At 42.9% G+C, this 57671-nt stretch carries 44 protein-coding genes and 2 pseudogenes (2 of these 46 cut by a window edge); 21 read left to right on the forward strand and 25 right to left on the reverse strand.

Annotated features, from left to right (window positions below; genetic code table 11):
• From ACS8FA_RS26610 to pilG, 7 genes and pseudogenes are all read right to left on the reverse strand, one after another.
• Positions 1–407: the 5' end (the start) of a chemotaxis protein CheB gene (locus ACS8FA_RS26610; RefSeq protein WP_439266332.1), read on the reverse strand. Its footprint begins 589 nt before the window's first position; 407 of the gene's 996 nt are visible here — the first part of the coding sequence; it begins with the start codon at positions 405–407; its stop codon lies beyond the left edge, outside the window.
• Positions 397–7272: an Hpt domain-containing protein gene (locus ACS8FA_RS26615; RefSeq protein ID WP_439266330.1), complete on the reverse strand. Its 6876-nt coding sequence runs from the start codon at positions 7270–7272 to the stop codon at positions 397–399. Before ACS8FA_RS26615 ends, ACS8FA_RS26610 begins: the two co-directional genes overlap by 11 nt.
• 30 nt (positions 7273–7302) lie before the next feature.
• A complete protein-coding gene (locus tag ACS8FA_RS26620; RefSeq protein ID WP_439266328.1) occupies positions 7303–8160 on the reverse strand; it encodes a CheR family methyltransferase in 858 nt (285 codons plus the stop codon).
• Positions 8161–8345: 185 nt separating this feature from the next.
• Positions 8346–9632, reverse strand: a pseudogene (locus tag ACS8FA_RS26625) (methyl-accepting chemotaxis protein); the annotation flags it as partial.
• Positions 9633–9935: 303 nt separating this feature from the next.
• Positions 9936–10466, reverse strand: coding sequence for a chemotaxis protein CheW (locus tag ACS8FA_RS26630; RefSeq protein ID WP_160022438.1), 531 nt, complete (start codon positions 10464–10466; stop codon positions 9936–9938).
• A 3-nt stretch (positions 10467–10469) separates the two neighbouring features.
• Positions 10470–10832, reverse strand: a complete 363-nt coding sequence (locus tag ACS8FA_RS26635; protein WP_057761573.1) for a response regulator — start codon at positions 10830–10832, stop codon at positions 10470–10472.
• Between the two features lie 179 nt (positions 10833–11011).
• The gene (gene pilG / locus ACS8FA_RS26640; RefSeq protein WP_057761576.1) at positions 11012–11389 is read right to left on the reverse strand and encodes a twitching motility response regulator PilG; all 378 of its coding nucleotides are present in this window, start codon (positions 11387–11389) and stop codon (positions 11012–11014) included.
• 684 nt (positions 11390–12073) lie between these two features.
• Here pilG and ACS8FA_RS26645 point away from each other — a divergent pair.
• The 7 genes from ACS8FA_RS26645 (at position 12074) to ACS8FA_RS26675 (ending at position 20548) form a co-directional block, all read left to right on the forward strand.
• Positions 12074–13294 (forward strand): efflux RND transporter periplasmic adaptor subunit, encoded by a 1221-nt coding sequence (locus ACS8FA_RS26645; RefSeq protein WP_439266324.1) that lies wholly within the window; start codon positions 12074–12076, stop codon positions 13292–13294.
• Between the two features lie 259 nt (positions 13295–13553).
• A complete protein-coding gene (locus tag ACS8FA_RS26650) occupies positions 13554–14276 on the forward strand; it encodes a response regulator transcription factor (RefSeq protein WP_057761578.1) in 723 nt (240 codons plus the stop codon).
• A gap of 85 nt (positions 14277–14361) precedes the next feature.
• Positions 14362–16491, forward strand: a complete 2130-nt coding sequence (locus tag ACS8FA_RS26655; RefSeq protein WP_439266321.1) for an ATP-binding protein — start codon at positions 14362–14364, stop codon at positions 16489–16491.
• Between the two features lie 256 nt (positions 16492–16747).
• On the forward strand, positions 16748–17518 hold the full coding sequence (locus ACS8FA_RS26660) for a methionine ABC transporter ATP-binding protein (protein ID WP_057761581.1): 771 nt from the start codon (positions 16748–16750) through the stop codon (positions 17516–17518).
• Between the two features lie 19 nt (positions 17519–17537).
• Complete coding sequence (locus tag ACS8FA_RS26665; RefSeq protein ID WP_114701591.1) at positions 17538–18224, forward strand: methionine ABC transporter permease; 687 nt, start codon at positions 17538–17540, stop codon at positions 18222–18224.
• Between the two features lie 170 nt (positions 18225–18394).
• Positions 18395–19372, forward strand: a complete 978-nt coding sequence (locus ACS8FA_RS26670) for a MetQ/NlpA family ABC transporter substrate-binding protein (RefSeq protein WP_439266318.1) — start codon at positions 18395–18397, stop codon at positions 19370–19372.
• Positions 19373–19699: 327 nt separating this feature from the next.
• Positions 19700–20548 (forward strand): aldo/keto reductase, encoded by an 849-nt coding sequence (locus tag ACS8FA_RS26675; protein ID WP_439266316.1) that lies wholly within the window; start codon positions 19700–19702, stop codon positions 20546–20548.
• Between the two features lie 100 nt (positions 20549–20648).
• Here the strand turns inward: ACS8FA_RS26675 and ccmE are convergent, their stop codons facing one another.
• From ccmE to ccmA, 5 genes are all read right to left on the reverse strand, one after another.
• Positions 20649–21149: a cytochrome c maturation protein CcmE gene (gene ccmE, locus ACS8FA_RS26680; protein WP_102091822.1), complete on the reverse strand. Its 501-nt coding sequence runs from the start codon at positions 21147–21149 to the stop codon at positions 20649–20651.
• 243 nt (positions 21150–21392) lie between these two features.
• Complete coding sequence (gene ccmD / locus ACS8FA_RS26685; RefSeq protein ID WP_439266313.1) at positions 21393–21623, reverse strand: heme exporter protein CcmD; 231 nt, start codon at positions 21621–21623, stop codon at positions 21393–21395.
• A 16-nt stretch (positions 21624–21639) separates the two neighbouring features.
• On the reverse strand, positions 21640–22428 hold the full coding sequence (gene ccmC, locus ACS8FA_RS26690) for a heme ABC transporter permease CcmC (RefSeq protein ID WP_420229574.1): 789 nt from the start codon (positions 22426–22428) through the stop codon (positions 21640–21642).
• A 244-nt stretch (positions 22429–22672) separates the two neighbouring features.
• The gene (locus ACS8FA_RS26695; RefSeq protein WP_439266368.1) at positions 22673–23380 is read right to left on the reverse strand and encodes a heme exporter protein CcmB; all 708 of its coding nucleotides are present in this window, start codon (positions 23378–23380) and stop codon (positions 22673–22675) included.
• A gap of 84 nt (positions 23381–23464) precedes the next feature.
• Positions 23465–24094 carry a heme ABC exporter ATP-binding protein CcmA gene (ccmA, locus tag ACS8FA_RS26700; RefSeq protein ID WP_439266311.1) on the reverse strand — a complete coding sequence of 210 codons (630 nt, stop codon included), beginning with the start codon at positions 24092–24094 and terminating at the stop codon, positions 23465–23467.
• 162 nt (positions 24095–24256) lie between these two features.
• Here ccmA and ACS8FA_RS26705 point away from each other — a divergent pair, with 162 nt between their 5' ends.
• From ACS8FA_RS26705 to ACS8FA_RS26715, 3 genes are all read left to right on the forward strand, one after another.
• Positions 24257–25366 (forward strand): hypothetical protein, encoded by a 1110-nt coding sequence (locus ACS8FA_RS26705; RefSeq protein ID WP_439266309.1) that lies wholly within the window; start codon positions 24257–24259, stop codon positions 25364–25366.
• Between the two features lie 30 nt (positions 25367–25396).
• Positions 25397–26221: a type III secretion system chaperone family protein gene (locus tag ACS8FA_RS26710; RefSeq protein WP_439266307.1), complete on the forward strand. Its 825-nt coding sequence runs from the start codon at positions 25397–25399 to the stop codon at positions 26219–26221.
• A 128-nt stretch (positions 26222–26349) separates the two neighbouring features.
• Positions 26350–27264, forward strand: a complete 915-nt coding sequence (locus tag ACS8FA_RS26715) for a histone deacetylase family protein (RefSeq protein ID WP_101206032.1) — start codon at positions 26350–26352, stop codon at positions 27262–27264.
• A gap of 32 nt (positions 27265–27296) precedes the next feature.
• Here the strand turns inward: ACS8FA_RS26715 and ACS8FA_RS26720 are convergent, their stop codons facing one another.
• Together ACS8FA_RS26720 and coaBC are read right to left on the reverse strand one after the other, a co-directional pair.
• Positions 27297–28079 (reverse strand): TSUP family transporter, encoded by a 783-nt coding sequence (locus ACS8FA_RS26720; RefSeq protein ID WP_439266304.1) that lies wholly within the window; start codon positions 28077–28079, stop codon positions 27297–27299.
• Positions 28080–28159: 80 nt separating this feature from the next.
• The gene (gene coaBC, locus ACS8FA_RS26725; protein WP_439266302.1) at positions 28160–29551 is read right to left on the reverse strand and encodes a bifunctional phosphopantothenoylcysteine decarboxylase/phosphopantothenate--cysteine ligase CoaBC; all 1392 of its coding nucleotides are present in this window, start codon (positions 29549–29551) and stop codon (positions 28160–28162) included.
• 128 nt (positions 29552–29679) lie between these two features.
• Between coaBC and radC the strand changes: the two genes are divergently transcribed.
• From radC to ACS8FA_RS26740, 3 genes are all read left to right on the forward strand, one after another.
• A complete protein-coding gene (gene radC, locus ACS8FA_RS26730; protein ID WP_165597972.1) occupies positions 29680–30363 on the forward strand; it encodes a RadC family protein in 684 nt (227 codons plus the stop codon).
• A 349-nt stretch (positions 30364–30712) separates the two neighbouring features.
• Positions 30713–33643: an acyl-CoA dehydrogenase gene (locus tag ACS8FA_RS26735; protein WP_439266300.1), complete on the forward strand. Its 2931-nt coding sequence runs from the start codon at positions 30713–30715 to the stop codon at positions 33641–33643.
• A 491-nt stretch (positions 33644–34134) separates the two neighbouring features.
• Positions 34135–35511 (forward strand): dicarboxylate/amino acid:cation symporter, encoded by a 1377-nt coding sequence (locus ACS8FA_RS26740; RefSeq protein WP_296208158.1) that lies wholly within the window; start codon positions 34135–34137, stop codon positions 35509–35511.
• 118 nt (positions 35512–35629) lie between these two features.
• Here ACS8FA_RS26740 and ACS8FA_RS26745 read toward each other — a convergent pair whose 3' ends face one another.
• Entirely contained in the window at positions 35630–36385 is a 756-nt protein-coding gene (locus ACS8FA_RS26745) for a TSUP family transporter (protein ID WP_101206038.1), read from the reverse strand.
• A gap of 464 nt (positions 36386–36849) precedes the next feature.
• On the opposite strand from ACS8FA_RS26745, the gene nhaA reads away from it, so the two are divergent.
• From nhaA to ACS8FA_RS26760, 3 genes are all read left to right on the forward strand, one after another.
• Positions 36850–38052 (forward strand): Na+/H+ antiporter NhaA, encoded by a 1203-nt coding sequence (nhaA, locus tag ACS8FA_RS26750; protein ID WP_102091810.1) that lies wholly within the window; start codon positions 36850–36852, stop codon positions 38050–38052.
• Between the two features lie 215 nt (positions 38053–38267).
• Entirely contained in the window at positions 38268–38870 is a 603-nt protein-coding gene (locus ACS8FA_RS26755) for a DUF2799 domain-containing protein (protein ID WP_439266297.1), read from the forward strand.
• Positions 38871–38947: 77 nt separating this feature from the next.
• Positions 38948–40336, forward strand: a complete 1389-nt coding sequence (locus ACS8FA_RS26760) for an oxygenase MpaB family protein (protein WP_439266295.1) — start codon at positions 38948–38950, stop codon at positions 40334–40336.
• Positions 40337–40468: 132 nt separating this feature from the next.
• On the opposite strand, the gene ACS8FA_RS26765 is transcribed toward ACS8FA_RS26760, so the two are convergent.
• Positions 40469–41203, reverse strand: coding sequence for an NUDIX hydrolase (locus ACS8FA_RS26765; protein WP_439266293.1), 735 nt, complete (start codon positions 41201–41203; stop codon positions 40469–40471).
• Positions 41204–41805: 602 nt separating this feature from the next.
• On the opposite strand from ACS8FA_RS26765, the gene ACS8FA_RS26770 reads away from it, so the two are divergent.
• Positions 41806–42369 carry an NUDIX hydrolase gene (locus ACS8FA_RS26770; protein ID WP_101206043.1) on the forward strand — a complete coding sequence of 188 codons (564 nt, stop codon included), beginning with the start codon at positions 41806–41808 and terminating at the stop codon, positions 42367–42369.
• 82 nt (positions 42370–42451) lie between these two features.
• Here ACS8FA_RS26770 and ACS8FA_RS26775 read toward each other — a convergent pair whose 3' ends face one another.
• The gene (locus ACS8FA_RS26775; protein WP_439266291.1) at positions 42452–45517 is read right to left on the reverse strand and encodes an insulinase family protein; all 3066 of its coding nucleotides are present in this window, start codon (positions 45515–45517) and stop codon (positions 42452–42454) included.
• 391 nt (positions 45518–45908) lie between these two features.
• On the opposite strand from ACS8FA_RS26775, the gene ACS8FA_RS26780 reads away from it, so the two are divergent.
• Complete coding sequence (locus ACS8FA_RS26780) at positions 45909–46370, forward strand: universal stress protein (RefSeq protein WP_439266289.1); 462 nt, start codon at positions 45909–45911, stop codon at positions 46368–46370.
• A gap of 99 nt (positions 46371–46469) precedes the next feature.
• On the forward strand, positions 46470–46931 hold the full coding sequence (locus ACS8FA_RS26785) for a universal stress protein (protein WP_057761630.1): 462 nt from the start codon (positions 46470–46472) through the stop codon (positions 46929–46931).
• Between the two features lie 107 nt (positions 46932–47038).
• Here the strand turns inward: ACS8FA_RS26785 and ACS8FA_RS26790 are convergent, their stop codons facing one another.
• Positions 47039–47974, reverse strand: coding sequence for a LysR substrate-binding domain-containing protein (locus tag ACS8FA_RS26790; protein ID WP_439266286.1), 936 nt, complete (start codon positions 47972–47974; stop codon positions 47039–47041).
• 220 nt (positions 47975–48194) lie between these two features.
• On the opposite strand from ACS8FA_RS26790, the gene ACS8FA_RS26795 reads away from it, so the two are divergent.
• Complete coding sequence (locus tag ACS8FA_RS26795; RefSeq protein WP_439266284.1) at positions 48195–49316, forward strand: YeiH family protein; 1122 nt, start codon at positions 48195–48197, stop codon at positions 49314–49316.
• Between the two features lie 240 nt (positions 49317–49556).
• Here the strand turns inward: ACS8FA_RS26795 and ACS8FA_RS26800 are convergent, their stop codons facing one another.
• Positions 49557–49766: a cold-shock protein gene (locus ACS8FA_RS26800; protein ID WP_045453470.1), complete on the reverse strand. Its 210-nt coding sequence runs from the start codon at positions 49764–49766 to the stop codon at positions 49557–49559.
• Between the two features lie 243 nt (positions 49767–50009).
• Entirely contained in the window at positions 50010–50432 is a 423-nt protein-coding gene (locus ACS8FA_RS26805) for a YbaN family protein (protein WP_101206048.1), read from the reverse strand.
• 709 nt (positions 50433–51141) lie between these two features.
• On the opposite strand from ACS8FA_RS26805, the gene ACS8FA_RS26810 reads away from it, so the two are divergent.
• A complete protein-coding gene (locus tag ACS8FA_RS26810) occupies positions 51142–52035 on the forward strand; it encodes an ABC transporter substrate-binding protein (RefSeq protein WP_439266282.1) in 894 nt (297 codons plus the stop codon).
• 230 nt (positions 52036–52265) lie between these two features.
• Here ACS8FA_RS26810 and ACS8FA_RS26815 read toward each other — a convergent pair whose 3' ends face one another.
• From ACS8FA_RS26815 to ACS8FA_RS26835, 5 genes and pseudogenes are all read right to left on the reverse strand, one after another.
• A complete protein-coding gene (locus ACS8FA_RS26815; RefSeq protein WP_439266281.1) occupies positions 52266–53153 on the reverse strand; it encodes a hypothetical protein in 888 nt (295 codons plus the stop codon).
• Positions 53154–53211: 58 nt separating this feature from the next.
• Positions 53212–53595, reverse strand: a pseudogene (locus ACS8FA_RS26820) (transposase family protein); the annotation flags it as partial.
• Between the two features lie 8 nt (positions 53596–53603).
• Positions 53604–54044, reverse strand: coding sequence for a transposase family protein (locus ACS8FA_RS26825; RefSeq protein WP_522901981.1), 441 nt, complete (start codon positions 54042–54044; stop codon positions 53604–53606).
• A gap of 20 nt (positions 54045–54064) precedes the next feature.
• On the reverse strand, positions 54065–54886 hold the full coding sequence (locus tag ACS8FA_RS26830) for a hypothetical protein (RefSeq protein ID WP_439266575.1): 822 nt from the start codon (positions 54884–54886) through the stop codon (positions 54065–54067).
• 160 nt (positions 54887–55046) lie between these two features.
• A protein-coding gene (locus ACS8FA_RS26835; RefSeq protein ID WP_439266573.1) for a valine--tRNA ligase crosses the window boundary here: on the reverse strand, positions 55047–57671 show its 3' portion. 345 nt of this gene lie beyond the right edge of the window; only the last 2625 of its 2970 coding nucleotides appear in the window; its start codon lies off the right edge, out of view — the gene reads right to left on this strand; the stop codon is at positions 55047–55049.

Consider the following 57671-nt stretch of genomic DNA (forward strand, 5'->3'; position numbering starts at 1 on the left):
GTATCAGCACTCTTGTAAGCTGGAGCATCTACCAATATTGGCAAGTCAAGCAGTTGAGCAAATTTACGCTTTAACTTACGCTGCCATTTTGCATATTCTTGTGATTCGTTTAGGTACGGAGCCTGACTGAAGCCAACCAGTACTGCTGCTGGTTTGGATGCCACCGTCGCTATTGCCACACTGTCATCATAATCACTGTCTATCAGCCAAATATCGATAGCTGCGTGAGACAGCGCGTGTGCGTCCTGCCACTGTGCTCGTGAAACGCAACCGACTAGCGTAAAACCGAAACCACGTACCGTATCTGAAAAAGCCATGCGTTGACGGTGGTCTTCTGCCACCACCATCACTTTAATATCGTCTTTATTTTTTTTTCGCAGTGCTAAAACACGTGCATTATCCTTCATTAGTCAGGCTAACCCCTTCACCTAGTAATTTTTGCATTTTATCAAGCAGTTCTTTTTCTTGGAATGGTTTGCCCATGTAGTCATTTACGCCAATCTCTAGGGCCCGCTCACGATGCTTTTCGCCAGTACGTGACGTTATCATAATAATTGGAATTTGCTTTAGACGATTGCTATGCCTGACTTGAGTGGCGACCTCGAAGCCGTCCATACGAGGCATTTCGATATCAAGCAATATCATGTCTGGTGTCATATCTTGCAATATCTCAATTGCGTCAATACCATCTTTAGCGACTGCCACATTGAACCCTTGGCGCTCTAAGAAACGTGAGGTTACTTTACGTACCGTCACGGAGTCATCGACGACTAGAATGGTAGATTTAGACTCTATACGTCCTCTTTTAGCATCAGCAGCTTTCGTAATATTCTTGACCAATTGCGCATTACGCATAAGGGCAATCAAATCTAAGATGAGCATGACCGAGCCATCACCCATAATAGTAGCAGCTGAAACCCCTAGAATATTTGATAACTGTTGGCCTAAAGGTTTGACAACAACTTCTATGCGCGAACCTGCAATCTGATCCACTTGCAAAGCGATATTCTGTCCAGTACGGTTTTTAATAATGATAAGCGGTAAGCTGGTATTGGTATTTACCACCAACTCATTTAACTTATTGCCTGATAAAATTTCATTTAGATAACGTACTCGATACTCAGTGTCTTCAAAATTCAATGTGGCATCATTTGATTGATAGTAGTCATAGAGCTTCTCTGGATTCATTCGAACCACGCGCTCAATCTGTACCAATGGAATCGCATAGTAGCGATCTGCAGCACGAACAACCAACGCGTCAGACACGGCTACCGTCAGTGGTAGACGCATTGTGAAACTTGAGCCTTTACCCAACTCTGAAACGACGGATACCGCTCCACCTAGTTGACGAATTTCACTAATAACAACGTCCATACCAACGCCGCGTCCAGAAATCTGAGTCACTTGCTGACTAGTACTTAATCCAGCGTTGAAAATATATTGCATAATATCAAGGTCTGATAGACTATTATCATCTGCATCAATTAGACCCTGAGAGATGGCTTTACTACGTACTGCTTCAACATCAATACCTCGCCCATCATCTGTTAATTGAATGACGATTTCACTACCTTCACGACGGACCTCAAGGGTGATACGACCGCTACGCTCTTTGCCTGACTTCAGACGGGTTGACGTGGTTTCAATACCATGGTCGACAGCATTACGTAACATATGCTCAAGCGGTGACGTAATGCGCTCTAGGATGGTTCTATCCATCTCGTCATCAGCATTAACAATGGTCAGTTCAACAGACTTATTAAGCTCGTTAGCTGTTTGACGTACGATACGTTCAAGACGTGGTGTCAAGCGTGTAAATGGCACCATACGTGAATTCATCAAACCATCTTGCAGTTCAGTCTGGGTACGAGACAACTGTAGCAGCAGGCTTTCGCTATCACGTGTCTTTTCTAATAATGTATGATTAATATCAACCAAATCTGAGGCCGACTCTGTTAAAGATTTAGACAGCTGATTCAAAGATGAGTATTGATCCATCTCTAGAGGGTCAAAGTCTTCATTATCGATGAGTTCCTCATCTATTTGAGATAGAATCTGTGCTTCTAGCTCGATCTCCATACGACGTAGCTGATCTGCCAAACGTTGTACTGTCGTACCCATCTCTTCAATACTGTTTGTTAGACTACTGATACCCATATCGATACGAGCACGGTTAATCGCTGACTCACCAGATAAATTAATCATGTGCTCAATCAAACCACCCGAGATACGAATCATCTCATTGCTACTAGCGCTCTGATCTTCCTCATGAGTATCTCTAAGCATAGACGGCATTTCACTGATATCTTTTGCAAGATACTGCGAATCTTGGTTTTCTTTGGCAATCAAGATTGCTTCACGCTGGGCTTGTAGAGACTCTTTAGGTATCGTTTTTAGGCTATCAGGGTTTCTACCAAATTGCTCCAACGCTTCAATTAACAGCGTAGGCGTCGGTGGGTTAACATGTTGTTGAAGAATAAATACTGCATCAGCTAGCCAGTCATGACTTGCAACCAGCAACTCTAATACTTTTTTGGTGGCTGGACGTCGATTACTAACAAAATCTGTATAGACTGACTCCATTTCGTGAGCTAAGTCAGCGATACCAGAGGCAGTGACCATGCGTGCGCCACCCTTTATGGTATGCAAGTCACGTTGGAGCGCTTGTAACGCTGTAGTATTACTCGTATCTTTTAAGAACAAGTGTAGATACTTATTACGATTGGTAAGCTCTTCTGCCTCTTCTAAAAATACCGCTAATATATCAGGATCAGGAAGTCCGTTAGCCCATGATTGTTTAATCATGCTATCCAGACTTAGGGTACTCAATACCTCGTTATCACTGTCAACAACATTGGCAGCAATGCTACGCTCTGTAGGTTCAAAGTGATTTTTTGGTACTGGTATGACTAGATCGACTACCTCTGGTAACGTTTTTGCTTTTTCAAGCTGATGCAACTGTTCAATTAGCTCTGGAGTAAAGAAAGATTTCTTATGACTCACAATATGCATCACTTGTAGTGACATCGTATCTTGCACCATTTGCATGATTTCAAGCCACTGCGCGGTTGGCGCTCTTCGGTTCTCTACAAACGACTCATAGACGCTTTCTGCTTCGTGGGTTAAATCACCAATACTACGGATACCGGCCATCCGTGCACCGCCTTTAATCGTGTGCAAATGACGCTGTAGAACTTTCAGCGCATTGATATTGGTGATATCGGCCCGCCATTTATTGAAGCTTTCATCTAGTGCAGTATCAAGCTCTTGTGCTTCTTCTAAAAATATCTCTAATAGCTCGATATCAGTATCAATGGTTTCGAACTGTAGCTCAGTTGCTGGAACAACTCTAACGATGAAACCGAGGTCCTCATTGTCATTACTTTCTTGATAGATACTCTGTAGTTCATCAATGACTTGTTTATCTATTTTTAAGGAGGTACTTCCAGCTAAGGCATCGAACAAGCCAATCAGCTGAGCATGACCTGCATGCAATATCGCTTGAATGTCTTGATTTTGAGCTTTATCGATATGATTACTTAAGTAGCGATACGCATTACCCAGCTCATCTAAAATTGTGACAAATTTTGGAAATGCTTGCGCTTTTTCCATAAGAGAAGCTATTTGAGAGATTTGCTGCTCTATATAGTCTTGAATATGCTCTATCTCAGTATGATTCAACGCATCATCTAATTCCCACTCAGCATCGAGCAACGTATCAATATTACTGTCTAATAACTCTTCTATCGTCGGTTTCTTATTGGTCATGACAGTAGTGTCATTAGCCACGTATTGCTCATCAAGCATGGCCTGCAATGATGCTATATCATGCTGACTCTGCGACCCATCGTCCTCTGTTGATGCATCGTGCGGCTCTATATTTTGCTTATAGTTATTTAGATAACCCTCTATTAGTGTGGCTGACTGGGCCAATGCTGCTAAGTGCTGAGCATTCATGCCTATATCTTGTTGTTGTAATGACTCCAAGCTATGCTCGATGGTCGCACTGACTTCGCTGATAGCGGCCAAAGCACTAGAACCAGAAGCACCGCGCAAAGTATGAAATGCGCGTACGATTTCATCTGTGATTTCTATATGATGCTGTTCTCTATTGTCTTTGACAAACTGCTCGATACAATCAAGCAACTCTTCTGCTTCATCAATAAAGATCTTACAAAATGCTTTTTCTTCTTCAGTTTGAGGAGTAAGGACAACTGCTGCCTCTGCCATTTTTTCATTGACCGAATGAAAGGTCTGTAAGGTAGAGTCTATAGCTTCATTACTGTTGTCATCATAAGCATTGCCAGTCTCAGCCGTATCAGACCATGGCGTTGTTTCTTCCATCTCATCTATAGAACTACTTACTGACTGTGCAAACAAAGCAGCATAGCTAAATCCATTACCCTGCTGCTTGCTATACGCATCAGCACACGCAATCCACACTGGAACTACAGCTGGATAGTCTTGAGTACCCTGTTCAAATGCTACAAGCATCTTGGGGTAAGCTGCCAGTACATCTATAATCAACTGACGCATATCAGCTGAGATAGCGACACTGTTATCTAAAATACGGTTGAGCATGTTTTCTATAGACCATGCTAGTTCAGCTGTATAGTTAGCGCCTACCATGCGGCCAGAACCTTTCAAGGTATGGAAACCACGGCGAATATCTGTCAAGCCCTCTAGATCGGTCGAGTTTTTCTGCCAGCTTTCATACAACGGCATAATTTCTGCCAATACTTCATTGGCCTCTTCTATAAATATCTCTTTGATATCAGGGTCTGCATCGTCGGCATCAGCTGGTAGTTGGTTAGTCTCTCTAATAAAAGGTGCAAGACTCTCTGGAATATCTAATGTAGATAGATATTCGTTGGTATTTGCTTCCTTGTTATTCGAGTCAGTGACTAACTCAGTACTATCGTTATTAGGATCAGTATCAACATCATCAATCTCTAGTAGCGATTTTTCTAATTCTGCATCATCTGACATAAGCTCTTTAGGAGCAAGTTCAGCTAGCGTCAGTCCAGTGTTGACCGGCTGCTGATTCATAAGATTGCTACTTTGTAAGATAGCAATCGCAGGGTCAAAGCTTGGTGGGCGCTGCGCTGAAAAATCTGCTACCAATTCTGGTAGAATTTTTGTGGTATCAACCACTAGATTTACAACATCATCTGTTACTGGCAATGTTTTATCTAATAAACGATTGAGTAGGTTTTCGATTGACCATGCTATCTCGCTGATACTAAAGGCACCAACCATACGACCTGAGCCTTTTAGAGTGTGAAAACCTCTACGCACTTCAGTCAACGGTGTTAGATCTTGTGAGTCTTGCGCCCAGATAGGAAGGAAATCTTCAAGATCAGTGATGATTTCGGTCACTTCTTCGATAAAGATATCGTGGACATCTTCATCTGTTTCGAAGTTATCAGGCTTCACGTGTTCACGAGCCTGCTTTAGTGCATCACTTTCAGTATTGTTGGACAGACTCACACTATCTTGTTCAACTACATTTGCATCGTCTACATTAATAACAGGTTTGATCTCACCACTATCATCGTAACGTACAACATTCGTCGCAGCTGACTCTTGAGCGAATACAGTCTCGTTAATCGTTTCTGGTGATACGATATCAGTATCAAGAAGCTGTGTTGCTCTGGCCGTATGTTCATTTGCTAAAGTGAGCAACTGCTGGTCGAAAACCTGCTGCGCAAGATAATCAAGTAATAGCTCAATAGACGTTAAGCTTTCAGCCAACGCCTGCACCAAACTCCAGCTCGGGGTAGTAATATTACGAGTAGTTAACTGTGCAAATAGACTACCGATATCATCCATAGTATGACGGATTTCTGGCAATTCCATATCATCAAAAGCTTGACCAATACTGGTAAAATCAGTAGACGCTGGTAATAACCCAATATCTTGATGTTGTATATAGTCGTTGAAATTTTGCTTTATCTCTTCTACTGCAATTCGAAGCTCACGTAGGCCATCATCGGTAGGAATAGAGCCATGATTGCCTGTTAATTCTGTCTCGTTACTATTTATCACTTCAGGCAAAGTAGCGAAAGAGGTCGCATCACCAATCTTAAGTGAAATAGTTTGTTCAGTACTATAAATAGCGTTATATAACTCTTGCAGCTTGCGTTCAATTTGCCACTGCTCTTGCGCAAAACTTGTTTCTGATACGAGAGACTGTTTCAAATCTGCAAGGATTGATTCCACCTGAGACACATAGTAAGTCCAGCCTCGGTTTTTGAGCTGTTCTCTGATATGTTGTAAAGGAGCTACCAAGCTATCTGGCTCATCTAACTTGAAGATAAGCGCATCGAGCTGAGTTAATAATTGCGGTAAAAAACGAGACGCTGTCGTAGTGCTTTGAGATACTTTATCCAAAATAGACTGAGTACGTTTGCTACTGTGCGCTAGATAACTCAATTCGACATAGATTGCGGTGGTCAATCTTACGACTATAGTTGAAGGTACTTCATTTGACTGGGCACAAGATTCTATAACTTGATCAAGTTGACCTAATAATGGTGCATAACGCTCAGGAAGTGGCGTCTCATTTTGGGCCAGATCACTTAGCAATAACTCAGTCAAACACCATAGTCTTTGTAAACCACTATCTTGTGTAGTCTGCTTAAGATACTGGCTAGCTTTCTCTAAGGTACTGAGTGCTGATGACTGATTTGTATTAGTGATCAGTAAGGCTTGTACTTGCTGACGCCATACGAGTAGCAACTGCTGACACTGTTCACTTGTCAAGCTAGCGGTAGCTTGTTCTGTCAGCACGGCGGCTTCAATACTATTGATAATATTTTCGTTATTCGCATGATCATTCATGTATTCATGCTGAATATCACTAATGTTTACAAGAATGTCAGTTTCTATATCTCGTTGAGACAAAGCTTGGGTCAGCTCATCAATTGCTCTACTTATCAGGCCTACATGATATTTCCCTGTATGCGCATACTGATTGATCTCTCGTTGTAATAATCGATGAGAGAACTGACCTATACGGCGCTCTTTAATAGAAAAATCATCACAACTTTGTAATCCTGCGAGTTGACTCAACTTGCTAGCAACATTTGCTAGTAAAGGAAGTTTGAGCATGATGAGCGCACCACTAACCTGATGATAACTTAATGTCAGTTGCTCATGGTCGATGCTAGATTCACCTAATTGCCAACCGTCAGATATCTGTGTTAACTGCTGATTGAATAATGGTAGCAACCACTGAAACGTCACTATGTCATTGGGCTGGTTTTTCATAGGTTCATCCTAACTCGTCTATGCACTAATTTAGGCACTAATTTTTTGCCACACATTAACCTGTGGGTGCGCAATGCGGCGCATATTTGAAGGACGCCAGAACAACGCCTCACCTGGAGCCAATATAATATATCCCTCTAACGCGCACTGCTCTGACAACCGTGCCAAAATATCACGCTGATCAAATTTACGAAAATATAGCAGCATGTTTTGGCAAATAATCACATTCTGAAGATGCGTAGTGGGTGGTTTTTGTTCAATAATATTGTGTACAGAAAAATTGACATGTGGCTGCAATACAGGCGCTACCTGCCAATTCTCCTGCATACTATTAGCCGCTTCTGGTGTGTCAGGCTTCGATCTGTTTAATGTAATCTTAGATGGCAGCGGCTGAACAAACGGCTGACACGATTGCGGGATTAAAGCTTGTTGCCTGTTATCATATTGCCCCAACCGTGCGCTTTTAATAGCCTCTTCGCTGATGTCTGTCCCTAATATGACATAGTCTTGACATCGCTGTGCGGCCAAGCTCATGGCCAGTGACCAAGCTTCTTGTCCACTTGCGCAGCCAACACTCCAAATACGAAATAAACTATCAATGTTGTCAGCTTTATGATGCTGCAATGCATACTCTGTAACAAAGTTGATAGAGGGTCTATGTCGAAAGAAGCGACTCTCATGAATGAGCACTTTATCTAGCAACTGCTGACGCAACTCATTATTTCTCGATAGTTGATACCATAATTGTTGAACGCTCAATCCGTTCGACATCGCAGTACAATCAATTGCATTAGCCAACCACTGTAGCTGTATGTCTGGCAGCACAAATCCAGTCTCTTGCTCTATGTACTTCTGCCATCGCTGCACATCCAAACTGTCGACTTTCATCAAAGTATTGCCCAATGTCAGATCAACTGTATTAAGCAGATGGTTTAACTAATTAACACCATCTATGCCAGACAAATCGTCTACTATAATTACGGCTTCTTTCTATCATTCTTGATACAGCAGTTTTGTTCAATATAAAGAACAATAGAATACTATCAATCTGGCTCTAAAAGAGTAACTAATCACTAAACGCTTTCTTTCAATGCGCCTTCCGTATCTAACACTTCATAATCTACTAGCTCGTCGTCGTTCGATACCTTAAAGCCTGTTACCGATTCCTGTAGTGCTGCTGCCATTTCACTGAGCTCACCAATAGAACGGGCTGTTGCCATCGTTCCAGAAGAAGTTTGTGAGGTGATATCTTGAATGATATTCATGGTGTGAGAAATATGACCCGCAGACTCAGCCTGTTGTAATGCAGCGTTCGAGATGTTTTGAATCAAATCAGCCAAAGTATTAGAAACGCTCTGTACCTCTTCTAGTGCTTCACCCGCATCTTTTGCTAAGCGTGCACCGCGTACAACCTCAGAAGTTGTTGATTCCATCGACATAACTGCTTCGTTGGTATCGGCCTGAATGGTTTTTACCAATGTTTCAATCTGCTTAGTAGCATTAGCTGAACGCTCAGCCAGACGCTGTACTTCATCAGCAACAACCGCAAAACCTCGGCCCGCTTCTCCTGCCATCGATGCCTGAATAGCGGCGTTCAATGCCAGAACGTTGGTCTGGTCAGCAATATCGTTAATTAGTCCAACGATATCACCAATCTCTTGCGAAGACTCACCAAGGCGCTTAATACGTTTTGATGTTTCTTGAATCTGATCACGAATAACGTTCATACCCTCAATAGAGCGTTGTACCACTTCTGCTCCATTGTGAGAAATAGCAACTGAACGCTGGGCAACCGTTGCAGATTCCGCAGCGTTGTTTGAAACCTGATCAATTGAGACAGTCATCTCATTAATAGCGGCCGATACACCAGCAATTTCTTGTGCTTGGTGTTCAGAAGCTTCTGCCAGTTCAACAGCATTCATCTGCGTTTGCTCTGAAGACTGTGAGACTCGGTCAGCAGTGCTGTTAATAACCAAAACCAACTGTCGTAATTGGTCAATCGCAAAGTTGACTGAATCAGCAATCGCCCCTGTAAAATCTTCTGATACAGTCGCATTAACAGTCAAATCACCCTCTGCCAAATCACCCAACTCATCCAGCAGACGTAGAATAGCGATCTGGTTACGTTCGTTTTCTTCTTGGATTTGACGCGCTCGCTCAGACTCAGCTTCTGCTTCTTGGCGACGACGCAAGGTTTCTTTCTCAATAAGTGATCGCTCTGATCCACCACGGTGTTTCAGTAGCTGGTACAAAGCAAACACAATCCCTAATGCGCCGATTGCAAATACAGCCGCTGGCAAGATAACGGATTGATTGAAACTATCGAAATACTGACTTACCGATGATAGCGAGTTAACTAGCCAAATCAGACAAGCCAAACTTAATAGAACAAAAAATCCTAACAATAGCTTCCAAGTACTATCAGCGTCTTTGCCATCTGCTGATGTTTTAGCCATACCAGCTACAGGTTTTTTTATCACATCACTCATCTTGCGTCTTCCTTTCAAACAGTCATCAAAGTCTAATTGTGGCTGACTTTGACAATCGTATTGTTATCTAAACAATGATTAGCAAAGCCTGTATAAATGCTGACATCGAACCCTATTATGTCAGTCGCTATTTCTCTGTCGTTACTTAACAGACAGGTCTTCTATTATCGACAATTATATTGCAGCATCTGAATACTGAGGATCTTGTGCGAGCAAACTTGGCATAAATACATACCAGTCTTGGTCATTTTTGAAAAACTTGCCATGGTTATAAGGCGCAAACGGCGACTCTGGATCTATGGCTTCTGGACGATACTGTTCTTGTGTGAACTGTTCGATACCAAGTACTTGATCCACCAGCAGTCCTGAAAAGTTATTGTCATAATCAATGACGATAACTTTCCGTTGGCTCATTTGTGTCAAGCGACTAGGGACTTGCAAAAAATGCGACAAATCCGTCAACGGTAAGAGTCGCCCACGAATGTTGGCAATACCTAGCATCCATGGCTTTACTAGAGGTAGGCTAGTATATTCTGGCATAGATAATACCTCTGATACCTGACCCATAGGGGCAACTAAGCGCTGCCCACCAATTTCAAATACCACACCTTGCCAATCAAACTCTTGGCCACCGCGGCGACCGCTTTTGCGCGCGCGTGCCAAATCTGCTAAACGCAGAAGCTCAATAAATCCTCTAGAAGCCACAAGTTACTCCATCACTTTGCGAATCATATTGACCAATCCACTTTCATCAACTGGTTTGTTCATATATTCTTTGGCGCCCTGACGCTTGCCCCAAACTCTATCTGTTTCTTGGTTTTTGGTACTGATCATGATGACAGGGATATGAGCAGTGGTTTTACCGCGAGTAATCTTGCGCGTGGCCTGAAAACCATTCATTTCAGGCATGACCACATCCATCAAAATCACATCTGGTAAATGTTCAGCTGCCATCTGGCAACCCTGCTCACCATTGGTCGCTTCCAACACTTGAAAGTTATTTTTGGCAAGCATATCGCGAAATTTCGCCATTTCTGATGGCGAGTCGTCAATGACTAAAACGGTAGTCATAGGAGGTTCCTTTAAGTTCTAAAATATCTGTGAAGATATATTGATATATGGTTCAGATAAAATGATTAAAAATAGTACTTATAAATCTACTGGTAGCCATTCTTTAATCATAATTATTCAGTATTGAATAATCTGGAGCGATAATATCAATCACTCCGTTCAAGTCTATATTTATTCGATTAACGGTACTGATTAATGGCATCAAAAAGCTCATCTTTACTAAATGGCTTAGTCAGATACTCATCAGAACCTACAATGCGACCACGTGCCTTATCAAATAGACCATCTTTAGATGACAACATGATTACCGGTTTATTGGCATAATCAGGGTTATTTTTTATCAGTGCACAAGTCTGATACCCATCTAGACGTGGCATCATAATGTCGACAAAAATAATATCTGGATTGTTATCTACAATCTTTGCTAATGCATCAAAACCATCGATGGCGGTCACTACTTCACAGCCCGCTTTTTGTAATAAAGTTTCTGCAGTACGGCGAATGGTTTTTGAATCATCAATTACCATTACTTTTAAACCTTCAAAATTATTTTCCATTCTCATTGTCCTGTAAACGACTATTTGTTCGTAACGCTATCTAACAATACAAAATTTTCTTGGCTATTTTAAACTTTTATATCATCTCTTGTCAGATCGATATAAGTACCTACATTTGCATTGTTTGCGTTGAAATTTGTTATAACAGCGAATCTTCTGCAATTGATGCCTACTGACTAATCGCGGTATCAATATAACGTACTATACGCACTTTATTATTAATCTTACAAAATCTAGCGTTATTTAAGTGCCTTGGATAGGTTAACTTACCCTTCAAATATCTAATAAGAAAGTCAAATATAAAAATTATTCCAATTAACTATAAATCCAATTTTCAACATATAAATAGATTGAAATTTGAATTGAAGGTAGCGTTATTATATTTTTGTATTGTATATAACTGGCAAGGATATTACCGGATAATTTTCATTTGTAATAAAAATGTATCAATGCATTTTATAGTGTTTGTTTTAGCACAGTTATTATTGCTTTTCCAGTAATTAGTAAAATTATGTTCGAACTCATTAGTATCACAAATAGCTGTTCTTATTTATTAAAGGCGTAACTTCAACTTTCCTTAATACTTGAATTATCAGCTTTCTTAAGTTTAGTAAATATCTTACAGTCGTTCCACCGCGTTACAATTCACTATATAATAATATGACGATTACAATGGTGACTGCTATGACAGCTTCTAGACGTTTAAGAAAAATCCTCTATTTATTCAGCGTACTATTTATCGCAGCTTGTCAGCCGTCACCTGTAAATGAATCGACTGTTACTGACACTGAAGCAGAGACCGCTGACACGCCACTTATCATCACAAGTGATAGTGTCACAATGACGCCAGAACATATCTTGAGTATCAAACCTTCAAGATATCAGCCGAGTCTCGGATTACAAGGTAATATCGAACCTATCAAGCAGACCACATTTGTTGCGGTACATCCGATTCGTATAGAAAAAACACTGGTCAGTGAAGGTCAATGGGTAGAAAAAGGCACACCATTGCTTGTCTTTAGACGTACGGGCACTGCTAGCAAAGCTGAAGATCTAAAAAAGCCTGAGCAAGTTAATTCAGAATCGAACGATGTTAATAAAACAAATCCAGAAGATACGCAAAACTCTGATGCTAATTCCGCACAAGCTGCGCCAGACACAGACATTGCTGTTGTAAGAAAAACTGATAGTGACAAAACGTTAGAAGCAATATCTTCGATAGATACTGATAGCAACATCACTAATCAAAATGCAGACGTTAATACTGCTAAACAAGATACGCAGTATAATTCGATTACCATTCATGCCAGCTTTTCGGGTCGGATAGAAAACTTATCTGCTGATGCAGGACAACAGTTAGCGGCGCGCACGTCTCTACTACAGATCAGTGACGAGACCAAACTGCACTTTATGGCTACCCTGCCTATACAAGCAAAACCACAGCTTTCCGTTGGTCAGACAGTCAATTTTACTGCCGATGGTATCTCAGACAAGTTTACGGGACAGGTCAGCAAACTGGTATCGACCAGTCAGCCCAAAAAGCTCTTGGTCTATGTTAATGTCATCGACAACGAAGTAAGTCGTGATAAGTTATTGCCAAATATGAAAGTCACAGGGCGCGTCAATTATGGTCAAATAGATGTAGGCACTATCGTACCTAGGCGCGCGCTACACGATGTCGACCTGACAGAGTTGCAAACTCCTCCTTATATGCCGCTACAACCATTGACTGCAAATGTTTGGATAATCGGACAAGATCAGCGTTTAACACGCCAACCTATTGAAGTAGTTGAATACGATCCTACTACGCAGCAGTATTTGATAGCAGGTGTGAGTAATGATAGCTTGATTTGTTTGGCTGACTTACCTGTTGATTCTAAAGGTAAAAAAGTCATTGTGTCATAATAGCTTATGCTGACAGTTACATTTGGTAGAAACATTAACAAAGCTTCTCTTGTTTTGTAACAGCATAATTAGGCAATATGACCCTACTATATATAGCATTATCCGAGTATTAAAATACGACTCACATTTAATTATGCGCTATTCTGTATATTTGAAAACGTAGAGGCTTAATAGTTTAATTATTTATTATTTCCAACAGCTCATCACTACCGAAAACGTTATATTTTTATAAATCACAATAACAATTAGAGGACATCCCATGAGTAAACAGATTTTATTGATTGAAGACGATCCAGATTTGGCTGAGCTGATCAGCGATTATTTGACCATGAACTATTATGACGTGCATCATGCTGGACTTGGTCAAGAAGGTCTCGACTTATTAGACACCAAAGAGCGCGATATTGACTTGGTTGTATTGGATCTTATGCTACCTGATATGGACGGTATGCAAGTGTGTCAAAAGATTCGTGGCAACAAGAATAACATGACCAATAAAGTACCTATTATCATGCTGACCGCAAAAGGCGATACAACCGATCGAGTGTTGGGGCTGGAGATGGGTGCTGACGATTATATCGCCAAGCCTTTTGAGCCACGTGAGCTTTTAGCTCGTATCCGTGCGGTTATTCGTCGTCATGAGCAACCAAATCAAGCCGATAGCCAATCAGACAGCTTAACTTTTGGTCGTTTGAGTGTGTTCCCTGATAGTCATGAAGTCACTATCGATGACCAACCAGTACGTTTAACCACGCATCAGTTTCAGTTGTTACACTACTTTGCCACTCATTCTGGCAAGGTGTTGAATCGTGAGCAACTCTGGCAAGCGATGCCAAATGATGACAGCTCAGACAATATTGACCGTGCAATTGATGTACATATTTCGCGTCTACGTGCTTTGATCGAGGACAACCCACGTCAGCCAAAGCGTATTATTACCGTACGCGGCGTCGGCTATCAATTTGCCACTGATCAGGTGTAATCGTAAAGGATGCCTAATTAGCTGACTCATGATGTAAACTCTATATCATGAGTCGGTACAAGCGTTTAATAATAGAGATCGTTTAATGCAGCAATTGGGTTTTCGTTCCGTATTTGCCAAACTATTTGCCAGCGTTATGCTGGCACTTACTTTATTTGCTGTAGCAATGGTGCTGTTAACCCAACTTGTTCATGATAAAGATGCGGGCATACGCTCAGAGATATTAGCCACACAGATTCTGGGCCAGATCGATCCATTCTTACACGAATTAAATATCTCCATCAGCAAAGACAATCGTTTGCAGTCTCGTTTTATGCTGGCTGTCGTTAAGAAAAGCTTTGATATTTTTGATGAATCACTGCAAGCGAAAATGGGATTGTATGACAGCGAAGGTCGGCTGCTTATGCAAACTGACAATAGCGACCTACCCCTAGAGCTTCCCCCTACTCCGTCTTTGTTCTCGCGCGTTTTTCCATCACTTGCAGATACATCACCTACTAAGCAAGCTCAAGTGTATAGCAGTACAGGTTATACCTTACTGTATGAATCACGTCTAACGCCTAAAAAACCTGTCCTTTCTGCAGCCCTGAACTTATTCACTGGTACGCTACTACTGCTACTAATCATGGCAGGTGTGCTATGGTTGATTGCACGGACGATGACATGGCGGATTGACCAGTTGAGCCAACAAATGACTCAATTGGGTGATGGTGATTTTACGGTGCGAGTGAATGCACGTGGTAATGATGAAATCGCTGCATTAGCACGCGGATTCAACCAAGCGGCACAAAAAATTGAACACTTAATTGATGCCAATAATTTACTATTAGCACATGCTTCTCATGAGCTACGCACACCGATTACACGTATCCGTCTACAGATTGAAATGATGGATATGCTAGCTGGTGCGTTGCCAACTGATACTAAAGCAAAGTTCGATAAACGGGCACAGGCTATCAACAGAGACTTGTCAGGTCTTAATGACTTAGTAGAAAGTATATTACTGGTTAGCCGTTTGGATGCAGGACATGCCTTACAGCAAGTTGAAAAACTAGACTTGTATGATCTAGTAAATCAAGAACGTCAGCACTATCCTGAAGCCACGTTGATTGGTGAGCACATCGTGATAGATGGTCAATCATCAATGTTGACTCATGTGATTCGTAACTTACTTACCAACGCTATGCTACATGGCAAGCCACCTGTTACGGTATTACTATATGGTGTTCAGAGCATAGAAGAGGCCGGAACTGTACCTGACTATCTATTACAAACAGTGCTATGCAGCAGTTTTGTCGATTACAACAGTTTAGACTTTGACGATTATGAAGAAAACGCTGATGCCAAAGTAATTGAACACAAAACTGCTAAACATGAAGCTACTAGTTCAGTTGATAAAAATAAATCAGAAACGACTGACTCGATAGCAGAGCTACCGACGCCGACTATCTATAAAAACGGTGAAGATATAGCTGCTCACAATGAGAACAACGAGAACAATGATGAAGTCAGTATTGATAACGGCCTTTCAGATGAAAGCTCGATAGACAGTGCTAGCAAACCCCAACCTACTACTAGCGAATCATCACTACTTGCTGACTATTACAGCTTTACCAGTGAATTAACTGACAGAATTAAGAAAGTTATTTGGAAGGCTGTTCCAGACTCCAATGAACCTGCTAACGATGCTGACAGTATTAGTAATACTGACATGACTGAAGTAGCACCCACAAACTTTATAAGCAACGTAGAAAGCGAGAATACTGACACTCTCATCGAGAACAGTGCTCAAAAATCAGATAAATCTATTACTGATACCGCTACTAAAAATAACGGATCAAACAATACGAAAGATGATGCCAAATCTAATAGCTCAAATAATGAGAACTCAAGCGCAGTTGTGCGTAAAGAAGGCTTATTTGCTAAGCATATGAAGAAAGCCAAAACTGAGCCTGAACGTCCTTTACCAAAGTATGCGGTGCTGGCTGTAATCGACGAAGGCACTGGTATCCCTGAAGGTAAGCGAGAAGAAGTCTTTAGCCCATTTGTACGTTTGCAGCAAAAAAACAAAGGCTCTGGATTAGGGTTATCCCTAGTTTCACAAATCGTTACCGCTCATCAAGGGCGTATTATTACAGATACCTTAAATGGTCATACTAGATTTTTGGTGACCATCCCAATTCATCATGACCCTCATTACAACTATCACGAGTAATCAATCCCCACCATTATATAGATAGCTATCACGCTGTCGCCTTCATACTTGCCATTTTAACTGCTTATGATTAATAGCTATTAATCATAAGCCAGACACGTATGTGCATATCCAAAGTGCCTGATAATATGCTATATTACCGCCCCTTATTATACGGTTATTGACTGTTGTCGTTTTGACAAGCTTCTTACATATTGAAAGAGGCCTGATGACGCGTTCTTAACCATTAAAAAATTTATTAAATTTCGAGCCCTCCATGAATGACATGATTGTCTTAAACGATGTGACCAAAAGTTTTTTAAGCGACCGATCAATCAAAGACAAAGACGGCAAACCACATTGGTTTACCGCTGTTGAGCCGACATCTCTGACTATCAAACAAGGCGAAATCTTTGGTCTAATGGGTTATTCAGGCGCAGGTAAATCTACCTTATTGCGCCTAATCAATATGCTTGAACGTCCAGATTCGGGTCAAGTCGTGATAGATGGTACTGACCTAACCACGCTGTCTGCCAGTGAACTACGCATTGCCCGTCATAATATCGGTATGATTTTTCAGCAGTTTAATCTGATGTCTAATCAAACGGTTTTTGATAACGTGGCATTTAACTTGAAAATCTCTGGTTATCCAAGTCGCGACATTCATAAGCGCGTCATGGATTGTCTTGCGATTGTTGATTTGACCGATCGTGCTGGCCACTATCCTGCGCAGCTATCAGGCGGACAAAAACAGCGTGTGGGTATTGCCCGCGCGATTGCCCCTAGTCCAAAAGTATTGTTGGCCGATGAGCCAACCAGTGCGCTTGACCCTGCAACAACCCGTAGTTTGCTGACTTGTCTGCGCGATATCAATGAGCAGCTTGGCGTGACTATCGTCATCGTGACCCATGAGATGAGTGTTATTCGTAGACTTTGCGATCGCGCAGCATTATTGCATCAAGGACAACTATTAGAAGTTGCGGATGTGCGAGACGGTCTGATTCAAGCAACCACCCCGATTGGCAAAGGCCTAGTCGTCGAGGACTAATGAGGCAGGAGAAATAGATATGTTAACTGGTACTGAATTATCCGCCTCTATAGACAAGCTGCTTGTGTTACGCAAAGAGATCGCAAGCGCGTTTATTGATACGTTTGTGATGCTTGGTATTTCCACCACGGTCGCAATCGTCATCGGTGGACTGTTTGGCGTATTCTTGTTTTTGTCTAGTGATCGACAGTTTTTGCAAAACAAGACGTTGTACGGTGTGCTTGGCGGTATTACTAACTTTATGCGTGCTTTCCCTTTCGTGATTTTGATGATTGCGATGAGTCCGTTTACCAAGGCCATCGTTGGTACGGGTATCGGACCGATCGCTGCATCTCTCGTACTTGCTATCGCAGGTTCATTTTATTTTGCGCGTTTGGTCGAGCAAAATTTACGCGAAGTGCCGCGCGGTATTATCGAAGCAACCGAGTCGATGGGTGCCAGGCCTTTTACCATTATTAAAGTACTACTTAATGAAGCACGCTCAGGTTTAGTATTGTCAGTCACTATTCTTTGTATCAGCTTGCTCTCTTATTCAGCGGCGGCTGGTATGATCGGTGGTGGCGGTTTGGGTGATTTGGCCATTCGTTATGGCTATTATCGCTATCAAACTGAGGTAATGATTTTTATCGTGATTGTATTATCTATCATGGTCGTCTCGATTCAAGCCTCTGGTAACTGGCTCGCCAATCGTTTAGACAAACGTTAAACCGCTTTAGAGAATACTTGACTTTACGAGCGACTAGGTTTATTTTTGGCAACACTCAACCCTTATCTCAGCTCTTACAACAAAAGCAGCATTACTATTTATAATGTTGCTTTTTTAATGTTCAGACGATAAACGTTTTACTCAACCCCATTCATTATTAAGGACATATTATGAAATTAACAGATATCAGCCGTCAGTTAGCTACCGCATTTGCCGCTGTTGGTGTATCAGGTTTGGTCTTAGTCGGTTGCAGCAATTCATCAGCGCCAGAAGCGACTAAAGAGCCAGTAACCGAAGGTACCACTGCAGAAACTGCCGCTAGCGATATCGATCCTGACCATACCAAAATTGTTATCGGTACGACTGAAGGCGATTTTGCTGATATGGTTCGTAACCAAGTAAAGAGCACGCTTGAAGCTCAAGGTTATGAAGTTGAGTTGATTGCTTTTACTGATTATGTCCGTCCTAACCTTGCATTGGCTGAAGGCGATTTGGATATCAACATCTTCCAACATAAGCCTTACCTTGATACTTTCAAAAAAGAAAACAACCTTGATTTGGTTGAAGTATTCCAAGTACCAACGGCTCCACTTGGCATCTACTCAGGTAAAAAGACTAGCCTTGACGCTGCATTCAAAGGTATGAGTGTTTCTGCACCAAACGATCCAAGTAACTTTGCTCGTGCTTTGGTAATGATGGATGATCTTGGTTGGATTACCCTAAAAGACGACATCGATCCATTGACTGCGTCAAAAGCTGATATTGCTGACAACAGCAAATACGATATCGAAATCGTTGAGCTAGAAGCGGCTCAATTACCACGCGCACGTGATGAAGTTGACTTCGCAGTTATCAACGGTAACTATGCTACTGACTCTGGTATCAAATTGACCGAAGCATTGTTCCAAGAGCCAAGCTTTGCTTATGTAAACTGGTCAGCGATCAAATCTGCTGATACTGGTAAAAAATGGGTTGAAGATGTGACCAACGCTTATAACTCAGAAGCTTTCAAAAAGTACGCTCATGAAACGTTCCCTGGCTACAAGTACCCAAAAATCTGGGGTACTGATCATAGCGCACATACGGACACTGCTGCTAAAACTGAAAGCTCTGACGCTCCAGAAACTACAGAAGCTGCTGCTCAATAAGACTTTAAATCAAAAGTACCTAGTTTTTTAGGTGCTATGATTAATAGAAACGCCCATGATTTAGAGTGATGGGCGTTTTTTTATTTTTGATTTTGGGAGTGCTATCTTCCAGTACCGTTATCAAAAGACTAACTGTGCATTAAATAACTATTAAAAATCACGTTACAGCCTGTTTGCCCTTTGTAGGAAACCGTCACTCACTCTTCCACTTGTCCTTGGTTTTTCCTATAGTGGACAGGCTCAATAGTGATTTACTCGTTAGACCATACTATTGATGACATTTGAAACTAATGAAAATTATAAGATACACATAACAAGGATAATAATATGAGCGCTAAAAACTATAATATTCGTACCGCTGGCCAAGCAAATATCCCAATCCTAGGCCTAGGTACTTGGCAGTCAACTGGGCAAGATTGCGTAGATGTGGTCAAAAAAGCGTTAGAAATGGGTTATGAGCATATCGATACCGCTCAAGCTTACGACAATGAAAAAGAAGTTGGCGAAGGTATTAAGCAATCTGGCGTGGCTCGTGATAAGTTTTTCTTAACCACCAAAATATTTCCAGATGACATGAAGTTTGAGCCAGAAAAGCTGAAAGCTGCTGCCCAAAAGTCACTAGAAAATTTAGGCGTGGACTATGTTGATCTGTTATTACTACATTGGCCTGATGACCGCGTACCATTATCTGAGACCATCCCTGCATTGTGTGAATTACAAAAGCAAGGTCTAACGCGTCATATCGGTGTCTCGAACTTTAATATTGCTAACATCACTGAAGCTGAAAAATATGCGGACGTACCTATTGTCGTAAACCAAGTTGAGTTTCATCCGTTCATTAAGCAAGATACATTACAAACCTTTTTGAACAACCATCATATTTTGCTAGAAGCTTACTCACCACTCGCTCGTGGCGATGTATTCGACAATGATGTTATCAAAGAGATTGCGGATAAGCACAACGTAACACCAGCACAAATCTCACTAGCGTGGATCTTATCAGACAAGCATCGTGTGGCTATTCCGAAAACGTCTAACCCTGAGCACTTGCAAGGCAATCTAGACGCCATCAAGGTTGAGTTAAGTGCAGATGAGTTAGAAAAAATTGGTAACCTAGCCAGCTCTGACGGTCGTAAAATTGAACATCCTGACTATAGTCCAGTATGGGATGACTAATAGGGTTAATAAGTACGATTAATTGATTAGCCAAACAAAGCTCAATAAAAAGCCACCGATAATCGGTGGCTTTTTTATATGGTATGAAAACTTATAATCGCTACTGTTGTAGCGTTTCGGTCTCATGAATTTTTTCAGCAGGATTATACTGTTCAGAAGTAGGTATCGCTCCGCTGCGATTATTTTCTTTCATAGATTTAGCGACTTCTGGTGGCATATAGTTTTCGTCATGCTTGGCCAATACTTCCCCAGCGACGAAAGTATCGCCCTGCATTTTACCCGTGGCCACGACGCCTGAATTTTCAGCAAATAAATCTGGCAGAATACCTTGGTAAGTCACTGGCACTGTTGATTGAAAATCAGTAATCGCAAACTCAACATTTAATGGATTGTCTGCTGCACGCTGCACACTACCGGCAACCACCATACCACCAGCACGAATACGTTTGTCTTGAGGCGCTTCACCTTGGGCAATAGCGGTTGCATCAAAGTAGTAGTCAGTTTGCTGCCCGATGGCATAGATAACCAACATAACTGCTACGGCCGCACCTGCCAGTGTAAACATAACCCACGTCAGTTTTTTCCGACGAACTGCATTCATACCACTACCCCATTAATGAGTCACTGTTTTATAAATCATAATCAATCTATAAAGCAGAAAAATTTGAAGAAACCACCATTAGAAAAACGTTCTAAAAATGTCTTTCTAATCGTACTCTTCTAATCGCTATATGGTAGCATTTTTCAGACAAATCAATAAGCCTCATCACTGCCTATAAGGTCATATTTTTGTCAGTGTAAGGATACGGTTTCTTACGCTAAAACCATGATATTAAGTTGATTTTTATTCAGATTGCCTAATCACAGAAGTCACAGGCTTTGAGGTTTTGGTAGTCCGTTGTGCTTGACGCGCTTGTTGGATGGTCAGCTGTTTGATAAGTGAATGTCGCTGTCTGCGGCTATAGATAATAAATGCCAACATCACGCCGATCGTTATCGCCCAGCACGACCACACAAAAACCCCATGCTTACCCATGGCGAAAAACTCAGATACGCTATAAAAGTAAGGCTGCATAGTATTTTCCTAGCCGTTATTTGTGTTGACCACGAATGTATTCTTTGACCCACGCTTTGCCTTGATCACGGTATAAAATCAGCGTGTTAGTACGATAAATCGCTAATGTCGCAACCAGTAAATAGCTGCCAATAATCATCAGTAGCAGAGGCATCCACATATCTGCCGACATCTTCGGTGCGGCGGTCAAACTAAAGGTCGCGCCTTGATGCAAGGTATTCCACCACTCTACTGAGTACTTGATAATAGGCAGGTTCACTGCGCCCACAATAGATAAAATAGCAGCCGCTTTACCGCGATTGGCCGTATGCTCAAAAGCGGCAAACAGTGCCATTACACCCGCGTATAGAAACGCTAATATCAGCATTGACGTAAGGCGTGCGTCCCATACCCAGTAAGTACCCCACGTTGGTTTCGCCCAGATAGAGCCTGTAAGCAAACTGATGACACACAGCAAAAACCCCATCGGGGCAAGTGCCTGCGCGACCAAACTGGCCGTCTTAATCTTCCATACCAAATAAATTACCCCCAAGACTGCGAGAGAAAAATAGATAGAAATGGCAAGACTGGCAGCGGGAACATGGATAAAGATAATGCGATAGCTATTGCCCTGAAGATAATCAGGCGGCGCAAAAGCAAGGCCCCATATGCTACCTATGAGCAAACAGAGACTGGCTAATATCGCTAACCACTTAACCCAAGGGCTAAAGATACGAAAAAACTGCTTGGTACCCACAGTGGTCAAGAAACCCTGCCAAATGCGCTGCCACAAGCTAGGGGATGAGACGTTATTCAGGTTGGGCATGGGAAGAAACCTATTACACAGCTTACTGGCGATAAAGGATGCGGTCTATAAAAGCACCACTATCAACTCACCTGCTGGCGTTAAACACTGGATAGAATCTACAAAGAGCTGTTTACGTATTCAATTGACTATTATAGCAAAATTGCCAGTTTTCACCACGATGTTAATACATGTGATGCAGATAACTAGATTTAGATTGCTAGGTTTAGATAACTGGGCTTTAGGATTGCAACAAGCAAATCGTTTAATTGAGCCATGACATTCTTAAAGTTGTAGCAATCACCCAAGGCATAACCAAGACAGAAACAATACTTCCTGCAAGCAATAAGGCTAAAATGGGTAAACCGTTCAGCCCAGAAGCAAATAAATCAACCGCACCCGTAGCAAAAATCAAGACTGGCAACTGCATCGGTAAAGCAATCAAAGGCACCAATACTGCCCCATTCTTTAACGATAGCGTCAAACTACTGGCAATCGCGGATAGCATTAGGAGCATCGGGCTACCTGTCACGATAGAAGCCATCAATATCCACGCTTCAAACCAACTGAGCTGAAATAACGGCACGGCAAGCAAGCTAAGCGCTGCCACAATACCACTACTAAAAATCCAATGAATGACCAGTCTAATCAGCACCCATAACGGTAGTGACGCTTTGGCCACGACCAATTGCGCAAGCGTACCATTATCAAGCGCAGGCTTGAACAACCCATCAACGCCCATTACCAGTGACAGCAACGCAGCAATCCACACTGCTGATACGCCCAGACGCTGTAATAGCACAGGCTCACTACCCACTGCTAACGGAAACAAAGTAATAATTACTAAGAACAGCACTAATGGATACAACCATTGTACCGCTCCTTGCTGCTTGACTTGCCATTCACGTCGCCACAGCTGCAGGAAGCCAATACTGCGAGGCACTGCGACAATAGCATTTGGACTTTTATTCATGGATGCTACTGATCCTACTTGTATTGGACTGTCTGTCATTATTTGTCCTTGCACGTATACTGATGGTACTGATAGCAATCAAACTTATACCATATAATCTGACAAATCGAGCACCTGATTGGCGACACCGACTGCCTGATGACTGGTCATTAGTATCGACCCGCCAGCCTGTGCAAATTCGCATAACCGCGCTTCCATACGCGCCACCATATCGACGTCCAGTGCCGTGAAAGGCTCATCAAGTAACCAGAGCGGTGTCACATCAGGAGTTAACAAGTACAATCGTGCCAGCGTGATGCGCCGCGTTTGCCCAGCGGACAGATGACTTGAGCTGATCGTTTCAAACCCTTGTAGCCCAACCCATGTGAGTGCATCGTCAATATCAGCAGCGCTTGGCGTGATGCCATATAAGTTCAGTAGGAACGTCAGGTTTTGTGCCACTGTCAGATTCGGATGAATGCCTAACTGGTGCGAGACATATAAAGGCTGGATGGGCAGGCACGATTGTCCTTGATAAGTAACTTCACCTGACAAAACAGGTAACAATCCAGCCAACTGCATGAGTAACGTGGTCTTTCCCGTCCCATTTGCCCCGATTAGATGGCAAATACTACCTGCAGATAGCTGCAACGCAACTCCTTCGCACAGCGGTATCTCACCGCGCTGAACCGTCAGCTCCTCAAGTGCAAGTAAAGGCGTATCCAAAACCGTCATCAAAACCTCTGGTTATTTATCAAGCAGCAATCAATATTCATCACAAATAAAGGTAATGTTCGTGGCATAATACCCTATGCTCGCTACAAACACACAGTATAACAAATTGTCGATTACTCTGACTTCAAAAAGTACAACCTCAAAAAAATACGACTTTAAAATATGACTTTAAAACCTATGCCGACTTCACAAGATAGCCAAAAACCTAACACTGCTGCAGAGACTAAAAATGACAACGCAGACACTAACTTGTCAAAAGAGCCATCAGCCAGCCGTTTGACAGTAGATAGCTTGATCGATGCTCAAGTCAACTTTATGCAACGGTGGTTGCACAATCAAGCTGAGCCACTAGCGATGGAAGCTTGGCAATGGTTTGGTACGCAGCCTTTGAGCAAATATATCACCTGTGACCATTTACAGCAGCTGATGAAAGACTGGCTGTTAAATCAGCCGATGACTGAGGTGATGCGTACCGATATCCGTGATATTTTACACACCATTATTTATCACCCAGTCAATGACAACGTGCCTTTGTCTGAGCTGGTCGATGATGCCCAAGTCGAAACGCTGGCCAACTATATCGGTAGCCATAAGCAGCAGCGTAACATGTTGATTCATACGCTGGTCGGTAACGAAACCTTTGCAGATTTATTGACCCAAACACTCTATCACGCTATCAATGACTTTATGGAAAGCACCCTCGATAAAGCAGGTGGCGTTGGTAAATTGATGAAGCTTGGACGTAGCTCTTTTGAAAAGGCGACCAACAGAAACCTCGATGAAAAACTGCAAACCTACTTGCATCGCAATATCAAAGATTTGACGCGCAAAGCCGAAGCCAATGCCCAAGAACACTTGTCAAACGAAGAGGTGGCGCGCCTGATTGTTATGGGCTGGGATCGTATCAAAGACCAACCAATTAGTGAACTACAAACCTATTTAAGCGATGAGCCCGGTAATAGTAGCATTGACCATATCGAAGCCAGTATCCAACAAAGTTATAATCGCCTGCGACTGTCACCATATCTGCACAGCTTAGTCTCGGCAAGCATTGACACTTGGTATGCCAATCATCAGTCTGACACGATGGCGACCATTGCGGCGAGTTTGCACATTGATGAAGCGGCCATGAAGCAACGTAGCACTACACTACTGCCTATCGTGTACGATGCTCTTGAGACGCCTTGGTTGACGGCTCATATTCGTGAAATGCTAGCAGCGTTCTATGCACAGCCTGCTATCAAAGAAGGTTTGGCATTCACTCACGATTAATTTATAACCCTTACTTGTCAGCATACTATTATGAGTCAACACAATAAACTCAGCTTGTGGCAAAAGATCAAACGGTTACTGACTGCTTCCGCACCGCAGTCAGTCATCGATGCTGCAAGCGAGCAAAGGCCTGCATCACTTACTGACAGCGAGATTAATAATACAAAAAATATAGCAGCTGATATTCCTGATATTTCTCATGAGTTAGAGACGAATCAGGGCAGCGAACAGGATAACCCTAAATCACAAGCGCAAACAAATACATCTCAACTCAAAACCGATAACTTAGAAACCGATAGCGCAAATGCAGAACCTCAAAACCAGAGTGACACACCTATCGTCGACTGCTTAAAGCAATACTTCAATGACAAACAGTGGCACTACACGCATTATCGACCCAAAACTAACGACAGCCAAAAATCGCATCACTTATCCTTGAGAATGCGTCATAAGCAAATAAACTGTGGCTATCTGTTTCGGGTGCAAGAAAAAAACAAACTATTGGCCATCTACGGCATCTTGCCATTTTTGATACCAGAAAGTTATCAAAGTGCCGCGATGCTACTCATCACCCAAATCAACTATGACATGCTAGTCGGTAATCTAGAGATGGATGTTAACGATGGTGAGATACGCTACAAAAATGCTATCGATGTCGAAGCAGTTGGTATAGATAATGAGATTATTGAGCATTTACTGCAAAGCGTGGTTGCGATGACCACGGTTGCAAGCGAGCTATTTGGCAACTTGGTTAATAATCAAGACCCTGCCGAAGACATGCAAACATTACTGTTAGAGCTACGTCAACAGTCAGACGCGCGCACATTCTTTTTGCCGACTCAGTTTGTTCAATAGTTCAGTTTGTTCGATAATTAAGTTCATTCGATGAACCGGTTTTTCAATCAAGCCATAATCTACGATCGCGGATACTTATCTCTTTATTTTTCTATCCAAAAAACCATCAATACTAAGCTAGAAATCTTATGCTAAAAATCGCCTACTCTGACGTCTTTCGCTATTCCGTGCCAGAAAAGCACCGCTTCCCTATGCAAAAATACATTATGATTCCTGAGCGTCTACTGGCAGAAGGCACTATCAGCCAAGATAACTTCTTTGCCCCTGCTCGCTTGAGCGAAGATGAGATTTTGACCACGCATACTGCAGAATACTGGTATCAGCTTAAGACTCAAACACTGCCGCGCAAGGCTGCTCGTGCGATCGGATTTGAGATGACGCCGCAGTTGGTAGAACGCGGTCGTTATATTGCTCATGCAACGTATGAGTGCGCGCTATATGCTCAGCAATATGGCGTGGCTATGAATGTTGCAGGCGGCACCCATCACTCTTTTGCTGGTCATGGAGAAGGGTTTTGCGTATTTAACGATGTTTGTATCGCTAGCAATTTATTGTTAAATCGTGGACAGGCACAAAAGATTTTAGTTATAGATTTAGATGTTCATCAAGGTAATGGCAACGCCAGTATCATGGCAGATGAGCCACGCGTTTTTGTCTTTAGCATGCACGGTGCAAAGAATTATCCGTTTCGTAAGCAAGTATCAGACTTAGATATTGAGCTAGACAACGATACTGGCGATGCTGAGTATTTACAGATATTAGAAGACACGCTGCCACGTTTAATCGCTGAAGTTGCGCCAGATATGATTTTTTATCAGTCTGCAGTCGACGTGCTCGCTACCGATAAGCTCGGCAAACTTGGTTTGACACAAGCAGGGTGCAAGGCGCGTGATGAATATGTACTGCAGCAAGCAAAAGCCGCCAATATCCCTGTCGCTATCGTGATGGGTGGCGGCTACTCAGAAGATATCGAAGACGTGGTCGAAGCGCATTGCAATACCTTTCGTTTGGCACAGCAGATATTTTTTGAGGAATTGGTCTAATAAAATATCGCTGAAAAGGCTTATATCTTTAGCTATAACAATGCGGTAATACCTTGCCAGCCAACGCGTATTCCAAGCACGATTAAAATCAATAAAATAAGCTGACGAAAACGCGCTTGCGGTAAATAGCGACGCAAACGGATTCCAAACAAAAGAGTCACTATAGATAGCACACTTAAAAAAGTAATCAGCTGCCACTCACCACTGCTCAGTGCCATGATAGGCTCACGCAACACGATAATTTGAGCAATCTTTCCTAAGAAATAGCACATGTTACCGACTTTGGCGATGGTGTTTTTATCGTCACTAGCAGACAGTAAATACATCATCAGTATGGTCGACATTGCATTGGTCGAGCCGCCGATGACGCCTGCACCAAAGCCAACGGCGATCAACATAGGCTTGGTGTTTGGTAGACGGATTTGTTTGCCGAGTAAGCTACTCACAACGTAGAAGGCAATGACCGCGGCCAACAATAAGAGAATATAAGCGCTATCGACCCATAGCAATAGTTTCGCACCTAGAATGCTACCTAGCAGGCTGGTAAGCGCAAGCAACCAATAGCGTCTACCGTAGTAGATAAAGTTTTGCCAAATGGTGCGCTCACCGCCTACTAGCCATGTCATCACATTAACGACTAGCGAGGGGAAAATCACTAACACAATGGCATGCGGCAATGGGTACATACTAGCAAGTGCGGTGGTCGTCACTAGCGTTGCGCCAAGTCCGCTAATACCATGCAGCAGTGAGGCAAGCGCAAAAATGACCGCCAGCACTAGCATCTGAGTGCTATCGTTACCAGCTACATTCATCATATCGGTCACACCATTTTAGGCTCAGCGTCTATATCTATACACTATCTACATGCTAGCTATCAGACTTAGCGCCTGTATTTTTAACTATTTTTACGTTGACCGATTGCTTGACCGATTATGCTAGCTAGTTGCTCAGCAATTTTATCTTTACTGGTCTTCTCAAGCGTTATCGCGTCACGCTCATAGCGCTCAGAGAAAAACACCTGCATCGCATTGTCATCACTAGCAAAACCAATATCTGCACGCGATACATCATTACAAGCAATCATATCTAAATCTTTTGCAACCAATTTGCCACGGGCATAACGCTCGACATCTTGTGTCTCTGCCGCAAAACCAACGACAAACAACGCAGGATGCGCAAGAGAAATTGTCGCTAGAATATCAGGGTTTTTAACCAGACTGAGCGTCATGGCATCTTGTGTTTTTTTGATTTTTTGCGGTGCGGCTTCTTCTGTACGATAATCTGCCACGGCTGCGGTGGCGATAAAGATATCTGCTTTTACGAATTGTTGTTCAGTATAAGCCTGCGGTAGTTCATGCTCATCACCGCAACCACAGTCGCCATGATAATGCTCTTCAGAATGGGAATGGTTATGAGAATGACCATGCGTGTGATCATGAGAATGGTCGTGCTCATCTTCAAAGACCAATTGAAGCTCGCTATGCGTGCCATCTACACATTGCTGCGCCGCTATCAGCATATCTTCAGCAGACAGCACATCGATCCGTGTGACATTAAGCGGCGTGGGCAATGCCACTTTACCACCAGCGATTAATACAACGTCTGCACCAGCAGCCACACAGGCGCGCGCCAATGCAAAGCCCATTTTTCCTGAAGAGTGATTAGACAGATAACGCACAGGGTCAATCGCTTCTACTGTTGGACCTGCAGTAATGACCACTCTTTTGCCTGCTAGCAATTGCGGCGTCGTATTCATCGCTATGAACAGTAACACCTCATCCAATAACTGCTCAGGCTCAGGCAATCGCCCTGCTCCGACATCACCGCACGCTTGCTCACCGCTAGCTGGTTGGATAATTTGATAATTCATATCGCGCAACGTTTGCACGTTTAGATTGACTGCTGGATGCGCCCACATCTGCTGATTCATGGCAGGAGCAATAATGACAGGCGCAGTAGTGGCAAGACACACTGTGGTCAATAGATCATCAGCCATACCCATGGCCAGACGCGCAAGCGTGTTGGCTGAAGCAGGTGCAATCACGATTAAGTCGGCCCACTTGGCCAGCTCAATATGCCCCATGCCTGCCTCTGCTTGCTCATCGAGCAACGAGACATGCACTTCGTTACCAGTCAACGCTTGTAGCGTCAGCGGTGTGATAAATGCTTGTGCACCCGTCGTCATGATAACGCGCACATCAAAGCCTGCCTTGACTAACAAGCGGGCAAATATAGCAGATTTATAAGCGGCGATACCGCCAGTAATAGCAAGCACAATATTGGACATAAGCGTGGCATCAACAAAAAAGTGAAAAGATAAAATTGCGCTTATAGTAACAATTATGAGATAAATTGGGTAAGATTTTCCGTATCTATCTCAGATAACGAGTATCAACCCATTTTCAAGGAGTGACAATGGCGATCAAAGACTGGCATGAGGATGACAGGCCACGCGAAAAACTTTTAAAATTTGGTGCAGCTCATTTGTCTGATGCCGAGATACTGGCCATATTTTTGCGCACCGGCACTCAGTCTCAATCAGCGATTGAATTAGCGCGGCATTTGATTGATCAGTTTGGTAGCTTAGCCGAGCTATTAGCCGCCCCTCAAAAGACGGTTCTTGCCTGCCATGGTATGGGACCTGCAAAGTACGCCCAAATATTAGCCTCACTTGAGATGGGTACGCGCTATCTGGACAGTCAACTCAAAACTGGGCAAGCACTTGGCCGCTCACAAGCGGTCAAAGACTATATCAGTACCCAGTTGCGCGGCGAGCATCGGGAAGTGTTTGCCGTACTTTGTCTCGATAATGCGTTGAACCTTTTAAACTTTGAGATATTATTCACGGGTGGCATCTCATCATGTTCTGTCTGCATCAAGCACGTACTGCGGCATGCACTAAGCCACGCTGCTAGCCAACTTATCATCGCCCACAATCATCCTCATACCGATGCCAAGCCATCGACCGCTGATAACTTACTGACCTATGAGCTAAAAAAAGCCTGTGACCTGTTAGATATCTCGCTTGTCGATCACATTATCGTCGGACGTAACGACACTTTGTCTTATGCCGAAAGCTGCCTTTCCCCTTTTGGTTAGCTCTTTGGCTAGTTTTCGATAATAGCTAGCTACGTGTTCCAACTAGACATATGATTAACCTGCAAACAATTATGTTTGATACATATCATCGACAGAGCGTAGCATTTTGGCTCTTGATAGTTATCGACAACTGTTTCATATTAGTAGCCATTCTTGTCATTTATTTGTCAATTACTTACTAGACCGTTAATACTAGTACTTAAGAGACGTAAAACCGAGCATTTATGGATTAACAAATCATTCGATTTACTTGTAAGACAGTGAATGGCAAGACGAAAAACAATTATAGTTAGCTCTTTCATTCACGTACTTTTCGCATTTTTTATTCAGCGCTTTAAAGGAGATAGTCATGGCAATTGGCTTGTTTATTTTGGCAGTCATCATTCAGTTAGCCGTGGTCTTGGCCATCTTTTTGTTGTCCTTATCACGGGTCACCGGTAGCATCGTCGCCCTGATTACGGTTATCGTTACCGCAATTATCAGCCCATGGTCGCTCATTTTGGGTATACCAATGGCATTACTGTGCTTGGTCTTACTCATTGCACCGCTTCGCCAATCGTTAATCACTAAACCTGTTTATAAGGCGCTGGGCGGTGCGATGCCGAGTATGAGTGATACGGAGCGTGAAGCACTTGATGCGGGTACTAGTTGGTGGGAAAAAGAGCTGTTTATGGGTGCGCCGAATTGGGATACCTTTGCCAATTATCCTTATCCGCAGCTTTCGGAAGAAGAGCAAAGTTTCATCGATAATGAAGTAGAAACCTTATGTGCCATGCTTGATGAATGGCAAATCCAGCATAAAGATAAAAATCTATCACCTGAGGCATGGCAATTTATCAAAAGTAATGGTTTCTTAGGTTTAATCATTCCAAAAGAATTTGGCGGCTTAGAATTTAGCTCTTATGCGCAAAGTCGTGTAATGAGCAAGATTGCTTCGCGCTCGCCGACTGCCGCTGTAACCTGTATGGTTCCCAACTCGCTCGGCCCTGGTGAGCTATTGATGCATTACGGTACAGACGAACAAAAGCAGCACTGGTTGCCAGGTCTTGCCAAAGGTGATGAAGTACCTTGCTTTGGTTTGACTGGCCCTGAAGCTGGCTCTGATGCAGGTGCCATTCCTGATACAGGTGTAGTCTGCTACGGTATGCACGAAGGTAAGCAAGTGCTTGGCTTACGCATGAACTTCTCTAAACGTTGGATTACCCTAGCACCTGTCGCCACTGTCGTTGGTTTAGCATTTAAAATGCACGATCCTGAAGGTCTACTTGGCAATCCTCAAAAAACCGATTACGGCATTACCTGTGCCCTCGTTCCAGCTAATCACGAAGGTGTTGTAACAGGGCCACGTCATAATCCAATCGGCTCACCATTTATGAATGGTACGGTCGATGGCAAAGACGTCTTTATTCCATTAGATTACATCATCGGCGGTGTTGAGAACGCTGGTCGTGGCTGGCGTATGCTGATGGAATGCTTGGGCGTTGGACGTGGTATCTCTCTGCCAGCTCTATCGACATCAGCCAGTGAAATGACTTACCTATCTGTCGGTGCATTCGCCAAAGTTCGCGAACAGTTCAAGATATCAGTAGGTAAATTTGAAGGTGTACAGGACGCTACTAGCCGTATGGCAAGTAACACTTATATGTTAGAAGCGTTCCGTCATTTGGTTACTTGCGGATTAAACCAAGGTGGTACGCCATCTGTTATGACTGCCATGGCCAAATACTATGCGACTGAAACCATGCGTAGCGTCGTCAACGACGGTATGGATGTGGTCGGTGGTCGTGCTGTGCAAATGGGTCCGCGTAACTTCTTAGCGACACCTTATCAAGCGATTCCTGTTTCCATCACTGTCGAAGGCGCCAACATTTTGACCCGCTCTCTCATGATCTTTGGTCAAGGTGCGATGCGTTGTCATCCTTATTTATTCGACGAGCTTCAGTTACTACAAAGCGAAGATAAAGCGGCTGCCACTGAAAAATTCGATACCCTTTTCTTTAACCATTTAGGCTATACGTTTAACCGTGGTGCAAAAGCTTTTGTCGCAGGTTATATTGGCGGTAGCGATAAGGCCCCAAGTTTTGTAGATGCTTTTACCCGTCCCTATTACAAACATATTAACCGCTTAAGTGCGAGCTTTGCCCTAACTGCTGATATGGCATTAGGACTACTAGCAGGAGATTTAAAGCGTAAAGAGATGCTCTCTGGTCGTTTAGCAGATATCCATAGTCATCTATTTATTGCGACTGCTATTTTGCAGTTCTATGAGCATGGTAGCAAGTCAGAATCTGAGCGCTTACATGCCGAAGTTGCGCTACAAAACAGCTTGTATACGATTCAAGAAGCCTTTGTGTCATTCTTTGCTAACTTCCCGAATCGTATGGCAGCCAATGTGGTCAGCTTTGTGACTTTCCCAAGTGGACGTATCTTTACCCCAGCGAGCGATGAGCTAAAACGCCAGTTGGGCGATACTTTCATGGATGATTTTGCAGCCAACCCATTCCGCGATTATCTAAAAACCATGGTTTATTACAACACCGATGCAGACGATGTGACTGGTCGTATGGAGCATGCTTATCAGACGTTGGTCGAAATCGAACCATTGTGGCAGAAGTTCAAAAAGGCAGAGCATCAAGACAGCTTTGAAGGATTGACGTTTGAAGACCATGTGGTATATGCAAGCCAAAACGGCGGGATTACTGAAGAAGAAGCAGAAGTACTCATTCAATATAATGCCATGCGCTTTGATTCGTTATTGACCGATACATTTGACGAGCATCTATCGGAAGCACTAGAACGCGACAATCCACATGCGCTTGAAAACGCGGTTCATCAATTGACGGATTATGCTCAGCTAAAACAACAGGCTAAAAATAAGCGTGGTATGTCTGACGATAGTGATACGGCAGCGGATACTGACGCTCTAGCTACTGATGTTCCGGCTACTGCTGAGCTGAATGATACTTCAGATACAGATGCAAAGACGGGGGATGAAAACCCCAACCATGGTTATGAGAGTGACGGTGATGTAGAAATGGTAAGCGAACAGGATACCGTTGAAGAAGTCACTTCCCAGACAGATTTTAAAAAGTCAAAACCTCAAGCAGAAGCATTAGATCATCGTTACCGCGACGCTGAGTCACATCTCAGTGAGCGTATGAGCAACAATCACAGTCGTCATATTACGTCGTCTGACGAGGTTCATGACAGTGCTGATGCAGATACTCTCAAGCATCCAGAGCAGCCAGTGCATGTACCACATGAGGATGATAAAGTATAAGTAAGCTTCATCTAACCTAGATAGCGTCATCATGACTTTTAGTATGTATAGCGCTATTTATGCCCCGGAAAGCCAAACTGTCCCTATGCGACCGTTTGGCTTTTTTTATTGCTGCAATTTGACAACCTTTAAAGTCCAAACTAAGTCCATTGTCTAAGATTAATTCGGCATCGATAGTTCAGTACCGAACCAGACTAAAAACACTTTCATAAATATTTTGTTTCATATGAGAAACAAACGGTTTAGAATAAATAATGATTATTTTATGGGCACATCGTTGTGAAAATTATCATCGTCTCAGAATAAAATGGTAAAAAAATCTTGCAGTGCCCTTAACTATTCTTTTATATTGTCCACGAAAATGTGACATCGAGCGACAATCACGGGAACTTAATAGTCATAACAAGCTTTGTAGTAAGGCTGATAAGTACAATCATGTTGGCTAATGAACACTTACTATAAAGCTGTTATGCACACAAAGGATATGAATTATGTGGAAGAATTTGGGACTGACGGGCAAGATTATTGTTGCCATGGTGCTCGGTATTGGACTGGGCCTATTTCTAAACTACTCAGGATTGAACGGCGAAGGTAGCTTTGTTAATACTTACATCACCAATGGCTTCCTTGCCATTGTTGGTAAACTATTTGTCAACTCGCTAAAAATGTTGGTCGTACCTTTGGTGCTTATCTCACTGATTTGCGGTGTATGCGGTATTGGTGATATTCGCCTACTTGGACGTATTGGTACCAAAACGTTCATTATTTATATGATAACCACTGCACTCGCTATTGCGACTGCAATTGGTCTTGGCTCGCTATTCGGTATCGGTAAAGGCATGAATATCGGAACGGAAGCCGAGTTTGAAGCTGCGTCAGCGCCGCCTCTACTTGATGTGTTCTCTAACATTATCCCATCGAACCCCATCAGCGCGATGGCAAATGGCGATATGTTATCGATCATCTTCTTTGCTATTTTGATCGGCGTCAGTATCTTGATGGTAGGTAAACCTGCCAAAGGCTTAGTGCAGAGCCTAGAACTGATCAACGAAGTTATCTTAAAGATGGTCACGATCATCATGAACCTGGCACCATACGGTGTATTTGCTCTATTAACTAAAGCCATGGCAGAGCTAGGTTTAGATTTGATTTGGTCGCTACTTGGCTACGTAGCAGTATTAGTCGGTTCATTGGCCTTCCACTTCTTTGTCACTATGATGATTGTACTAAAAGTGTCTTCAGGCTTGTCTATCAAGACGTTCTTGGCAAAAATGCGTGAAGTACAGATCTTTGCTTTTAGTACCTCAAGCTCAAACGCGACGATTCCTATTACCTTGCGTACGGTTACCAAGCGTATGGGTGTAAACAACTCAGTTGCGTCGTTCACTGTTCCTTTTGGTGCTACCATCAATATGGATGGTACGGCTATCATGCAGGGTACTGCGACCATCTTTATTGCCAACATTTACGGCATTGATTTGGGCGTGACCGAATACTTAACCGTCATCTTGATGTCAGTACTGGCGTCTGTTGGTACGGCTGGTGTACCTGGTGTTGGTCTAATCATGCTGTCTATGGTATTCGCTCAAGTGGGTCTACCAATCGAAGGTATCGGTCTAATCTTGGGTGTGGATCGTATTCTTGATATGCTACGTACTGCTGTAAACGTTGGTGGTGATGCTGCTGTTACTACTATCGTGGCAAAATCAGAAGGCAAAATGGATCTGGCTATTTACAACGATCCTAACGCTGGTGCAAAAGACGTATTTGATGGTCATATCGATGAAGACAATGAGCGTGAGTTCTCTGAAGTCTTTAGTGATGGCATCATGGGTAGTGAATACGATGATGTTGATCGTCGCCGCTAACCCACGATTGCGAGATAGAAGTGCATAAAATAAAAAACCTCAGTCAAGTTGGCTGAGGTTTTTTTATGATCAATAACCAGTAAGTAATCATGGTTGATATGGTTCTATCAACAACTAATTAGCCAAACACATATTTGGTCAACATCGCCAGACAGACCAGTACAATTACTGGACGAATCAATTTACTACCACCTTTAACTACCATATGTGAGCCAAAATAGGCACCGATGGTTTGCCCAACCATCATCGCTAGCCCCACTTTCCACAGTACGTTGCCACCCAAAATAAAGAAGATTAACGAACCGATATTGGTCGATAAGTTCAATACTTTTGCCGCACCTGTTGCTTCAATAATTTGACGGCCACGCAATGCCACATTGCCAAGCGCAAAAAACATACCTGTACCTGGGCCAATATAACCATCATAAAAACCAATCAACGGTGCCACGACTTTTTGCCATTTGCTCTCTGAGATACGCGGTGCAGCCTCTACTTCGCCAAGCCTAGGGGCAAATAATGTATAGATACCGATAGCCGCGATTAAAAACGGAATCACCTTTTCGAGCAAGTCAGGTGGTGACATCTGTACAGCGATGGTGCCGATAACGGAACCAATAAAAGCGGCAATGATAGCTACTTTGATACGTTGCGGTTTGACGACCCCTTTTCTAATCATAGTAATAGACGCCGCTAGTGCGCCTGATGCCGCTTGCAGTTTATTGGTGCCAAGCGTTAATACTGGTGGGATATTGGCCAGTAGCATGGCAGGGATAGTCAATAACCCGCCGCCGCCAGCAATAGCATCAATAAATCCTGCCAATGCGGCCACCGCAGTAAGCATTAAAATAATCTCTAACGAGAAAGTTAAGTCCATGACACTGACCTGCAAAATATGATAAGAAGAGAAAAGGAGTTCTGAGATAAGGCTAAAATATCATTATCGATAAGCTGACAGCTTACCAGTGCTAGCAAAAGAAATAATGACACGTCGCACAGCGCTGCTCATTATAAAGATAAAACCGTAAAAAAAGCCAAAAACGTAACAAAGTCTGCTAAATTTGTCTAATAACGTTCCGAATATGCTCGGCAAAATAGCGACTTATTAAAAAGATGTAACGACTTACAACTATTGTGCTCGTCAAATCCTCTTTATAATATTGCTATTGTGAATATAAAAAAGTAGACCGTTGGCACTGGCTCAACGTATTTTGTTGTCTATATTGATAAGAGTATGAGAAACTGTTTCTGTCTATTTGCTACCTCAAAATTATAGGTAGCGCAGACATTGATGGATATTTGAGGTTATTTAGTAAATTGTATTTAGCGAATGAGGATGATATGGCAATACGAAGGATTAAGGCATTTTTTGAATTTGAGGCAGCAGGCGGTATCGTCTTAGCATTGGCTGCCATTGCTGCAATGATCATTGCCAACTCCCCTCTTAATGTTTGGTATGAAGGTTTTATTCATGCACCAGTCGCCATTCAGATTGGTGAGTTTGCGATTGCCAAAGACGCTCATCACTGGATTAACGATGGTCTGATGGCGGTTTTCTTTTTCTTGGTTGGATTAGAGCTTAAGCGTGAAGTACTCATCGGTGAGCTGTCCAACGTCAAGCAGATAATACTGCCAGCAGGGGCTGCACTTGGCGGTATGATTATGCCAGCGATTGTCTATCTGCTCTTTAACTACAATGAGCCTGAGTTTTGGAAAGGTTGGGCCATTCCTGCTGCGACAGATATTGCCTTTGCACTCGGTATTTTGAGCCTTTTAGGTAATCGTGTACCAAACTCTTTAAAGGTCTTTTTGGTCTCTATTGCTATCTTCGATGACATTGGCGCGATTCTGATTATCGCTTTATTTTATACCAGTGAGCTGTCGTTAGAGTCATTGGCAGTAGCTGGTCTATGTTTGCCGTTCTTATATGTTCTTAATCGCCGTAACGTTACCAACATCACGCCCTATCTACTCATTGGTCTGATCATGTGGATTGCCGTACTCAAGTCTGGTATCCATGCAACATTGGCAGGTGTGGTACTAGCACTGTTTATCCCAATGTTCGACCGCACTGATCCTGAGCACTCTCCACTTGAAGAGCTAGAGCACGATCTACACAATACCGTCGCCTTTGGTATTTTGCCAATCTTTGCTTTTGCCAACTCGGGTATTTCGCTCGAAGGCGCAGGTTTTGCTGAGTTATTCCACTCAGTACCGCTAGGTATTGCCGCTGGTTTATTTATTGGTAAGCAATTAGGCGTCATGTTCATGTGCTGGTTAATCTTTAAGCTTGGTATCTCAACCATGCCAAAAGGTATGGACTATAAGCAAATCTACGGTGCAGCTCTATTGTGCGGTGTTGGTTTTACCATGAGTTTGTTCATCGGTGGCTTAGCGTTCGCTGGCGACACCACTATGTTTGATGAGCGCTTGGGTATTATCATGGGTTCAATCGTCTCTGGTATCGCAGGTTACATCATGCTAAAAATGAGCTTAAAAGACAATGCTAGCGGTACATCGGTCGACTTGACTCGCCCGCATTAATGAATACCTTTGAGATATAGAGTAGCTTATAGTGGTACTGCTTAATATTGATCCCACTTATAAGCTGCTCTATTTTATTTGTATGTACGTTATCGAGATACCTACAAGTGACCTAGCAATCGATGACTAGACTATATAACGTGATTAATTGCATCATTTATTTGTGTTCATAGTTATTATCGTTATCATAATTATTACAGCTATCGGAGCTAACCATGTACCGACCTATACACCGCGTTGTACGTCAACTGGCATTAGGGTTATCTATGTTCGGTAGTATTTATCTGCTAGCAGGCTGTGCAACACTCTCCAAGCAAGAATGTCTCATCGGTGATTGGCAAGCTATCGGCTATAACGATGGCGTGGCAGGTTATCATTCAGACCGATTAGCATCTCATACAAAAGCCTGTGCCAAAGCCAGTGTCGCCCCCGACTACCAAGCATGGGAGCGCGGTCGTAAACTTGGTCTACAACAATACTGCACTATCAATAATGCCTATAACATCGGTAGACGTGGTCGTCAATTAAACAATGTTTGTCCAATTGCTATGGCCAACACATTGCAAGCGGCTAATCAAAAAGGGCTAGATTATTACGCCTTAGACAGTCAATTAGACAAAGACAATCACCTCTTAGATACTTACCAATCAGAATTCGATAAGCTAGAAAATGGTGAAATGCTAGACTTTTCTAATGAAAAAGAAGCCCGTGCACGGCTGCTATCTCTATCTGATGAGATTCGTGATACTAAACGCCGTATCCAAAAGACGCAGCAGCAATTAGATTCATTGAACCAATCCAGTAATTTTTACGAATGACTGGGATGCGAAGCTATCGCAATGCAAGTTTTACGTTCTAAGGCATGTCCTCACTCTGAAAATGGTACTTGATAACTATGGATAAGAAAATCATCAATACGGCAAGTACTTCAACTGACAAACCTGACTTTCAATCATCGAATGCTCAATCATCGAACACTTATCAGCGTCATGGACGTACCACTGCTATCGATGACCATAGCGATTTGCAGGTTTTAAAACGCATTAAACGTTATCTATTGCCAAAAGACTTTACGATCTCGCCTGCTCTACTTGATGAGATCGTGGCAGGTTACGATATTGGCGATCCACTCGCAGACGCGTTAGCCGCTCAGAACATAAAATTTGCAAAGCCCTTACAGCATACTATTCTTGGCGATAGTTCAAACAATAATCCTGCGAACAAAGACCTTGTAGACAATGACCTTGCAACCAACCCATTATTTAACGCGCTCACTGAGCAATTTAGTAGCCATCCTGACTGGTTCGACCCAAAGCTTGCCCAGGTAGGTGCGGTTGCCTATCGGCGCTATCCATTGATGCTCATTTGGCTACTGCGTAATGTTGCTCTGATGGCAGGCTATAGTATCCCTGCCCTATCACTGCCACTTATTCAGACGGGTGCACTGATGCACGATGCGCTACCGCGATTGATGCGTACTTATGCCTATATCTTGGCTGTGTCTGAACACCCCTCGCCTGATATGAGCACACGCAATCAAAATAAACCCATCGAGCAAGTATTAGCTATTGGTTCTGAGGGCTGGCGACAATCGATCCAAGTACGTCAGATACATACCTTGGTACGGCAAAACTTACTCAAAGGTAAAGGCAATGCTGCTACAGGCGTGATACCAAATGCCGAGCAACATCATAACCCTGACGGCAGTTGGAATACTGACTATTGGGGCATCCCTATCAATCAAACCGACATGATTGCCACCCACCTGCAGTTCTCGTTACTGATTATGCGCGGTCTACGACTGCTGGGCGCACGTATTAGCACAGAAGAAGCTGAAGGTATCTTACATCTATGGAACCTTGCCAGTTATTGGATGGGTGTTGATTTAGATCGCTTACCAAAAGATGAAGCAGCCTGCTGGGAATGGCTGTATACCTACCTATCCATTCAGCAGCTTGATTTTAAGATGGGGCAGCCACTAGCAAAAGCCTTGCATGATTTACCCCGTCAGCTCATGGGCGAAGACAATCGCCGTGGACGCTTTGTGGAAATGGTCAACGCCAGTGTGACTCGCACCTTAGTCGGTGATGATATCGGCGATGGCTTAGATTTACCAAAATCAAAAATACGCTTTGGCGTATTGTCTTCAGTGCCGATTCTTTTTGCGCTCGATACTGCACGGCAGCATAATGCATCCGTTGCTCATAAGCTAGAAGCATTCCGTGCCAAGCGCCAAGATAATATGAACTGGTGGTTGAAAAAGAATGATGATTATTATAAGTAGATGACCATAGTCATTCCACTATAAAAGCATTACTGCGTTAACCTCGCTTGAAGTATCACATATACATCTACACTCGGTTGCCTTGTACTACTTTTAAATTGAATCGACTATATTATAAATAGATGACATTTATCAGCGTTTGTTTTCTACGCGGTAATACCATTCGAGCTGTCGATCAAACCCTGTTTCTAATAGGTTGGCAATTACCCGTCCTGTTAGTCCCCAAACCGTCTCACCATCGACCTGCCAGCTCGGCGTCAGTATGGTAGCCATTTGCTCTTGCATCTTATACTCAATTTCATACTCTACCGTTGGTTGAGTGACTAACGATTCTAAATCTGCCCAAAAGATACGTGATATCTCTCCCACTTCAGGTACGAGTACTAGACCAGGGGCGATAAGTGCTACGATTGGACGTACACTCATACCACTTTTTGAAGTTTGGATCGGTAGCTGGCCAAGCAACTGGACTTTATTGGGTGGTAGTGCTGTTTCCTCACAGGCTTCACGCAATGCGGTAACGACATTATTACCATCGCCTCGATCATGTTTACCACCCACACAAGACACTTCACCCGCATGACTGTTCATATGGGCGGCACGGCGTGTTAATAATAATTTAGGCCTGCGCTCATGAGTAATAGCGACCAGTATTGATGCATCGGCAATCGGTGTCTGATATAAGCTGTCTAACACACGGCTACTATGAGAGGCGTTATGTGCCTCGTACATTGCCGGACTTGTCAGCGCATTTAAAGTCTCATGTTGCACTCGTTCGGCTAATTGACGAAGCGTCGGATGACGAATAAAAGTAGGTACAGCAACTGACAGGTTATCGAAGCTTACAGCCTCCGGTGGGAATAACATTATAATTGCCCTATATTTTTATCGTTATTAAGCGGTATCACCAGCATCTTTCTTGTTTTCTATTATTAAAATCGCGACTAGTAAATAAAACCAACAATCTTTTTATTTGTCTCGGTCACTCGTTTTGTTAGCGGCTTTGATATCAATAATTACTGAACACTCACTAGACTAGCGCAATATAATAGTGGCTGCATGCTATTTATGTGACTGATTCATTGCTTATCAATGCTCAATAACGGCCCTATTAACTAATAATAGTCAGCCTATCTGTGAAATGATGCGTTACTGTTATCGTGATTCTGTCCGTCGATAATATGTGCTATCTTAAGACGATAGCTGCTCTTTAGAATAATATCTTATATAGTCGATCTTATATAAGTCAGGTACGTTTAAGTCAGGTACGTTTAAGTCAGGTACGTTTAAGTCAGATGCATTTAAGTTAGGTTTATTGTCAGGTTCACGCAGTCTACTGCTTGTAGTACTTGTCTCACCGTTCTTATGTCTAACTTATCTCGAAACGATGACAGCAGCACTTCAGAATATAGGTTTTATAACCTATAAAAAACATCATACACAATAACTTTTATAACAAGGTAGTTGATATGCGCTATTGCCTCCAATGCGGTCATGAAGCAGAACGAAAAATCCCACCTACGGACAATATGCCGCGTTTGGTATGCCCCAATTGCCACTATATCCACTACGAAAACCCAAAAGTTATCTGTGGCTCGCTGGTGGTACATGAAGACAGAGTGTTACTCTGCCGCCGTGCCATTGAGCCACAATATGGGCTATGGACGATACCTGCAGGTTTTATGGAAAATGGCGAGACCATGGCTGAAGGCGCAGCACGCGAGAGCTACGAAGAAGCTGATGCCATCGTACTGAATCCGCATCTATACTGCATTTATGACTTACCAGATATTGGGCAGATCTACTCTATCTATCTGGCCGATCTAAAAGATGGCGCGTATGGTATTGGCTCAGAAAGTCTCGACTGTGCACTGTTTAGCGAAGAAGATATCCCATGGGATACACTGGCGTTTGAAGCCATTCGCCGTACTTTAAAAAGCTACTTTGCTGATCGTAAGCAGTATAACGAGTTGTCAGAATTTCCGATTCATCAAGATAAAATTGGCAAAGATTTGAGTATCAAGCGATATTAGTCGATTACCTAACCGCAAAAAGCCAAGCATGATGCTTGGCTTTTTTGTGCTTAACTTTTAATCAAAAACAAACCTAATGGTCTTAGCTCTTAATTCTACAAACCTCAAAGCCAAGACCTTTTACTGCCTCTTCTTTGTCGTAAGGCGCTAGCACCGCGCGTACATGCTTTTGCCCTTGCAGATATTGCTTAGCAACGCGCTGCAAATCAGCAACCGTGACGGCTAATATCGACGCACGCATTTTACGCTGCCAGTCAACACCGCGATGATGTAGATTTGCAAAGCAGGCTTTGATTGCTTCGCCTGCAGGAGAGCCCGGCTTATCCATACCCGAAATAATACCTAGGATCGCTTCTTCCAACTGTTCATCAGTTTGTGGCTCGTTTAATAGCCATTCGATACTGGCGTCAAAGTGAGCAAAGGTCTCAGCGCACTGTGGATCACGATAGCTAAAGAATTTAAAGGCACAAGCGTTGGCATCGTAACCTGCACCGCCGCCATAGGCACCGCCGCGCTCACGAATCGCACTGTGCAAATAGCCGTTACGTAAGTAAGGCGCTAATACCATTAATGCAGCGGTATCAGGATGGTCAGCAGCAGGTACAGTATAAGCACTGGCATTGTGATATACGTTGGTTGGTACTAGCCATGCTAGATCTGCAACATCAAGCGCTACCCCGTTTTCTAATGTTTTGACTGTATCAGTCGCACCATTCAATGCAGTATCTAATTGCAGATTGGCAAACTCGCTTGGGATATTAGTCTCAATATTGGTCAAATTCTCAGCAATCTTTGGCGCTTGGCTATCTTTCCAGCTATCGACGATTAAACTACTCAAGCGTTCGGTTTGCTCTGCTTCACAGATAATAACGGCATGCTTAGGCAAGCTGATGAGACGTTGATGTAAATCCATCAAGCTCGTAGCCAATTGATCCCACTGCGCATCATCTGTACTAGCATGTGCCAAGAAATCTTTAAGTGCGTTTAATGCTGGTAGGCCGCTGCGCACATATTCCAACTGCGCTTGGCGACTCATGCCGCGACTAGCTGTTTGCATTGCATAAGAGTGACCAGATCCCGCTAAATTTGACTGCCAGCCTGCTTGGCGCTGTTGCAAGATTTCTTTGATACGGTCATGCTCAGAGAAGATACTGTGCTCCATCACTTCCTTGAGCAAATCAATCGCTTCAGGCTTGCGATTTAGCGCACGCGTTGCCACGACAAAGTAGCTGCTAATCGCTTGGCTATCATCGACGTTGGTACGCTGACTAATACGCGCGGTCACACCAGAAGAATGCGCTGCCTGCTTAGCTTGCATCTCATGAGCGCTAAGCGAGTCAGTACCTAGCTCAGACAATAGACTTAAATAAATAGGCAACAATGGATGATTGATTACATCATTGACTGGTAGCTCATCTGCGCTCGCATTACCGATTGCCTCAGTCAGTGGAACAATCACTTGATAGTAGTAAATACCATTGGTGCCAGCTTCATACTCAAATAGCGTGCTGTCTTGACCGCTCAAACGCACCTGCTTTTGGGTGCCTTCTTTAAAGCTGATATCCGTTGGTACGTCTTCTAGACCTACCTTTGGCAATAAGCTCAAATCATCTGGCGCAGCTTGACGTGCAGCCAAATCTAAGGCTTGCTGTTTTAAAATAGCTTTATCATCAGCAGTCAAATCCATCGCGATAGTATCCAAACGAGTCTGCTCAGCTGCTGCCAAACGGGCTGTTTTTTCGCTATCAGGGGTCATCGTTACGCGTACGCGATGCTGATTGTCCAATAGATGCGTTTTAATCAAGTTCGGTAGCCACTGTGGATCGACGACTTGCTCGCGTAGCCACTGTAGATGCTCGTCTACTTCCCAAACATCGATAGGGTTGCCATCATGAATGGCGGTACTAAAGCCCTCTAGCATAAGGTTTAGACCATAAGGAATGCTATCGCCGCCGATGTGACGCTGATCAATCTCAATCTGATGCAGAATGGTTTCGATTGTCTCATCATCAACTGGTGAATTGGCCACTTCGGTCAGCAAATCAATAATGCCCTGCTCGACCGCTTCGGCATGTTCAGGGTTAGAGCCGCGCAGTCCCGTATAAAAGACCATTTCATAATGACTGTCATCAAGTCCCAATAGCGGACTTGGTGCTTTACCCAGTGGATGGCTATCAAGATAAGCACGCAATGGCGAGCCTGCATGCTCAATCAGCACACCCTCTAACAGACGTAATGCCAAGCGCTGCTTAGGATCAGTAATCGATGGTAGTAACCAAGCAACCACGTGATGCGTCTGATCTGGGCCCGCTTCGTCAGCAGTATAAGTATCAACCGCACTGATTGGTGCAGACAAACGCTGCTCTGGACGCGATACATGCTTTTTGCCTGCTTCAAACTGAGTCAAGGCATCTTCGTGTATCTTCGCTTGCGTCTCGGCAACAGGAATATTACCGAAGCTCATGATGACACTGTTTGACGGATGATAATGACTCTGGTGAAACTCGGTCAGCTCAGTGTGCGTCAAGTCAGGAATATCAGCAGGATCACCGCCTGAATTATAATGATAGGTCGTCGTTGGGAACAGATGATGAGCAACCGTATGATATAGCTGATCAATCTCGCCACTCATCGCGCCTTTCATTTCATTAAAAACGATACCCTTAAACTGCGGCTTATCATTTTCGTCAAGCTCTACGCGGATGCCTTCTTGGGCAAAATCGAGCGGATGGATATTTGGGAAAAACGACGCATCCAGATAGACAGCGAGCAAGTTAAAATAGTCGTTTTTGTTTTGCGTCGCATACGGATAGGCCGTCCAATCAGCTGCGGTCATCGCATTCATAAACGTGTTTAATGAACGTTTAATCATTGAAAAGAACGGATCACGTACTGGGAACTTGTTCGAACCACACAATGCCACGTGCTCTAAGATGTGCGCCTCGCCTTTTGAATCCATTGGCTGGGTGCGAAAACCGACCAAAAACGCATTTTCATCACTTGGGTGTGCCAGATGATAATGCATCGCTCCTGTTTTTACATGCTGACTGATCAGCACATCCATCGATAGCGCCTCAATATGGCGATGCTCAATCAGCTCAAATGCTGGATGCAAGGTTAAATCAGCAGTAAATGGCGTGTCCGTCATAGTTATCCTTATCGCTTATCATGCGTATAGTGCCCTGACTATCAGGGAAAATAGAGTAATAAATTGGCTAAAAAAGAGTTGGCTTAGCGCTATTAGTGGGGCTGCGACATGGATAAGTCAAGGCAGCAGCCATGTAATAATCCACCACACAGTAATCTACGCGGGTAGCCATTAAAGCCTTATAATTACAAATCCATCAATATCCACAATTTTATTATGGATTTATCGCTTAACAAAGAAGTCCTGCACTGCTATAGTTAATTCAGTTTAAAAGAATTACAAGGCAACCGAGTGCAGATGTATATGTGATACCTCAAGCGAGGTTAACGCCGTAACTCTTTTATAAAGGATTGACTATACTGTAAAGTTAATGACTAACTAGGAGTACCTTATGAGCTACCAACACGTTTTACTGGTCACTGACTTACTATCCGATGCGGACACAGTGGCGCTAAAAACCAAGCGTATCCTCGCAGGCTCCCCTGAAGCCAGACTGTCCGTCTTGCATATCGTTGAAGATGATATGGTACGCTTTGGTTACGAGCTCGTGCCGTCCTCTAGCCTCTCGGGTGATGTCGATAGTGAAAAGTGGCAAGAGGCACGGGCTAGACTGGCGCAATTCCTCGCACGTAACGAGCTAGAAGCGATGAACTCTGAGGTAACCGCTGCCATCTCTAATAGCAAAGGTATCATTAACTACTGCCGTGAAAAAGACGTCGATTTACTTATCATTGGACGTCATGAGCGCCATGGTATCGCTGCTTGGTTGGTAGGAGCCACTGCCGATAGTATCTTGCCAAATGCTCCTTGTGACAGTTTAGTGGTGAAACTTGATCAGCCTGTCTTGGAATAATTGGCATCGCTCCCATCCGCTGCTAAAGACGACAAGCTTTACTTAACAGCGCCCTAGAGTAGTGCTATAGTAAATACTATCTGACATGAGGAAGACGCTATGAGTTACGAACATATTTTACTGGTTACCGACTTACTCTCTGATGCAGATATAGTCGCCCAAAAGGCCAAGCGCATCGTTGAAAACCGTCCAGGCTCTAAGCTATCTGTTTTGCATATTGTCAAAGACACCATGGTTGGCTTCGGCTATGAGCTGGTGCCTGCCTCTAGCCTATACGATGAGATTGATGATGAACGCTGCCAAGAAGCACGTGCAAAGCTGGCGCAATTCCTTGAACGCAATCAGCTAAATGCAGCAACGTCGGAAGTCACGACGGCCATTTCTAGCAGTGAAGGTATCGTCAGCTACTGTCATAAACACGATGTCGATCTATTGGTCATCGGACGTCATAAGCGTACTGGTATCGCTGCATGGATCAGTGGCGCGACAGCAGATAATATCTTGCCCAATGTACCTTGCGATAGCTTTGTAGTGCGACTGGACAAACCTGTGTCAGCATAACAATATGCTTTGATTGTCTTATATTATCTAAAGCATATCTCAAAAAAAGCGCAGCGTAACTTTTAACGCTGCGCTTTTTTATGGCTAATAGATTTTAGAGTCATCGTTTAACTCTGTTGAATAATATCTATAAAGGTTTGCCAAATGGGGCTTTGGTGACGGGCTTTATGCCAGACTAGCCACCATGTACGCGATAGATCAATTCCCGCCACGTTCACTTGTACCAACGTCCCTGTCGCCAGTTCCGTCTCAATCACGTGCTGTGATAGACAACCAAGACCAATATCTGCACTCACCATGTGCTTGATGGCCTCGGATTGATGTATGGCCTTTACCACTTCTGCATTGGGTAGATACTTTAGTAATTGCTCATCGATAATCTGCCGTGTGCCTGACCCTGCCTCACGCACCAGTAACGGCAACTGCGCTAACTGATTAATACTCAGCTGATAGCAGTCCTCGTCTTGGCTATAGGTAGCTATATCCTTTAGCCACTTGCTATCACGCTTGGCAAATATCACTAGCGTATCGGTACGCCATTTGTGCTGCTCAATAACTTTCATATCTACCGGACGCGGCATTCCTTCTACCAGTGCGATATCGATATTTAGTTGCTCAACCTCGCTCACTACCTCTTGCGTATTGGCAATATACATATCGACATTGGCATCGGGTAGCGCCCCATATAGCTTACCAAGTAAAGATGGCAGCACGTAGTTGCCGATAGTAGTACTGGCACCAATATGAATCTGTCCTGCTTGATACTGATGATAATGCTCAAGCGTGAGTGATTGCCCCAAGATAGCCTGTGCCTGTATATAAATAGGATGGGCATTGGGATGTTGATTGAGCCTGCGACCGACGCGCTCAAACAGCGGCATCTGTAGTCTAGACTCTAGCTCTGTCAATGCGCTACTGACTGCTGATTGTGATAAGTGCAGCTCCTCACTGGCACGACTGGTGCTACCTGTCTGATAAATACTGACAAAAACAGCAAGCTGCTTAAGCGTAATCTTTGGCACTGTCTGCACAGATTTTTTCATGATATCAATGATGCCTTATGTCAGTTTTTGCGCTGTTTTATCCGTGACGTTTGTCTTTTTTGATGCTTATGCGCGGTATACCTATTTCTAACATAAGCTTTAACCTAAAAAATCGATAGTTTATATCTTATTAATCTGTTTTTATTATAAATGTAGCGGGCATATACTGTCTATTCATAAGCTTATGCTTATCTTAATATAAGTAATAGGATGCCGCGTCATGCACACACTCGTCCAATCAGTCAGCAACTCCGTTCACAACTATACCCCTAATCACCGTCACTTGACGGGATTGGTAGTTGTTCTGATTGGTAGTTTGTTTTGCTTATGGTTGGACAGCAGCTTGGATATCTGGTCAAACGGACGTATTGTTGGCTTATCCTCTTTAACGCTAGCGATTTTGCTAGGCATGATCTTGGGCAATACCGTCTATCCTAAATTCGCTGAACGTTTAAACGGCGGCGTTTGCTTTGCCAAGGGTCAGATATTGCGACTTGCGATTATGTTTTATGGGTTTAAGCTGACCATAACACAAGTTGCGAGCGTCGGTATGCCAGCGATTATGACTGACGCACTGGTACTAACATCGACCTTTATGCTGACCTATTGGTTAGGTACTAGATGGTTAAAAGTCGATAAAGAAACGGTGATCTTGATTGGCTCAGGGGCAAGTATTTGCGGTGCTGCTGCTGTCATTGCTGCAGAGCCAGTCGTCAACGCGCAAGCTCACAAGGTCACTATTGCAGTGGCAACTGTGGTGGTGTTTGGCACTATCGCGATGTTACTATATCCTTTTCTCTATCATCTTGGTTGGTTACAGCCTTGGCTCAGCGCCCAGCAGTACGGCATGTACACAGGCTCAACCGTCCATGAAGTAGCGCAAGTCGTAGTCGCAGGTAATGCAATCAATACTGAGATTGGCGATACCGCAGTCGTGACCAAGATGATACGCGTCATGATGCTCGCGCCTTTCCTGCTTGTGTTATCGTTTGCGCTAACCAAAGATCGCACCGTAGATAGTGCAGCTGTAGAAGAAGATAATAAAGACGAGACAGCGTCATTTATGGCTCGGGTCAAACAAGTCAAAGTGCCATGGTTCGCGTTTATCTTTATCGGCATTGTGTTGATACATACATGGGTGCCGATGTCTGAGAGCATCGTACGCAATATGGTGATGCTAGATGATGTGTTACTGACGATGGCCATGTTTGCATTAGGTCTGACCACGCATCTAAGTGCGATCAAGCAAGCTGGCGTTAGACCGCTTATATTGGGTGCCATTATGTTTGGTTGGTTGATACTGGGCGGTGGTCTGATCAATATCGGCATTAGCTTTATATAATAATTCGACTGTTCATTTTTAGCTTATTACTTCATTGCACAACATAAAAGGCCTCTAGTTATAAATAGCTAGAGGCCTTTTTGCATTGGTCGCGGTCTAATATGATTAGTTAAAATCTTTCGAATAAGACTTCTACTCGCTTAAGTACTCATATCTTAAATACCAAATCACAGACGAAAAAAAACGAACCCGAAGGTTCGCTTTTCTACATCTATTCATCTATCTGTCTATAAAGACAAATTAGATAGCAACGATGTTATGTGCTTGTGGGCCTTTTTGGCCTTGAGTTACAGTGAACTCAACTTCTTGGCCTTCAGCCAAAGTTTTGAAACCTGAACCAGTGATTTCGCTGTAATGAGCAAAAACGTCTGCGCCAGTTTCTGGAGCGATAAAACCAAAGCCTTTAGCTTCGTTGAACCACTTAACTGTACCTTTTTGAACGTCTGACATAGTATAATCCTACTTTTAAATTTATTAATGGTCTAGTGACCGGTAACGCTTGCAAATAGCTACTGAACGATAAATATTAAAACGAAGGATTATAACTAATACTACGAGGTAATGATTTGGTGCAGAACTGCTCTTAAGCTTGGGCGTATTATAAGGGGTACATCCCAGTATCGCAAGTCTTATCTCATATTTCGTGTAACCAGAGCCGTTTATTGACCGATTTTGGCACAAATTGCAACGGATTTAGGCATTTGGTAAACGGAACAAATATATCGCTACCCCACTACAGACAGTGGCTACCGCCCATGCCATCCACATCATATCAGCAGGCAAACGATAAAATAACATAATTGTCGATGCTGCCATCATAACCGTCGCTAAACACTTGGCATAAAGCGGAACGGCATGATTCTCTTCCCAATCACGGACGAATTTACCAAAGTATTTATGATTAATCAGCCAAAAATGAAAGCGTCGAGAACTACGCGCCCAGCAGCCTGCTGCTAGCAGAATAAAAGGCGCTGTAGGCATCACTGGCAGCAATATACCGATAATACCCAAGATAAAAAACAACCAACCAAGCGTCACAAAGGTCCAACGCAGCATTGGGCTGTTGGATTGATCAGTCTTGGGTCGGTAATAGAACGCTTTTTTATTGTCGGTCATATAAGTTGTCGGTCGTGTAAGTTGTCAGTTATGCCAAATGTCAATTGTCTAGAGTAGCGCCTATTATATAAGCAGCGGCATAGAAGGCTAATCATGCAATATCGCCCGTCTGCGCTCAAGACTATTTATATAAGGTTTTTGCTATTGATAGGTATGTTTGGTTAGTAATTGGGTAAGTACTAATAATAAATGCTGCATTCTTCTATTAACACGTCGATTGAAAGCGCTTATAAAAAGCCGTCACAAATGAGAACTGTTATAAAGAGCGGTTAACGAACATCAGTCATTACTTGCCATCGTCATTCCCGATACGCTTGCATCCCATCTTGTAAGTCGTCTATGATGATGCAGTAACTATCGATAATAGCCATTCGCAGTACGGATTCATTAGCAGTACTGATCAAAAATAATGCAATAACAATCAATCTTGTCGGGGTGCTTTGATTTAACGCTGTAGACACAGCCCACATCATCGCTGAGACATACCCGTGAACCTGAAGCAGTTAGCACTGACGTAGGAAACAAGCGTGACACGCCCTCAGAGGTCTATAAATAAGAGCAGTCTATAGATGATGTACTCGTGATACCTATATCAAACGCCGAGCATCTGACAGTTAGCATTGCGACCTCACTTTTCTTATTTGGCCTTTCTTGTTTTACTTTAATAGTATCAGTCTGATTGTTTTCCATACCTAAAAAGGAAACAACCATGCAGCCGACTACCAAACTTACTCTGACCCTCGAATGGTTTTTAAACCCTGATCACCTGCCCTTTATCGCTGGTGTGACTACGGGCGCATATGAGCAAGCAGGGCTCGATATCACCATTATCGAGCCAGATGACCACTATGATGGCTTTGCCGAATTACAGAACCAGAGCATCGATCTGCATGTCAATGAGCCTATCCATCTGTTTGAACATTACGCGCCTAATCTACGTGCACTGGGCTGCTTTTTTGAGACCGATGGCGGCATATTGATGCAACGCGCTAGCATGGATAAATTAAAAAACAATCAGCCAATCCGCATCTGTACCCCTGCAACTGAGGAAAAAACCAATCGTATTGGCTTTGAGATATTAGCGCGCTATGCCAAGAAAAATGGCTTTAGTATCAGCCGTGATAATGTGACCTTTGTACAAAAAGACTTTTATCACATCAAAAACCTGCAAGAAGACCCAAGCCTAGATGGTGCATGGCTATGCTTTTATAACTTTGAAGGCGTTGAAGCGACTCATGAAGGGTTGGAGTTTACGTTTATCGATCAGCATCTGTCACCTTATCCGAACTTTTCAGCGTTAGAGATTCTAACGACGGATGAGATCTATAGCGCGAAAAAAGACGCGATAGATACCTTTATCCAAGTGACCAACCAGATGACGGAGCTGTGTAAAAATGATCCAGAGACTGCCCACCATATGTATTACAACTATAGTAAGACTGAAGCCGATACGCTGATGGATGCCATCATTGATGATACGCTGGGTAGATTGATCACGCCAATCACGCCTGATGCAAATAAATGGGAAGAACTGCGCGAGATGCTAGCTGAAATCGATATCGTGACCTTAACTGATGAGCAGTATCAATCGCTGTGGGCGTGATAAGCGTTAAAATAGTTTGAGTAATAAAAAACCGCCATCGTGTTTGCTATGGCGGTTTTCTATTGCTCAAAATAAGAGCGAAGTTAAACTAATCCTAGCAGCTGATGTCCACCTCTATCGGACTTTGGCGAGTGAACTTAAGCGTGATGGGAGCGGTATCTTCAATAGCAAGATTGCTTAAAGGCGAGCGTTGTCCGACGGTGATCTTCATAAAAACACCCTAATATAATTTAATGTTGTGTATTCCGTTTAACAGCAATTATAATTTGCCATGTGAGTATGCCGAACCATATAAAAAACAGTAAGCTGATAAATTCTATACCACTTTTCTTTTCAAGTGCTTTACTGAATAGAGGAACATTAGCAGCACAGGCATTTAAGATTTCTGATAGAGATACAAACCAGTCTTGTGTTACGAAATTTCTAAGTGGTACAACATACCTTGCTATAGTCTCCCCACTAAAAATATCTTTATGCACTTCTAAGATACCGGTGTAAATACCTATTGAAAATAAGAATATTATAAAAGGCTGGATATAGCTCTCACCAAATCTAGATATGTAATAATTCGTGCTAAGCACAAATTTTTTGGAAAAAGCGTTCATTACATTTTTGAAAATATAATCCGAACCCAGTATATTTAATATATATTCATTACCAGAAAAAACTACTCTGAAAAAAAATTTCAAAAAATCTACATTTTCTTCAACATTCTTATTTACCTCTTTCTTATACTTTGTCATTTCATATATAAAAAACCTGTTTGATTCTATCTTATTGTTTACCTTTTCAAATGAGTTTTTTATTATTCTTAAAGTCTCTCTGTCCGTCCCTACTAAATTAATATCAGTATTTAAAAAATTAGGTTCCTGTTTTATGTTAGCACTAGAAAAATTTAAACCGGATTTAAATTTTGTATTTCTAAAATTAGAAAAATCTTTGAAAGTGGTATAGATAAAATCTGTTATATTTTCTTTTCTTCCATCACCAAACACCGCATATTCAAATGCAGCAAAATCTTTGAAAATACTTTTAAAAAAATTAGCTTTTGTAAATGAACTTTTATATACATCAAAAATACCATCCACATTAGAATTGTCAAAATCAATATTTTCCACTGATGAGTATTTTAACTCAAACTTATTATTAAACTTGCTATTAGACCTCTTGCAAAAGTCATAGTCTAAGCTCGGAATTAATGATACCAGCAAATAGCTTCATTCTAAGGTCGTAGCGCTGACGACGGTTGCGATATTTATGAGCCACGATTTTAAACAACTTGATTAAGCCTATTTTGTGCTCAACCACAATACGGAACTTTGCCAGATATTGATTGGCCTGTTTGCATATCTCCAATAACTGACCACCACGAGGTTTCTTAAATGGTGTGAAAGTTTGGTTATGTAGCTTTGCTAACCCTTGATAACCACTGTCTGCTAGATAGTTAGTATTCTCAGGTAACCAATCAGGACAAGTATCTTTATACAGCTTAAAATCGTGGATTGACCCTTTACAGGTTTGCACATCAAGTATCAAACCAGTTTGCCAATGAACGATAACCTGCGCTTTTAAGGTATGTTGTTTCTTCTTGCCACTATAGTAGTCTCTCTGGTTTTTTTTGGACGCTCAATAGGGGTTTCGGTGGCATCGACAATGACGACTGACCAATTGATGTCCTCATCGACACGACTAGGCAGCTTTTTGGGCAATTCAAACTTACCAAAGTCAATCAGTGTGTCTTCTACTTTACGAATGATACGGCTAGCAGAAGACTCATGAATACCAAAGTCCATACTGATATGATAAAGCGTGCGGTATTCACGCCAATAAGTCAGGGCTAGTAGTATCTGCTCCTTAAGACTGAGCACACTTGGTCTACCTGATTTGGTCTTAGATGCTTCATGCTTTTGCATGGCCTCAAGCATGTCATAAAAGGTGGCTTTATGAATGCCAGTGTAGCGTTTAAAACCAGCGTCACTTTGTTTGAGTAGCTTATCTATGTTTGGCATATCTATTAAGTAAGTAGAGTTCAATAATATACGTTGTGTCTTACAACTACTTTTGCAAGAGGTCTATTCTTGACATGTAAATCTTCTATAAACACAGAATATTTCAGATCTGATAAATAGTTTTTAATATTTATTTTATCTAAATCTATACCATTTATAGTAAAATTAGAATCAAAGATGCAATCCTCTATTACTATTTTTTTTATATATCTTATAGGGTATACACATAAACTATCATATTCTGTACTAGAGTAAAGTTCTGAATTTGAGAAGAAAAGAAATTTGAAAGATGTATTGAATAATTTCAAATTACTTATAAACACACAATCCAAAAATAAGCCTTTATAAATCTCCAACCTATCTATCGTCTTCCATCCAATTGTTACATCTCTCTCAAATACACACTCAAAAAAAATAAAATTTTCATGATATGGCTTTACATTTATACTTGGGATACTTTTCTGCAAGAAAATATCTTTTGTAAAACAACATTCATTAAATTCAGACCTTTCTATATATTCATTTATATCAAATGTAATATTACAGAAATTCCACTTTACGGAATAAATTTTTTTTATTAAATCTTCAACTTTCTTACTTATTTTATAGTTGGATGGAAAAGAAACTCTATCTATAATCAGCTCAACACCTTCAATTAAAAGAAAATCTTCATAATCAAATTCTAAATTTTTTTCTTTTAATTTATTTATGATCAAAAAATCAATGATATTAAAATTATTCTTCTTGCATTCTCTGAAAGACTTATCTAAAGAATTACAGATAATTTCTATAAATTTTTTTTCAAATGCTTCATTTTCACAATCTTCTGCAGAGCACTCCATGAATATCAACCTTTTATAAAAATCAGTATTTATAAACTAAAAAATAAATAATACCACACAATTATCTGTTTAATGATTAAAAAACCAACTACCAATCCAAAAAAACGCCCCGTTACGGAGGCGTTTTTTAATTTATTATCAGATTACAATAAGTGTACCACTACAACGCTTTTAACTGCTCCATCTGCGCCGTCATCGCGGTTAACTGCCCTTCTAGCTCAGCCAGTTTCGCCTTTTCCGCATCGACCACTTCGGCTGGTGCTTTACTGACAAAACCTTCATTACCCAGCTTGCGCGCGATACCTTCGGCTTGACCTTTCAACTTATCATATGACTTACCTAAACGTGCCAGTTCAGCCGTTGGATCAATCAGTCCTTTCATCGGTACAAGCACACGTAGCTGACCGACCATACTTGATGATGACAGTGGCACTTCATCGCCTTCTTTGACGATCTCTAAGCTCTCTACCTTGGCAAGCGCTTTGAACTGGTTTTTGATGCGTGATAGACGCGCATCTTCATCAGCAGAGATATTTTGTAGTAGCACTGGCAAACGTACCGCATTGCCCAGTTTCATCTCACCACGGATGTTACGGACGCTAGCGATTAGCTCTTGTAGCCACGCCATATCCGCTTCAGTCTGCTCACTGATTTGGCTGGCATCGGTCTGTGGATAGTCAGCGACCACGATGCTGTCGGTGTTTTTACGACCCAGTAGCGGCGCGATAGTCTGCCAGATTTGCTCAGTCAGATACGGCATGATTGGATGGGTGAAGCGTAGCGCAGTCTCTAGTACGTGCAGCAGCACATAGCGGATTTGCGCTTTACGCTCGTCCGATACCGAGTCATCATTTAGGCTGGCTTTGGCAAGCTCAACGTACCAATCACAGTACTCATTCCAGATGAACTCATAGATATCTTGACTGACCATATCTAAACGATACTGAGCGAAATGCTGATGAATGTCTTTGATGCTAGAGTTCAGACGACTCATGATCCATTTTTCTGGTAATTCCCATACGTCAGGATTTGCCACTTGGTCGATAGGCTTGGCACTGCCTTCGCCATCGACACAGTTCATGAGTACAAAACGGCTGGCGTTCCAGATTTTATTACAGAAGTTACGATAGCCCTCGACACGCTTTAGATCAAAGTTAATATCGCGACCAGTACTGGCTAAGGACGTAAAGGTAAAGCGCAATGCATCGGTACCATAAGCTGGGATGCCTTCTGGGAATTCTTTACGCGTTTGCTTTTCGATTTTGGCCGCGTCTTTTGGATTCATCATGTTGCTGGTGCGTTTTTCTACCAACGCTTCTAGCTCAATACCGTCGATGAGGTCGATAGGATCTAAGACATTACCTTTTGATTTTGACATTTTTTGACCATTGCCATCACGTACCAGACCATGCACATAGACGGTCTTAAAAGGTACTTGCGGCGTGCCATCTTCGTTTTTCACGAAGTGCATGGTCATCATGATCATGCGCGCAACCCAAAAGAAGATAATGTCAAAACCGGTCACGAGCACGCTGGTCGGGTGGAAAGTATCCATCACGCGTGGATCGGCGTTGACGTCTGCCCAGTCAAGCGTACTGAACGTCCATAGACCAGAGCTGAACCATGTATCGAGCACGTCATCATCTTGGCGCAGTTTTACGTCGTCGCTTAAGTTGTATTTGCTACGCACTTCCGCTTCGTCACGGGCGACATATATTTCACCTGTCGCATCGTCATACCATGCAGGGATACGATGACCCCACCAGAGCTGACGGCTGATACACCAGTCTTGTAGATCGGTCATCCACGCCATATACATGTTTTTGTACTGGGCAGGGACGAACTCGATGCTACCGTCTTCTACCGCGTCAATCGCAGGCTTGGCAAGCTCTTTAACAGCGACATACCATTGATCGGTCAACCACGGCTCAACGATCGTACCACCACGCTCAGCACGCGGGGCTTTTAGCGCATAGTCTTCGATATCTTCTAACCAGCCCTGCTCGCCTGCTTGCTCTACAAGGAATTTACGCGCAGCAAAACGCTCAAGTCCTGCGTACTCGCTCGGCGTAGTCTCTAGCTCTGGCTCACGCGTTTGCAAGTCAGGATATACTTCCATCGCTGGCAAGATATTGGCGCGCTCATCGAGGATATTAATCAATGTCAAGCTATGGCGACGACCCAATTCATAATCATTAAAATCATGCGCTGGAGTAATTTTGACACAACCTGTACCGAAGTCTTTTTCGACATAATCATCAGCGACGATAGGCACGACACGACCCGTAATCGGTAAGGTAATGGTTTTGCCGACTAAATGCGCATAACGCTCATCGCTAGGATTAACGGCGACAGCGGTATCACCAAGCAAAGTCTCAGGACGTGTGGTTGCGACGACCAGATAGTTTTTACCATCTTGGGTGGTTAGGTCTGTATCGGTGAAATGATAGCGGAAATGCCACAAGCTGCCTTTTTCGTCGTGGTTTTCGACTTCTAAATCAGACAATGCGGTTTGGAACTTTGGATCCCAGTTGACCAAACGCTTACCACGATAAATCAAACCATCATCGAAAAGACGAACGAACACTTCTTTTACCGCATTAGACAAGCCATCATCCATGGTAAAGCGCTCACGCGACCAGTCAACCGAGCTGCCCAAACGGCGAATCTGGCTGGTGATATTGCCACCTGACTCTTCTTTCCATTCCCATACTTTATCGATGAAATCTGCACGCGTCATATCACGGCGCTTGATACCTTGCGCTTCCAGACGACGCTCAACGAC

The sequence above is a fragment of the Psychrobacter sp. 1Y1 genome, from assembly GCF_051847395.2.
In the GTDB taxonomy this organism is placed as follows: domain Bacteria; phylum Pseudomonadota; class Gammaproteobacteria; order Pseudomonadales; family Moraxellaceae; genus Psychrobacter.

Excerpts from the sequence above, each read along its gene's own strand:
- ACS8FA_RS26615 (WP_439266330.1), bottom strand. The coding sequence starts at position 7,272 with ATGAAAAACCAGCCCAATGACATAGTGACGTTTCAGTGGTTGCTACCA.
- ACS8FA_RS26620 (WP_439266328.1), bottom strand. The coding sequence starts at position 8,160 with ATGAAAGTCGACAGTTTGGATGTGCAGCGATGGCAGAAGTACATAGAG.
- ACS8FA_RS26635 (WP_057761573.1), bottom strand. The coding sequence starts at position 10,832 with ATGACTACCGTTTTAGTCATTGACGACTCGCCATCAGAAATGGCGAAA.
- pilG (WP_057761576.1), bottom strand. The coding sequence starts at position 11,389 with ATGGAAAATAATTTTGAAGGTTTAAAAGTAATGGTAATTGATGATTCA.
- ACS8FA_RS26645 (WP_439266324.1), top strand. The coding sequence starts at position 12,074 with ATGACAGCTTCTAGACGTTTAAGAAAAATCCTCTATTTATTCAGCGTA.
- ACS8FA_RS26650 (WP_057761578.1), top strand. The coding sequence starts at position 13,554 with ATGAGTAAACAGATTTTATTGATTGAAGACGATCCAGATTTGGCTGAG.
- ACS8FA_RS26655 (WP_439266321.1), top strand. The coding sequence starts at position 14,362 with ATGCAGCAATTGGGTTTTCGTTCCGTATTTGCCAAACTATTTGCCAGC.
- ACS8FA_RS26660 (WP_057761581.1), top strand. The coding sequence starts at position 16,748 with ATGAATGACATGATTGTCTTAAACGATGTGACCAAAAGTTTTTTAAGC.
- ACS8FA_RS26665 (WP_114701591.1), top strand. The coding sequence starts at position 17,538 with ATGTTAACTGGTACTGAATTATCCGCCTCTATAGACAAGCTGCTTGTG.
- ACS8FA_RS26670 (WP_439266318.1), top strand. The coding sequence starts at position 18,395 with ATGAAATTAACAGATATCAGCCGTCAGTTAGCTACCGCATTTGCCGCT.
- ACS8FA_RS26675 (WP_439266316.1), top strand. The coding sequence starts at position 19,700 with ATGAGCGCTAAAAACTATAATATTCGTACCGCTGGCCAAGCAAATATC.
- ccmE (WP_102091822.1), bottom strand. The coding sequence starts at position 21,149 with ATGAATGCAGTTCGTCGGAAAAAACTGACGTGGGTTATGTTTACACTG.
- ccmD (WP_439266313.1), bottom strand. The coding sequence starts at position 21,623 with ATGCAGCCTTACTTTTATAGCGTATCTGAGTTTTTCGCCATGGGTAAG.
- ccmC (WP_420229574.1), bottom strand. The coding sequence starts at position 22,428 with ATGCCCAACCTGAATAACGTCTCATCCCCTAGCTTGTGGCAGCGCATT.
- ACS8FA_RS26695 (WP_439266368.1), bottom strand. The coding sequence starts at position 23,380 with ATGAATAAAAGTCCAAATGCTATTGTCGCAGTGCCTCGCAGTATTGGC.
- ccmA (WP_439266311.1), bottom strand. The coding sequence starts at position 24,094 with ATGACGGTTTTGGATACGCCTTTACTTGCACTTGAGGAGCTGACGGTT.
- ACS8FA_RS26705 (WP_439266309.1), top strand. The coding sequence starts at position 24,257 with ATGACTTTAAAACCTATGCCGACTTCACAAGATAGCCAAAAACCTAAC.
- ACS8FA_RS26710 (WP_439266307.1), top strand. The coding sequence starts at position 25,397 with ATGAGTCAACACAATAAACTCAGCTTGTGGCAAAAGATCAAACGGTTA.
- ACS8FA_RS26715 (WP_101206032.1), top strand. The coding sequence starts at position 26,350 with ATGCTAAAAATCGCCTACTCTGACGTCTTTCGCTATTCCGTGCCAGAA.
- ACS8FA_RS26720 (WP_439266304.1), bottom strand. The coding sequence starts at position 28,079 with ATGATGAATGTAGCTGGTAACGATAGCACTCAGATGCTAGTGCTGGCG.
- coaBC (WP_439266302.1), bottom strand. The coding sequence starts at position 29,551 with ATGTCCAATATTGTGCTTGCTATTACTGGCGGTATCGCCGCTTATAAA.
- radC (WP_165597972.1), top strand. The coding sequence starts at position 29,680 with ATGGCGATCAAAGACTGGCATGAGGATGACAGGCCACGCGAAAAACTT.
- ACS8FA_RS26735 (WP_439266300.1), top strand. The coding sequence starts at position 30,713 with ATGGCAATTGGCTTGTTTATTTTGGCAGTCATCATTCAGTTAGCCGTG.
- ACS8FA_RS26740 (WP_296208158.1), top strand. The coding sequence starts at position 34,135 with ATGTGGAAGAATTTGGGACTGACGGGCAAGATTATTGTTGCCATGGTG.
- ACS8FA_RS26745 (WP_101206038.1), bottom strand. The coding sequence starts at position 36,385 with ATGGACTTAACTTTCTCGTTAGAGATTATTTTAATGCTTACTGCGGTG.
- nhaA (WP_102091810.1), top strand. The coding sequence starts at position 36,850 with ATGGCAATACGAAGGATTAAGGCATTTTTTGAATTTGAGGCAGCAGGC.
- ACS8FA_RS26755 (WP_439266297.1), top strand. The coding sequence starts at position 38,268 with ATGTACCGACCTATACACCGCGTTGTACGTCAACTGGCATTAGGGTTA.
- ACS8FA_RS26760 (WP_439266295.1), top strand. The coding sequence starts at position 38,948 with ATGGATAAGAAAATCATCAATACGGCAAGTACTTCAACTGACAAACCT.
- ACS8FA_RS26765 (WP_439266293.1), bottom strand. The coding sequence starts at position 41,203 with ATGTTATTCCCACCGGAGGCTGTAAGCTTCGATAACCTGTCAGTTGCT.
- ACS8FA_RS26770 (WP_101206043.1), top strand. The coding sequence starts at position 41,806 with ATGCGCTATTGCCTCCAATGCGGTCATGAAGCAGAACGAAAAATCCCA.
- ACS8FA_RS26775 (WP_439266291.1), bottom strand. The coding sequence starts at position 45,517 with ATGACGGACACGCCATTTACTGCTGATTTAACCTTGCATCCAGCATTT.
- ACS8FA_RS26780 (WP_439266289.1), top strand. The coding sequence starts at position 45,909 with ATGAGCTACCAACACGTTTTACTGGTCACTGACTTACTATCCGATGCG.
- ACS8FA_RS26785 (WP_057761630.1), top strand. The coding sequence starts at position 46,470 with ATGAGTTACGAACATATTTTACTGGTTACCGACTTACTCTCTGATGCA.
- ACS8FA_RS26790 (WP_439266286.1), bottom strand. The coding sequence starts at position 47,974 with ATGAAAAAATCTGTGCAGACAGTGCCAAAGATTACGCTTAAGCAGCTT.
- ACS8FA_RS26795 (WP_439266284.1), top strand. The coding sequence starts at position 48,195 with ATGCACACACTCGTCCAATCAGTCAGCAACTCCGTTCACAACTATACC.
- ACS8FA_RS26800 (WP_045453470.1), bottom strand. The coding sequence starts at position 49,766 with ATGTCAGACGTTCAAAAAGGTACAGTTAAGTGGTTCAACGAAGCTAAA.
- ACS8FA_RS26805 (WP_101206048.1), bottom strand. The coding sequence starts at position 50,432 with ATGACCGACAATAAAAAAGCGTTCTATTACCGACCCAAGACTGATCAA.
- ACS8FA_RS26810 (WP_439266282.1), top strand. The coding sequence starts at position 51,142 with ATGCAGCCGACTACCAAACTTACTCTGACCCTCGAATGGTTTTTAAAC.
- ACS8FA_RS26825 (WP_522901981.1), bottom strand. The coding sequence starts at position 54,044 with ATGCCAAACATAGATAAGCTACTCAAACAAAGTGACGCTGGTTTTAAA.
- ACS8FA_RS26830 (WP_439266575.1), bottom strand. The coding sequence starts at position 54,886 with ATGGAGTGCTCTGCAGAAGATTGTGAAAATGAAGCATTTGAAAAAAAA.